At 40.0% G+C, this 57,671-nt stretch carries 54 protein-coding genes and 2 pseudogenes (2 of these 56 cut by a window edge); 34 read left to right on the top strand and 22 right to left on the bottom strand.

The annotated features are described in order from the left end of the window. The 12 genes from B7709_RS08425 to B7709_RS08370 all read left to right on the top strand — a co-directional run. Window positions 1-298: the 3' end of an ABC-F family ATP-binding cassette domain-containing protein gene (locus B7709_RS08425; RefSeq protein ID WP_084972435.1), read on the top strand. The gene continues 1,604 nt to the left of window position 1, outside the view; only the last 298 of its 1,902 coding nucleotides appear in the window; its start codon lies beyond the left edge, outside the window; it ends in the stop codon at window positions 296-298. Between the two features lie 3 nt (window positions 299-301). Next, on the top strand, window positions 302-1,165 hold the full coding sequence (locus tag B7709_RS08420; protein WP_084972434.1) for an Rgg family transcriptional regulator: 864 nt from the start codon (window positions 302-304) through the stop codon (window positions 1,163-1,165). Between the two features lie 80 nt (window positions 1,166-1,245). After that, complete coding sequence (locus tag B7709_RS08415; protein ID WP_084972433.1) at window positions 1,246-2,424, top strand: MFS transporter; 1,179 nt, start codon at window positions 1,246-1,248, stop codon at window positions 2,422-2,424. Window positions 2,425-2,515: 91 nt separating this feature from the next. Continuing rightward, entirely contained in the window at window positions 2,516-4,474 is a 1,959-nt protein-coding gene (gene ligA, locus B7709_RS08410; RefSeq protein WP_084972432.1) for an NAD-dependent DNA ligase LigA, read from the top strand. 65 nt (window positions 4,475-4,539) lie between these two features. Continuing rightward, on the top strand, window positions 4,540-6,822 hold the full coding sequence (gene pulA / locus B7709_RS08405) for a type I pullulanase (RefSeq protein WP_084972431.1): 2,283 nt from the start codon (window positions 4,540-4,542) through the stop codon (window positions 6,820-6,822). Between the two features lie 33 nt (window positions 6,823-6,855). Then, window positions 6,856-7,308, top strand: a complete 453-nt coding sequence (locus B7709_RS08400; RefSeq protein WP_084972430.1) for a hypothetical protein — start codon at window positions 6,856-6,858, stop codon at window positions 7,306-7,308. Between the two features lie 272 nt (window positions 7,309-7,580). Then, window positions 7,581-9,509 (top strand): 1,4-alpha-glucan branching protein GlgB, encoded by a 1,929-nt coding sequence (glgB, locus tag B7709_RS08395; RefSeq protein WP_084972429.1) that lies wholly within the window; start codon window positions 7,581-7,583, stop codon window positions 9,507-9,509. Continuing rightward, on the top strand, window positions 9,499-10,641 hold the full coding sequence (locus B7709_RS08390) for a glucose-1-phosphate adenylyltransferase (RefSeq protein ID WP_084972428.1): 1,143 nt from the start codon (window positions 9,499-9,501) through the stop codon (window positions 10,639-10,641). Before glgB ends, B7709_RS08390 begins: the two co-directional genes overlap by 11 nt. Beyond that, complete coding sequence (gene glgD / locus B7709_RS08385; protein WP_084972427.1) at window positions 10,631-11,770, top strand: glucose-1-phosphate adenylyltransferase subunit GlgD; 1,140 nt, start codon at window positions 10,631-10,633, stop codon at window positions 11,768-11,770. Before B7709_RS08390 ends, glgD begins: the two co-directional genes overlap by 11 nt. Further along, window positions 11,767-13,200, top strand: a complete 1,434-nt coding sequence (glgA, locus tag B7709_RS08380; protein ID WP_084972426.1) for a glycogen synthase GlgA — start codon at window positions 11,767-11,769, stop codon at window positions 13,198-13,200. The genes glgD and glgA overlap by 4 nt, the downstream gene beginning before the upstream one ends. Window positions 13,201-13,261: 61 nt before the next feature. Next, a complete protein-coding gene (serB, locus tag B7709_RS08375) occupies window positions 13,262-13,906 on the top strand; it encodes a phosphoserine phosphatase SerB (protein WP_084972425.1) in 645 nt (214 codons plus the stop codon). A gap of 9 nt (window positions 13,907-13,915) precedes the next feature. Next, complete coding sequence (locus tag B7709_RS08370) at window positions 13,916-15,031, top strand: glycerate kinase (RefSeq protein WP_084972424.1); 1,116 nt, start codon at window positions 13,916-13,918, stop codon at window positions 15,029-15,031. Here B7709_RS08370 and B7709_RS08365 read toward each other — a convergent pair. Then, the gene (locus B7709_RS08365) at window positions 15,028-15,474 is read right to left on the bottom strand and encodes a DUF1694 domain-containing protein (RefSeq protein ID WP_084972423.1); all 447 of its coding nucleotides are present in this window, start codon (window positions 15,472-15,474) and stop codon (window positions 15,028-15,030) included. The two genes, B7709_RS08370 and B7709_RS08365, sit on opposite strands and share 4 nt — an antisense overlap. Before the next feature lie 163 nt (window positions 15,475-15,637). On the opposite strand from B7709_RS08365, the gene eno reads away from it, so the two are divergent. The 17 genes and pseudogenes from eno (at window position 15,638) to B7709_RS08280 (ending at window position 32,859) form a co-directional block, all read left to right on the top strand. Continuing rightward, window positions 15,638-16,942: a surface-displayed alpha-enolase gene (gene eno, locus B7709_RS08360; protein WP_084946090.1), complete on the top strand. Its 1,305-nt coding sequence runs from the start codon at window positions 15,638-15,640 to the stop codon at window positions 16,940-16,942. 174 nt (window positions 16,943-17,116) lie between these two features. After that, entirely contained in the window at window positions 17,117-17,611 is a 495-nt protein-coding gene (locus tag B7709_RS08355; RefSeq protein ID WP_084972422.1) for a YkgJ family cysteine cluster protein, read from the top strand. Window positions 17,612-17,814: 203 nt separating this feature from the next. Further along, window positions 17,815-18,651, top strand: a complete 837-nt coding sequence (locus B7709_RS08350) for an AraC family transcriptional regulator (protein ID WP_084972421.1) — start codon at window positions 17,815-17,817, stop codon at window positions 18,649-18,651. Window positions 18,652-18,888: 237 nt separating this feature from the next. Continuing rightward, window positions 18,889-19,802: pseudogene (locus B7709_RS08345) on the top strand (cysteine peptidase family C39 domain-containing protein). A 127-nt stretch (window positions 19,803-19,929) separates the two neighbouring features. Continuing rightward, window positions 19,930-20,469: a ClbS/DfsB family four-helix bundle protein gene (locus B7709_RS08340; protein WP_084972420.1), complete on the top strand. Its 540-nt coding sequence runs from the start codon at window positions 19,930-19,932 to the stop codon at window positions 20,467-20,469. 286 nt (window positions 20,470-20,755) lie between these two features. Further along, entirely contained in the window at window positions 20,756-21,259 is a 504-nt protein-coding gene (locus B7709_RS10270; RefSeq protein ID WP_084972419.1) for a hypothetical protein, read from the top strand. A gap of 87 nt (window positions 21,260-21,346) precedes the next feature. Next, a complete protein-coding gene (locus B7709_RS08330) occupies window positions 21,347-21,958 on the top strand; it encodes a hypothetical protein (protein WP_084972418.1) in 612 nt (203 codons plus the stop codon). A 33-nt stretch (window positions 21,959-21,991) separates the two neighbouring features. Next, entirely contained in the window at window positions 21,992-22,684 is a 693-nt protein-coding gene (gene pynA, locus B7709_RS08325) for a pyrimidine 5'-nucleotidase PynA (RefSeq protein ID WP_084972417.1), read from the top strand. A gap of 61 nt (window positions 22,685-22,745) precedes the next feature. Beyond that, entirely contained in the window at window positions 22,746-23,399 is a 654-nt protein-coding gene (locus B7709_RS08320; protein WP_084972416.1) for a uracil-DNA glycosylase, read from the top strand. Window positions 23,400-23,408: 9 nt separating this feature from the next. Then, on the top strand, window positions 23,409-23,873 hold the full coding sequence (locus B7709_RS08315; RefSeq protein ID WP_001135768.1) for an NUDIX hydrolase: 465 nt from the start codon (window positions 23,409-23,411) through the stop codon (window positions 23,871-23,873). A 12-nt stretch (window positions 23,874-23,885) separates the two neighbouring features. Continuing rightward, window positions 23,886-25,154: a dihydroorotase gene (locus tag B7709_RS08310; protein ID WP_084972415.1), complete on the top strand. Its 1,269-nt coding sequence runs from the start codon at window positions 23,886-23,888 to the stop codon at window positions 25,152-25,154. 41 nt (window positions 25,155-25,195) lie between these two features. Beyond that, window positions 25,196-26,536, top strand: coding sequence for an MATE family efflux transporter (locus tag B7709_RS08305; RefSeq protein WP_084972414.1), 1,341 nt, complete (start codon window positions 25,196-25,198; stop codon window positions 26,534-26,536). A 179-nt stretch (window positions 26,537-26,715) separates the two neighbouring features. Continuing rightward, complete coding sequence (locus tag B7709_RS08300; protein ID WP_084972413.1) at window positions 26,716-27,684, top strand: thiamine pyrophosphate-dependent dehydrogenase E1 component subunit alpha; 969 nt, start codon at window positions 26,716-26,718, stop codon at window positions 27,682-27,684. A 16-nt stretch (window positions 27,685-27,700) separates the two neighbouring features. Next, entirely contained in the window at window positions 27,701-28,693 is a 993-nt protein-coding gene (locus B7709_RS08295) for an alpha-ketoacid dehydrogenase subunit beta (RefSeq protein WP_084972412.1), read from the top strand. Window positions 28,694-29,018: 325 nt separating this feature from the next. Further along, entirely contained in the window at window positions 29,019-30,062 is a 1,044-nt protein-coding gene (locus B7709_RS08290; protein ID WP_084972411.1) for a dihydrolipoamide acetyltransferase, read from the top strand. 44 nt (window positions 30,063-30,106) lie between these two features. Beyond that, entirely contained in the window at window positions 30,107-31,810 is a 1,704-nt protein-coding gene (gene lpdA, locus B7709_RS08285; protein ID WP_084972410.1) for a dihydrolipoyl dehydrogenase, read from the top strand. 59 nt (window positions 31,811-31,869) lie between these two features. Beyond that, entirely contained in the window at window positions 31,870-32,859 is a 990-nt protein-coding gene (locus B7709_RS08280; protein ID WP_084972409.1) for a lipoate--protein ligase, read from the top strand. Between the two features lie 77 nt (window positions 32,860-32,936). On the opposite strand, the gene xerS is transcribed toward B7709_RS08280, so the two are convergent. The 13 genes and pseudogenes from xerS to ylqF all read right to left on the bottom strand — a co-directional run bounded on the left by xerS (window position 32,937) and on the right by ylqF (window position 42,541). Beyond that, a complete protein-coding gene (gene xerS / locus B7709_RS08275; protein ID WP_084972408.1) occupies window positions 32,937-34,007 on the bottom strand; it encodes a tyrosine recombinase XerS in 1,071 nt (356 codons plus the stop codon). 139 nt (window positions 34,008-34,146) lie between these two features. After that, window positions 34,147-34,437, bottom strand: a complete 291-nt coding sequence (locus B7709_RS08270; protein ID WP_084972407.1) for a hypothetical protein — start codon at window positions 34,435-34,437, stop codon at window positions 34,147-34,149. Next, window positions 34,418-34,810: a hypothetical protein gene (locus B7709_RS08265; RefSeq protein ID WP_084972406.1), complete on the bottom strand. Its 393-nt coding sequence runs from the start codon at window positions 34,808-34,810 to the stop codon at window positions 34,418-34,420. The genes B7709_RS08270 and B7709_RS08265 overlap by 20 nt, the downstream gene beginning before the upstream one ends. After that, a complete protein-coding gene (locus B7709_RS08260) occupies window positions 34,792-36,054 on the bottom strand; it encodes a hypothetical protein (RefSeq protein WP_000231743.1) in 1,263 nt (420 codons plus the stop codon). The genes B7709_RS08265 and B7709_RS08260 overlap by 19 nt, the downstream gene beginning before the upstream one ends. Continuing rightward, entirely contained in the window at window positions 36,054-36,485 is a 432-nt protein-coding gene (locus tag B7709_RS08255) for a hypothetical protein (RefSeq protein ID WP_065371786.1), read from the bottom strand. The genes B7709_RS08260 and B7709_RS08255 overlap by 1 nt, the downstream gene beginning before the upstream one ends. Window positions 36,486-36,620: 135 nt before the next feature. Continuing rightward, complete coding sequence (locus B7709_RS08250) at window positions 36,621-36,896, bottom strand: hypothetical protein (RefSeq protein ID WP_225901730.1); 276 nt, start codon at window positions 36,894-36,896, stop codon at window positions 36,621-36,623. Next, a complete protein-coding gene (locus B7709_RS08245) occupies window positions 36,893-37,333 on the bottom strand; it encodes a hypothetical protein (protein WP_373270672.1) in 441 nt (146 codons plus the stop codon). The genes B7709_RS08250 and B7709_RS08245 overlap by 4 nt, the downstream gene beginning before the upstream one ends. Window positions 37,334-37,427: 94 nt before the next feature. After that, entirely contained in the window at window positions 37,428-37,871 is a 444-nt protein-coding gene (locus tag B7709_RS08240) for a hypothetical protein (RefSeq protein ID WP_164497056.1), read from the bottom strand. 99 nt (window positions 37,872-37,970) lie between these two features. Then, complete coding sequence (locus B7709_RS08235) at window positions 37,971-38,405, bottom strand: hypothetical protein (RefSeq protein WP_084972405.1); 435 nt, start codon at window positions 38,403-38,405, stop codon at window positions 37,971-37,973. A 153-nt stretch (window positions 38,406-38,558) separates the two neighbouring features. Further along, window positions 38,559-39,305, bottom strand: a pseudogene (locus B7709_RS08230) (CPBP family intramembrane glutamic endopeptidase). A 51-nt stretch (window positions 39,306-39,356) separates the two neighbouring features. Then, window positions 39,357-40,907 carry a ClC family H(+)/Cl(-) exchange transporter gene (locus B7709_RS08225; RefSeq protein WP_084972404.1) on the bottom strand — a complete coding sequence of 517 codons (1,551 nt, stop codon included), beginning with the start codon at window positions 40,905-40,907 and terminating at the stop codon, window positions 39,357-39,359. Window positions 40,908-40,923: 16 nt separating this feature from the next. Next, on the bottom strand, window positions 40,924-41,703 hold the full coding sequence (locus tag B7709_RS08220; RefSeq protein WP_084972403.1) for a ribonuclease HII: 780 nt from the start codon (window positions 41,701-41,703) through the stop codon (window positions 40,924-40,926). Further along, entirely contained in the window at window positions 41,690-42,541 is an 852-nt protein-coding gene (gene ylqF / locus B7709_RS08215; protein WP_084972402.1) for a ribosome biogenesis GTPase YlqF, read from the bottom strand. The genes B7709_RS08220 and ylqF overlap by 14 nt, the downstream gene beginning before the upstream one ends. Before the next feature lie 209 nt (window positions 42,542-42,750). Here ylqF and mazE point away from each other — a divergent pair, with 209 nt between their 5' ends. Further along, window positions 42,751-42,966, top strand: coding sequence for a type II toxin-antitoxin system PemI/MazE family antitoxin (mazE, locus tag B7709_RS08210; protein WP_084972401.1), 216 nt, complete (start codon window positions 42,751-42,753; stop codon window positions 42,964-42,966). After that, window positions 42,950-43,306 (top strand): type II toxin-antitoxin system PemK/MazF family toxin, encoded by a 357-nt coding sequence (locus tag B7709_RS08205; protein ID WP_084972400.1) that lies wholly within the window; start codon window positions 42,950-42,952, stop codon window positions 43,304-43,306. The genes mazE and B7709_RS08205 overlap by 17 nt, the downstream gene beginning before the upstream one ends. Window positions 43,307-43,338: 32 nt before the next feature. On the opposite strand, the gene B7709_RS08200 is transcribed toward B7709_RS08205, so the two are convergent. From B7709_RS08200 to B7709_RS08180, 5 genes are all read right to left on the bottom strand, one after another. Continuing rightward, a complete protein-coding gene (locus B7709_RS08200; RefSeq protein WP_084972399.1) occupies window positions 43,339-44,517 on the bottom strand; it encodes a hypothetical protein in 1,179 nt (392 codons plus the stop codon). Between the two features lie 17 nt (window positions 44,518-44,534). Beyond that, window positions 44,535-48,188: a helicase-exonuclease AddAB subunit AddA gene (addA, locus tag B7709_RS08195; RefSeq protein WP_084972398.1), complete on the bottom strand. Its 3,654-nt coding sequence runs from the start codon at window positions 48,186-48,188 to the stop codon at window positions 44,535-44,537. Further along, window positions 48,185-51,463, bottom strand: a complete 3,279-nt coding sequence (rexB, locus tag B7709_RS08190) for an ATP-dependent nuclease subunit B (RefSeq protein WP_084972397.1) — start codon at window positions 51,461-51,463, stop codon at window positions 48,185-48,187. The genes addA and rexB overlap by 4 nt, the downstream gene beginning before the upstream one ends. A gap of 106 nt (window positions 51,464-51,569) precedes the next feature. Next, window positions 51,570-51,989, bottom strand: a complete 420-nt coding sequence (locus B7709_RS08185; RefSeq protein ID WP_084972396.1) for an EVE domain-containing protein — start codon at window positions 51,987-51,989, stop codon at window positions 51,570-51,572. Beyond that, window positions 51,982-52,443, bottom strand: coding sequence for a MarR family winged helix-turn-helix transcriptional regulator (locus B7709_RS08180; protein ID WP_084972395.1), 462 nt, complete (start codon window positions 52,441-52,443; stop codon window positions 51,982-51,984). The genes B7709_RS08185 and B7709_RS08180 overlap by 8 nt, the downstream gene beginning before the upstream one ends. Before the next feature lie 146 nt (window positions 52,444-52,589). On the opposite strand from B7709_RS08180, the gene B7709_RS08175 reads away from it, so the two are divergent. From B7709_RS08175 to B7709_RS08165, 3 genes are all read left to right on the top strand, one after another. Beyond that, complete coding sequence (locus B7709_RS08175) at window positions 52,590-53,399, top strand: Cof-type HAD-IIB family hydrolase (protein WP_084972394.1); 810 nt, start codon at window positions 52,590-52,592, stop codon at window positions 53,397-53,399. A gap of 140 nt (window positions 53,400-53,539) precedes the next feature. Next, a complete protein-coding gene (locus B7709_RS08170; protein WP_084972393.1) occupies window positions 53,540-54,448 on the top strand; it encodes an ABC transporter ATP-binding protein in 909 nt (302 codons plus the stop codon). Window positions 54,449-54,458: 10 nt separating this feature from the next. After that, window positions 54,459-55,211, top strand: coding sequence for an ABC transporter permease (locus B7709_RS08165; protein WP_000581970.1), 753 nt, complete (start codon window positions 54,459-54,461; stop codon window positions 55,209-55,211). Between the two features lie 41 nt (window positions 55,212-55,252). Here B7709_RS08165 and B7709_RS08160 read toward each other — a convergent pair whose 3' ends face one another. The 3 genes from B7709_RS08160 to B7709_RS08150 all read right to left on the bottom strand — a co-directional run. After that, the gene (locus B7709_RS08160) at window positions 55,253-56,131 is read right to left on the bottom strand and encodes a sensor histidine kinase (RefSeq protein ID WP_084972392.1); all 879 of its coding nucleotides are present in this window, start codon (window positions 56,129-56,131) and stop codon (window positions 55,253-55,255) included. Beyond that, on the bottom strand, window positions 56,131-56,829 hold the full coding sequence (locus B7709_RS08155; protein ID WP_084972391.1) for a response regulator transcription factor: 699 nt from the start codon (window positions 56,827-56,829) through the stop codon (window positions 56,131-56,133). Before B7709_RS08155 ends, B7709_RS08160 begins: the two co-directional genes overlap by 1 nt. 106 nt (window positions 56,830-56,935) lie before the next feature. Continuing rightward, window positions 56,936-57,671 carry the 3' portion of a TraX family protein gene (locus tag B7709_RS08150; RefSeq protein ID WP_084883117.1) on the bottom strand. It continues 2 nt past the right edge of the window, so 736 of the gene's 738 nt are visible here — the last part of the coding sequence; its start codon straddles the right edge of the window (only 1 of its three bases is visible, at window position 57,671); the stop codon is at window positions 56,936-56,938.

Here is a 57,671-nt window from a genome sequence, read left to right as displayed (position 1 = left end):
AGAAATGACTCAGACAGAAGAAGTTTCAACTAGTAATCAAGCAAAAGAAGCAAGTCCAGCTAATGACTACCAAGCTCAGAAAGAAAGTCAGAAAGAAGCCCGTAAGCTCATGCGACAAATAGAGAGTTTAGAGGCTGAAATCGAAGAGTTAGAAAGTCAAAGCCAAGCCATTTCTGAACAAATGCTGGAAACCAACGATGCTGAAAAACTGATGGAATTGCAGACTGAACTGGACAAAATCAGCCATCGTCAGGAAGAAGCTATGCTTGAGTGGGAAGAATTATCGGAGCAGGTGTAAGAAATGGAACATCTTGGAAAGGTATTTCGTGAATTTCGAACAAGTGGGAAGTACTCCTTGAAAGGGGCGGCAGGTGAATCATGTTCAACCTCTCAGTTATCTCGCTTCGAGCTTGGGGAGTCTGATCTAGCAGTTTCTCGGTTCTTTGAGATTTTGGACAATATTCATGTGACTATTGAAAATTTCATGGACAAGGCTAGAGATTTTCAAAATCATGAACATGTTGCCTTAATGGCGCAGATTATTCCGCTTTACTACTCAAATGATATTGCTGGTTTTCAAAAGCTTCAAAAGGAACAGCTTGAGAAAGCAAAGAGTTCGACCAATCCCCTCTATTTTGAGCTGAATTGGATTCTGCTACAGGGTTTGATTTGTCAAAGAGATTCTCGTTACGCGATGAGGCAGAGTGATTTGGAAAAAGTAGCAGATTATCTTTTTCAAACAGAAGAAAGGACCATGTATGAGTTGATTCTTTTCGGGAATCTCTATACTTTCTACAATGTGGACTATGTAGCTCGGGTTGGTAGGGAAGTCATGGAGCGAGAAGAGTACTACAAGGAAATTGGTCGGCATCGTAAACTTGTTTTGATTTTAGCTCTTAACTGTTACCAGCATTTTTTGGAGAACCGTTCTTTTTCGAATGCGGACTATTTTGAGAGTTATGTGGAGAAGTTGATTGGAAATGGTATCAAGCTTTATGAGCGCAATATCTTCCATTATCTCAAAGGTTTCGCCCTCTACCAGAGAGACTTGAAAGAAGAGGGTTGTAGTCAGATGCAGGAAGCCATGCATATTTTTGATGTGCTTGGACTTCCAGAGCAAGTGGCTTACTATCAGGAACATTATGAAAAATTTGTAAATGCTTAAATTTCCCGAATAAGGGAAAAATAAAGAGACTCTTTTCAGTTTTGATACAATAGTTTCAAAATTTGAGAGGAGTTTTTTATATGAATCGACATGCAATCCAGTTGATTAGTCGTGGTGCGATTAATAAGATAGGAAATATGCTCTATGATTATGGAAATAGTGTCTGGTTAGCATCAATGGGGACGATGGGACAGACTGTTCTTGGGATTTATCAGATTTCTGAACTCGTCACATCGATTCTGGTCAATCCCTTTGGTGGAGTGATTTCAGACCGCTTTTCGCGTCGCAAAATTTTGATGACGACGGACTTGATTTGTGGTATTCTCTGTTTAGCTATTTCTTTCATCAGAAATGATAGCTTGATGATTGCTGCTCTGATCTTCGCAAATATTGTTCAGGCGGTTGCCTTTGCATTTTCTCGTACAGCCAACAAAGCCATTATAACTGAGGTTGTAGAGAAAGACGAGATTGTGACCTATAATGCTCGCTTAGAGCTCGTTTTGCAGGTTGTAGGTGTTAGCTCCCCTGTACTTTCTTTCCTGGTTTTACAATTTGCCAGTCTCCATATGACGCTTGTTTTAGATGCCATTAGTTTTTTCATCGCGTTTGGTCTAGTGGCTCTCCTTCCCCAAAAAGAAATCCAAGTACATGAGAAAAAGAGTTTTAGTTGGAAAGACATCTTTGTTGATATGAAGGCTGGACTACACTATATTTGGCATCAAAAAGAGATCTTTTTCCTTTTGTTAGTAGCTTCCAGTGTTAATTTCTTTTTTGCAGCTTTTGAATTTCTCCTCCCCTTTTCAAATCAGCTTTATGGAGTAGAAGGAGCTTATGCAAGTATTTTGACTATGGGCGCAGTTGGTTCCATTGTGGGAGCTCTTCTAGCTAGTAAAATAAAGGCAAATGTTTATAATCTTTTGATTCTATTGGCTTTGACTGGAGTAGGAGTTTTTATGATGGGGTTACCACTGCCAACTTTTCTTTCTTTTTCCGGAAATTTAGTTTGTGAACTGTTTATGACGATTTTTAATATTCACTTTTTTACTCAGGTTCAAACCAAGGTTGAAAGTGAATATTTAGGCAGGGTATTGAGTACTATTTTTACTTTAGCTATTCTCTTTATGCCAATTGCAAAAAGCCTTATGACAGTGCTGCCAAGTGTACATCTTTCTTCTTTCCTGATAATCGGAAGTGGAGTTGTCTTCTTGTCTTGTATATCTCTCATTTATGTTCGAAATCATTTTGAAAAAAAGGTATAAATCTCCTTGCCTTAAAAAAATATTTCACTATTAATTATTTTTCAGTCCTTCTCCATTGTGAGGAGGGCTTTGTTTGTGGTAAAATGGTTTTATGAATAAAAGAATGAATGAGTTAGTTGCCTTACTCAACCGCTATGCGAGCGAGTACTATACGAGTGACAATCCCTCGGTTTCAGATAGCGAGTACGATCGCCTCTACCGAGAGTTGGTCGAGTTGGAAGCTGCCTATCCAGATCAAGTTTTAGCAGACAGTCCAACCCATCGTGTTGGTGGAAAGGTTTTAGATGGTTTTGAAAAATACAGTCATCAGTATCCTCTTTATAGTTTGCAGGATGCTTTTTCACGTGAAGAGTTAGAAGCTTTTGATGCGCGTGTTCGTAAGGAGTTAGCCCATCCCACTTACATCTGTGAGCTAAAAATCGATGGTTTGTCTATCTCGCTAACCTATGAAAAGGGGATTTTGGTTGTTGGTGCCACACGTGGGGATGGTTCTGTTGGTGAAAATATCACAGAAAACCTCAAGCGTGTCAAGGACATTCCTTTAACCCTGCCAGAAGAACTAGATATTACCGTTCGTGGAGAGTGTTATATGCCACGCGCTTCGTTTGACCAAGTCAACCAAACTCGTCAAGAAAATGGGGAGCCTGAATTTGCCAATCCTCGTAATGCGGCGGCTGGAACTTTGCGTCAGCTGGATACAGCAGTAGTTGCTAAGCGCAATCTTGCAACTTTTCTCTATCAAGAAGCTAGTCCTTCTACTCGAGATAGTCAAGAAAAAGTCTTGAAGCATCTTGAACAGCTTGGCTTTGTAGTTAATCCTAAGCGAATCTTGGCTGAAAACATAGATGAAATCTGGGATTTTATCCAAGAAGTAGGACAGGAACGGGAGAATCTCCCTTATGATATCGATGGGGTGGTAATTAAGGTCAATGACTTAGCAGGTCAAGAAGAACTTGGTTTTACAGTTAAAGCGCCTAAGTGGGCAGTAGCCTATAAGTTCCCTGCTGAGGAAAAAGAAGCTCAACTCCTGTCAGTTGACTGGACAGTAGGCCGTACGGGTGTTGTGACTCCAACTGCAAATCTGACACCTGTTCAACTTGCTGGTACAACCGTGAGCCGTGCAACGCTGCACAACGTAGATTATATTGCTGAAAAAGATATCCGCAAAGACGATACAGTTATCGTCTATAAGGCTGGGGACATCATTCCTGCTGTCTTGCGTGTGGTAGAGTCCAAGCGTGTTTCTGAAGAAAAACTAGATATTCCATCAAATTGCCCAAGTTGTGACAGTCAGTTGCTTCATTTTGAAGATGAAGTGGCCCTCCGTTGTATCAATCCTCGCTGCCCTGCCCAAATCATGGAAGGCTTGATTCACTTTGCTTCTCGAGATGCCATGAATATTACAGGGCTTGGTCCATCTATCGTTGAAAAGCTTTTTGCTGCAAATCTAGTCAAGGATGTGGCAGATATTTACCGTTTGAAAGAAGAAGATTTCCTCCTTTTAGAGGGCGTCAAGGAAAAGTCAGCCTCAAAACTGTATCAGGCTATTCAAGCGTCTAAGGAAAACTCTGCTGAAAAGCTCTTGTTTGGCTTGGGAATTCGCCATGTCGGAAGTAAGGCTAGTCAGCTCTTGCTCCAACATTTCCACTCTATTGAAAACTTGGCTCAAGCTGATCCAGAAGAAGTGGCAAGTATCGAAAGCTTGGGAAGCGTAATCGCCAAAAGTCTTCAGACCTTTTTTGCTACCGAAGGATCTAAAATTCTCTTAGATGAGCTGAAAGAAGCTGGAGTCAATCTGGACTACAAAGGACAGACAGTAGTGGCAGATGCAGCTTTGTCAGGTTTGACAGTTGTTCTGACGGGGAAATTGGAACGTCTCAAACGCTCAGAAGCAAAAAGCAAACTCGAAAGTCTGGGAGCTAAGGTAATCGGCAGTGTATCCAAGAAAACGGATCTTGTCGTAGCAGGAGCCGATGCGGGTAGTAAACTCCAAAAAGCCCAAGAACTTGGTATAGAAGTTCGAGATGAAGCCTGGCTGGAAAGTATGTAATGATAGTAGAAAACTAGGTGTCAGATAGTTTGAATAAAAAATTAAATTAGAAATTAGGAAAAGAAATGTATAATTACCCTGTAGTCATCCATTTTCATCGAAAAAATGGAGATTATGCTGCTTGTTCATTTAGTAAAAAACAGGCAGACAGTAAAGAAAGTTTAGATTATGAGAATAACTATTTTGGAGCACAGTTCTCCTTTACAGTCGAAAGTGTTGAAAAACTGGAGTCTTTGACTTTTTCTGTTGAGATAGACGAAAAGCCCAAGGAGTATCTCGTCCGTTTCAACCATTATCCACTTTTGACGGAAGTTTGGATCTTAGAAGGAGATGATACGGTTTACTATTCTGAAAATCCAGCTATCGCAAGTCCTTACTACAAAGACCAAAATCCTTTTGCTTTTGATAAAGCTATCCACAGCGCTAGTTTTGACCATCATTGGGGATACCAGGGAGAGTTGGGTTATAGTATCTCAGACTACCAGACAAGCTTTAAACTCTGGGCTCCGACGGCTACAGCTGTACAGGTGGTTGTCTATGAAAATACCAGCAACGATGCTCCGATTTGGAAAACCTTTAATCTAGAGCGTGGGAATAGCTATTCATATAGCCATAAGTACAATACTATTGGGGTTTGGAGTCTAGATTTAGATGAGAATCTTGCTGGCAAGGCTTATCAGTATCAGATTGACTTTCCTCACCACCAGACTTTGACGAGAGATCCTTACACGATTGCCACAAGTCCTGACGGAAAACGTTCCGTAATTCTTTCTCATCAAGACAGACAAGTAGAAGGATTTGAGGTCAAACATGGAACAGAAGCTCCTTGGCGTTTGGAAAATCCTTGTAAAGCAGTTATCTGTGAGATGCATATTCGTGATTTTACAAAATCGCCGACATCAGGAGTTCCAGAAAACCTCCGAGGGACCTTCCTTGGGGCCGCCCAGACTGGAACGACTAACCAATTCGGCCAAGCAACCGCCTTTGACTATATTAAAGACCTTGGCTGCAACTATGTTCAACTTCAGCCTATCTTTGATCGCCATAAGGAATACGATGAGGATGGAAATGTAACCTATAACTGGGGTTATGACCCTCAAAACTACAATGCACCAGAACCAAGTTTTTCTAGTAATCCAGATGATCCAGGGCAGGTCATTCGTGATCTGAAAACTATGGTTCAGGCCTATCATGATGCAGGAATTGGTGTCATCATGGACGTGGTTTATAACCATACCTTCTCAACGCTTGATGCGCCATTCCAGACAACTGTTCCCGATTATTACTATCGAATGAACCCAGATGGAACCTTCCAAAATGGTACAGGTGTAGGAAATGAAACTGCAAGTGAACACGAGATGTTCCGTAAGTACATGATTGACTCCCTCCTATACTGGGTGAAAGAATACAATATTGATGGTTTCCGTTTCGACTTAATGGGTATTCATGATGTCAAAACCATGCAAGCGATTCGCTGGGCGCTAGATGAGATTGATCCCCGTATTATCACCTATGGAGAAGGCTGGGATATGGGAACAGGTCTTGCTCCTTATGACAAGGCCAAGAAGGACAATGCCTACCAGATGCCAAATATCGGATTCTTCAATGATGATCAGCGTGATGCGGTCAAAGGAGGAGAAGTTTATGGTGCAATCAAGTCAGGATTTGTAAGTGGCGCAGCCACCGAACCAATCATTGCCAAGGCCATTCTTGGTAGCCGAGAATTGGGTTCCTATCTTAGTCCAAATCAAGTCCTTAACTACGTGGAAGCCCATGATAATTACAACTTGCATGATTTGTTAGTAACCCTTCATCCTGATCAGAGTGCCGACCAGATTATGCGCAAGGTTGAGACAGCGACAGCTATGAACCTTCTTATGCAAGGGATGTCCTTTATGGAAATTGGTCAAGAGTTTGGTCGAACTAAGTTGGTTCCAACCGGTGAACATGGAGAACTAACTCCTGCAGATCGAGAACGTGCTATGAATAGTTACAACGCTCCTGACAGTGTTAACCAAGTCAACTGGGATCTGATTAATGAACGCCAAGAGAGCATTGACTTTGTCCGTCAGATTATTCGACTGAAAACACAGACTAGCGCCTTTTCTTATCCTACATACGAAGAAGTTTACCGTCATGTCTTTGTCCATACTGCTGCAGAAAATAGCGGATGGATCGTTTACGAGATTCACGGGGGACCAGAACATCTATTGGTCGTATTCAATGCCAAGGGAACTTCCTTCTACTTTGAAAATGCAGGAAATCTTGAAATGCTTGTGACAAATAGTCGTTCGAAACAAGAAAATGTCATTGATGATATTAGTGTTGCGATTTTAACTGTTTTATAAGAAAATATGAAATTGATAAAAAGGAGATTGCATATGAAAAAGATGAAGAATATAATCCTACCTTTATTTTTGGCATTTCTATCAGTTGTCCTAGTAGCATGTTCTGCTAATAAGGATAATGGTACTTATCTTTATGAACCAACGAAAGAAGAAATTAGCAAATTAGTTACAGGATCAGGTCTTTCTAAAGAAAATTTTGTATCCTTGCTTGGAGACGATTTTAAACTTTCTCTTTCATTGACAATTGATGGTGATAAGGGTGTTTTAACATTCGAAAGCAATGTTGCAGGTGTTAAAAATAATCAGAACTATGATTTAAAGGTAAACCAAGCTAAAAAGACACTCCAACCAGCTACAGGAGGCACAGAAGTTCCCTACAAAATTTCTGGAGATGAATTGATGATTGACCTATCAAGTGTGGATAGTCGGGAAGCTGCAAATCTGACCTTACTAAAAAATGTTGTATTTAAACGCCAAAATAAATAATCTACAAAATCAGGAAAAGTTTTTCCTGATTTTATTTTCACCAAAAAATCAGTTGGAAATTGAAAAATACCGAATGTTTTGTTATCATAATAAAAAAATATATGTAAATTGTTCTATTTTGTAAAATAAATGAAAGCTTCATACAAGGTTAAGATAATTTTTCCAAAATTTTCAGGATATTTTTTAAGAAATTCCGTAAACTGCTTGAAAGTTCTTTTAAAAGATAGTATAATAGACATATAGAAAACGCTTACATTGAGAAAGGGGATTGGATGAATAATCAAGAAGCATTGAGAACCTTTACTACTGGAGAAAATTTTCATCTTCAGCACTATCTAGGAGCACATAAAGAGGAAAAAGACGGAGAAATTGGTTTTACTTTCCGTGTTTGGGCGCCTAACGCTCAGGCTGTGCACTTAGTTGGTGATTTCACTAACTGGACAGAGCACCAAATTCCTATGGTACGGAATGAGTCGGGTGTTTGGGAAGTCTTTACGAGCCAAGCTCAGGAAGGTCAGATTTATAAATATCATATCACGCGTGCAAATGGTCATCAGATTATGAAGATTGACCCATTGGCAGTCCGTTTTGAGGCTCGTCCAGAGACGGGAGCTATCCTGACTGACATACCAGACAAGAAATGGAAAGACGGGCTTTGGCTAGCGCGTCGCAAGCGTCTGGGATTTTTTGAGAGACCAGTCAATATTTATGAAGCCCACGCTGGATCTTGGAAGAGAAATCCAGATGGCAGTCCATACAGTTTTGCACAACTTAAGGAGGAGTTGATTCCTTATCTTGTTGAGATGAACTACACTCACATCGAGTTTATGCCTTTAATGGCTCACCCGCTTGGATTGAGTTGGGGCTACCAACTTATGGGTTACTTTGCCATGGAGCATTCTTATGGGCGACCAGAGGAATTCCAAGATTTCGTTGAAGAATGCCATTTAAATAACATCGGTGTCATTGTAGACTGGGTTCCTGGTCACTTCACTATTAATGATGATGCCTTGGCGTATTATGACGGGACACCAACTTTTGAATACCAAGACCATAATAAGGCTCATAACTATGGTTGGGGGGCTCTGAATTTTGACCTCGGGAAAAATGAGGTCCAGTCTTTCTTGATTTCTAGCATTAAATTCTGGATTGATTTTTATCATTTAGATGGTATTCGAGTTGACGCAGTTAGCAATATGCTCTATTTAGACTACGATAATGCTCCATGGACTCCAAATAAAGATGGGGGGAATCTTAACTACGAGGGCTATTACTTCCTTCAACGGTTGAACACTGTGATCAAGTTAGCTCATCCAGATATCATGATGATTGCAGAAGAAAGTTCTTCAGCAACAAAGATAACTGGTATGAAAGAAATGGGTGGCCTTGGATTCGACTATAAATGGAATATGGGTTGGATGAACGATATTCTCCGTTTCTACGAGGAAGACCCAATTTATCGCAAGTATGACTTTAATCTTGTGACTTTCAGTTTTATGTATGTTTTCAATGAAAACTATCTCTTACCTTTCTCACATGATGAAGTGGTTCATGGCAAGAAGAGTATGATGCACAAGATGTGGGGAGATCGATACAATCAATTTGCAGGTTTGCGAAATCTCTACACTTATCAAATTTGTCATCCAGGTAAGAAACTCTTGTTCATGGGAAGCGAATATGGTCAGTTCTTAGAGTGGAAGTCTGAGGAACAGCTAGAATGGTCTAACTTGGAAGATCCAATGAATGCTAAGATGAAGTACTTCACTTCTCAACTCAATCAATTCTATAAAGAGCATCGTTGCCTTTGGGAAATTGACACCAGCTACGACGGCATCGAAATTATCGATGCGGATAATAGAGATCAGAGTGTCCTTTCCTTTATTCGTAAGAGTAAAAAGGGTGAAATGCTAGTCTGTGTCTTTAATATGGCACCAGTTGAACGTAAGGACTTTACGATTGGTTTACCTGTTGCAGGTATTTACGAAGAAGTTTGGAATACAGAATTGGAACAATGGGGTGGTGTCTGGAAAGAATACAACCAAACGGTTCAAACTCAAGAAGGATTATGGAAGGATTATGAGCAGACCTTGACTTTTACCTTGCCAGCTATGGGAGCAAGTATCTGGAAGATTAAACGTCGCTTGAAATCAACTAAAACTGTCACAAATAAAACCCAAAAAGGAGTAGAAAATGAAGAATGAAATGCTAGCTTTGATCCTTGCCGGTGGGCAAGGAACACGTCTCGGAAAACTCACTCAAAGCATTGCCAAACCAGCAGTGCAATTCGGTGGGCGCTACCGTATCATTGACTTTGCGCTTTCAAACTGTGCTAACTCTGGGATTCACAACGTCGGTGTTATTACGCAGTATCAACCTCTTGCCTTAAACAACCATATTGGAAATGGTTCTAGCTGGGGTCTGGATGGGATTAACACAGGTGTTTCTATCCTTCAACCCTACTCTGCAAGCGAGGGAAACCGTTGGTTTGAAGGAACGAGTCACGCCATTTATCAAAATATCGACTACATCGACAGTGTCAATCCGGAGTATGTTCTAATCCTTTCAGGTGACCATATCTACAAGATGGACTATGACGATATGCTTCAGTCTCATAAGGATAATAATGCCAGTTTGACAGTAGCTGTTCTAGATGTGCCTCTCAAAGAAGCTAGTCGTTTTGGTATCATGAATACAGATGCCAATAACCGTATCGTTGAATTTGAAGAAAAACCTGCACAACCTAAGTCTACCAAGGCTTCTATGGGAATTTATATCTTTGACTGGAAACGTCTCCGCAATATGCTTGTTGCTGCTGAAAAGAGCAATGTGGATATGTCTGACTTCGGTAAGAATGTTATTCCTAACTACCTTGAGTCTGGTGAGAGTGTCTATGCCTATGAATTTAATGGTTACTGGAAAGACGTTGGTACCATCGAATCACTCTGGGAAGCTAATATGGAGTACATTTCCCCAGAAAATGCCTTGGATAGCCGCAATCGTCAGTGGAAGATTTACTCACGCAACTTGATTTCGCCACCAAACTACATTGGTGCCAACGCTCATGTCGAGGATTCTCTAGTAGTAGATGGATGTTTTGTGGATGGAACTGTCAAACACTCTATTCTTTCAACTGGAGCTCAAGTTCGTGGAGGGGCAGAAGTCCTTGATTCTGTCATCATGAGTGGTGCTATTGTTGGTCACGGCGCAAAAATCACTCGTGCTATTATTGGTGAAGGTGCGATTATTGCAGATGGTGTAGAGATTGACGGAACTGACGAAGTACAAGTAGTAGGATACAATGAAGTAGTGGGGGTAGCAACAGATGAAGATTGATAAATATTCAGCCATTTTGGGAAACACAGTTGGTTTTCATGATATGTCAACGTTAACAGAACACCGTCCGGTAGCTAGCTTGCCTTTCGGTGGGAAATACCGTTTGATTGACTTCCCCCTTTCCAGTCTTGCAAATGCAGGTGTTCGTAGTATCTTTGGTATTTTCCAACAAGATAATATCAGCTCAGTTTTTGACCATATCCGTTCAGGTCGTGAGTGGGGCTTGTCTACCCTTCTAAGTCACTACTATCTAGGAATTTACAATACTCGTGTTGAAAGTAGCACAGTTGGAAAAGAATATTACCAACAACTTCTTACCTACTTGAGACGTTCAGGTTCAAACCAAACCGTTTCGATTAACTGCGATGTACTGGTGAATATTGACTTGAATCAAGTCTTCCACCTACACAATACAACGAATGGTCCGATTACAGTTGTATATAAGAAACTTCCGAAGAAAGATATTTCAGATGTGAATGCTATCTTGGAAATTGATGAAACAGACCATGTTCGTTCGCATAAACTCTTTGATAACAAATCTACGGATGAACTCTTCAACATGTCTACAGATATCTTTGTTGTGGACACTCCTTGGTTGATTGAACGACTTGAAGAAGAGGCTCAGAAAGAATATCCTGAAAAGTTGCGCTATGTCCTTCGCGATTTAGCTGCAAAAGAAGGAGCTTTTGCTTACGAATACACAGGCTACTTAGCAAACATTCATTCTGTTCAGTCCTATTATCAAGCAAATATCGACATGCTTGAGTCTAAAAAATTCTACTCTCTCTTCTCACCAAATCAAAAGATTTACACAAAAGTTAAGAATGAAGAACCAACCTACTATGCGAATACTTCAAAAGTAAGTACTTCTCAGTTTGCCTCTGGTAGTATCATTAAGGGTGAAGTCGTACAGTCAGTCCTATCACGTAATATTCATGTTCACAAAGATAGTGTGGTGAAGAACAGCATTTTATTCCCACGTGTTGTGATTGGCCAAGGTGCCCAAGTTGAGTATGCAATCTTGGACAAAGGGGTTGAAGTTGCTGACGGTGTCGTTATTCGCGGTACTGTAGAACACCCAGTTGTAGTCAAAAAAGGCGAAAAAGTAACAGAGGATATTCATTCATGAAAATTTTATTCGTAGCAGCAGAGGGTGCACCTTTTTCAAAAACAGGTGGTTTGGGAGACGTTATTGGCGCTCTTCCCAAATCACTGGTAAAGGCAGGGCACGAAGTTGCTGTTTTCCTACCCTACTATGATATGGTAGAGACTAAGTTTGGGGACCAGATAGAAGATGTTCTCCACTTTGAAGTTAGTGTGGGATGGCGTAGACAGTACTGTGGTATTAAGAAAGCGGTCTTAAACGGGGTAACATTCTACTTCATTGATAATCAGTATTATTTCTTCCGTGGTCATGTGTACGGAGATTTTGACGATGGTGAACGCTTTGCCTTTTTCCAACTGGCTGCTCTAGAAGCCATGGAACGGATCGACTTTATCCCTGACCTTCTCCATGTCCATGATTACCATACAGCAATGATTCCTTTCTTGTTGAAGGAGAAGTACCATTGGATCCAGGCCTATCAAGGGATTAGAACCGTTTTAACCATTCACAATTTGGAATTTCAAGGTCAATTTTTTGAAGGAATGTTGTGGGATTTGTTCGGTGTCGGCTTTGAACGCTACGCTGATGGCACACTTCGCTGGAATGATTGTCTCAACTGGATGAAAGCAGGTATTCTGTACGCGGATCGTGTCTCAACCGTGTCGCCTAGCTATGCGCATGAGATTATGACCAGTCAGTTTGGTTGCGGTTTGGATCAGATTCTTCGCATGGAGTCAGGAAAAGTTTCAGGTATTGTTAATGGTATTGACGCAGATCTTTATAATCCTCAAACAGACCCGCTTTTAGACTATCATTTTGATAAGGAAGATTTGTCTGGAAAAGCGCAGAATAAGGCAAGATTGCAAGAGAGAGTTGGTCTACCAGTACGAGCAGATGTTCCACTAGTTGGGATTGTCTCTCGATTGACCCGCCAAAAAGGTTTTGATGTCGTTGTAGAAAGCTTGCATCGTTTCTTACAAGAGGACGTTCAAATCGTTCTTTTGGGAACAGGTGACCCAGCTTTTGAACATTCTTTCTCATGGTTTGCTCAAATCTATCCTGACAAGCTATCAGCAAATATCACTTTTGACGTTAAACTTGCTCAAGAAATCTACGCAGCTTGTGACCTCTTCCTCATGCCAAGTCGTTTTGAACCATGTGGCTTATCTCAAATGATGGCGATGCGATACGGAACTCTACCATTGGTTCATGAAGTGGGTGGACTAAGAGATACAGTTCAATCCTTCAATCCGATCGAAGGAACTGGTACTGGTTTTAGCTTTGACAATTTAACACCTTATTGGCTTAACTGGAGTTTCCAAACAGCCTTGGATGTTTATAAGCATCAGCCAGATGTTTGGAGAAATCTACAAAAACAAGCTATGGAATGTGATTTTTCATGGGATACAGCTTGCCAGTCTTACCTTGACTTGTACCATAGTCTAGTCAATTAATAGATAAAATCGTATGATTCTTTCATACGATTTTTGGGCTGTTTAGAAAAGAGGAGAAGTGATGACTCAAGTAAAAGGCCTTTGTGTCATGGATGTTGATGGAACCTTAATAGCTGAAGAAGTGATTGATCTTTTGGGAAGAGAAGCAGGCTGCAAAGAGGAAATTTCAGAGATTACCAATCAAGCAATGCGGGGAGAACTGGACTTTGAAACGAGCTTACGAGAAAGAGTCGCTTTGTTAAAAGGTCTTCCAATTTCGGTCTTTGATACTGTCTTCAAATCCATCCATCTTTCCCAAAATGCTCAGGAATTTATCTCCATTCTCCAAAAGAAAGGCATTCTAGTTGGTCTAGTGTCTGGTGGATTTAGTCCGATCGTTGAGAGATTAGCAAAATCCCTAGATATTTTCTATTTCTCTGTCAACCAGTTAGAAGTAAAAGACGGCTTTTTAACAGGACGGTTAGTTGGTGAAATTGTGACAGGTCAAGTAAAAGAATCTACTCTTGAGAAATGGAGAACGGAGTTAGGACTTCCCAAAGAAAGAACAATTGCCATCGGAGATGGGGCTAATGATCTCTTGATGTTAAAGTCAGCAGGTCACAGTATAGCCTTTTGTGCCAAAGAGGTCGTAAAAGCTGAGATAGCTTGTCATGTGAATAAGAGGGATCTTTTAGAAGTTCTTCCTCTGATTGATTTCTTAGAATGAGAGGGAAATATGAAAATTGTTATTGCACCTGATTCTTTTAAAGAAAGTTTGCCTGCAGACCAGGTCGCTAAAGCTATAAAAAGAGGTTTCGAGAAAGCGATTCCTAGTGTAGTTTGTTCTCTATGCCCAGTTGGTGATGGAGGCGAAGGAACTGTGGAAGCGATTCTACATTCTCTTGATCTCGAAGAAAAATGGCAAGAAGTGACGGGACCTTTTGGTCTTAAAGAAGAAATGCGCTACTTTCAGAAAGATCAAAGGGCACTCTTTGAAGTTGCTGACTTGGTTGGTCTTGGAAAGATTCCGCGTGAGAAACGAAACCCTCTCCACATCCAAACCAGAGGAATTGGAGAGCTGATTCGCCATCTCATTGATCAAGAGATGAAAGATATCTATGTCGGCGTTGGTGGTACGGCTAGTAATGACGGTGGTATAGGCATTGCTGCTGGTTTAGGCTATCGTTTTTATGATAAGAATGGAAAAGAATTGCCAGCTTGCGGTCAGACTTTGCTTGAGTTTGAATCAGTTTCCAAAGATGACCTATATAGGATTCCCGAAGATGTTCAAATTCGCATTTTAGCAGATGTTGAGAGCCCTCTATGTGGTCATCGAGGGGCAACCTATACATTTGGAAAACAAAAGGGCTTGGATCCTGCTTTATTTGAGATGGTAGATCTGGCTATACAGGAGTTCTATGAAAAATCTTCACCTTCCACCCTATCTCTTAAAGGAGCAGGAGCTGGAGGTGGTATTGCTGCTGGGCTCTGCGCCTTTGCTGAGGCCTGTATCGTATCTGGAATTGATACTTGCTTGGATTTGATTGATTTTGATAAGAAAGTTGCAGATGCTGACTTGGTTATCGTTGGTGAAGGTAGACTGGACAGTCAAAGCTTTGCTGGGAAAGCGCCTATAGGCGTAGCAAAAAGAACCCCCGTCGGAGTTCCTGTTATTGCTATTTGCGGTAGTCTTTCCGAGGATTTACCTCCCCTACCATTCGAAAATATACAAGCAACCTTTTCAATTTTAGAGAAAAATGAACCTTTAGAGAATAGTTTGAAAAATGCAAGTTTCTATTTGGAACACACGGCTACTAATATCGGTCATTTATTAAATATGAGAAAGGATTAACCTAACCATTTTTTCCAGATTGATTTTTTAGGAGTTTCTGTCTTTTTCTCCTCCCAGAGATTTGAGAATGCAAGTCTAAGGTCCTTTTCTTCTACTTGAACAGGTTCATTCGTGTGAATGACAAGACCAAAAGGAGAAGTGATATGATCGTCTGAAACCATAGTCGCCTGGCAGTTGCTTTCCTTTGCTTGTTTTAAGTAAAAGACTTGTTTGTCAAACTCGATATTTGGTGAGATCTTCACAAAAAGTGCCTCTACCTTTTCTTGAAAATTCTCTAAAATAGAGAAAAATCCATGTTCTAATTCAAGACTATTGGCAGTACTGATATCCGCGTAGCCAAGAACTCTTTCCTCGAAAGTGCCGAGGTAGCGACGTTGTTCGTCAGGGTTTAATTTCGGCCCACCATGAGCTTTTTCTAGTAGTTGTTTTGATAAATCTGTCATAAAAATAGTATATCACAAAAATCACGAGAAAACAGACAAAAAGAAAGCGATTACTTTATAAAGTTAAGGAAAATTTGCACAAAGATAACGTTTTTTCTTGAAAAACGCTTATTTTTAAGGTATCATAGAGGTGTAAAAAATTTAACTCAAAGGAGAGTAAAAAATGTCAATTATTACTGATGTTTACGCTCGCGAAGTCTTAGACTCACGCGGTAACCCAACACTTGAAGTAGAAGTTTATACTGAATCAGGTGCTTTCGGACGTGGTATGGTTCCATCAGGAGCTTCTACTGGTGAACACGAAGCAGTTGAACTTCGCGACGGTGACAAATCTCGTTACGGTGGTCTTGGTACACAAAAAGCTGTTGACAACGTAAACAACATCATCGCTGAAGCTATCATCGGCTACGATGTACGTGACCAACAAGCTATCGACCGTGCTATGATCGCACTTGACGGTACTCCTAACAAAGGTAAATTGGGTGCAAACGCAATTCTTGGTGTGTCTATCGCTGTAGCTCGTGCTGCTGCTGACTACCTTGAAATCCCACTTTACAGCTACCTTGGTGGATTCAACACTAAAGTTCTTCCAACTCCAATGATGAACATCATCAACGGTGGTTCTCACTCTGACGCTCCAATCGCTTTCCAAGAATTTATGATCGTACCTGCTGGTGCACCAACATTCAAAGAAGCTCTTCGTTGGGGTGCTGAAATCTTCCACGCTCTTAAGAAAATCCTTAAATCACGTGGTTTGGAAACAGCCGTAGGTGACGAAGGTGGATTCGCTCCTCGTTTCGAAGGAACTGAAGACGGTGTTGAAACTATCCTTGCTGCTATCGAAGCTGCTGGATATGTTCCAGGTAAAGATGTCTTTATCGGATTTGACTGTGCATCATCAGAATTCTATGATGAAGAACGTAAAGTTTACGACTACACTAAATTTGAAGGTGAAGGCGCTGCTGTACGTACTGCTGCAGAACAAATCGACTACCTTGAAGAATTGGTAAACAAATACCCAATCATCATTATCGAAGATGGTATGGATGAAAACGACTGGGACGGTTGGAAAGCTCTTACTGAACGTCTTGGTGGTAAAGTACAATTGGTTGGTGACGACTTCTTCGTAACAAACACTTCTTACCTTGAAAAAGGTATTGCAGAAGGCGCTGCTAACTCAATCCTTATCAAAGTTAACCAAATCGGTACTCTTACTGAAACATTCGACGCTATCGAAATGGCGAAAGAAGCTGGTTATACTGCAGTTGTATCACACCGTTCAGGTGAAACTGAAGATTCAACAATCGCTGACATCGCAGTTGCAACTAACGCAGGACAAATCAAGACAGGTTCACTTTCACGTACAGACCGTATCGCTAAATACAACCAATTGCTTCGTATCGAAGACCAACTTGGTGAAGTAGCTGAATATCGTGGATTGAAATCATTCTACAACTTGAAAAAATAAAATAGTTCAGTGAACTATTTTATCCCGAACCTTGAAATTCAAAAGTTCGGCCGTTGATTTAACAACGTTTTAAGCCCCTCGGATTTTATCCGAAGGGCTTTTTGTATATAAAGGCAAAAAATAGAAAATAGTTTATGGTATAATAGACAAAAACACTTGTATTAGAAAGAAATTATGTCTAAAGAGATTGATATTGAGTATTACCACCAACTAGCACTGCAAAAGCAGAAGGAGCACCGCAAAGTGTTAGCTAATCTAAAGAAAAAACCTCCTAAAAACTTAGATAAGATTGCCCAGCAGATTCACCAAGAAGTTTTTGCTGAGATTGATTGTACCGCCTGCGCGAATTGTTGCAAGACATTGGGGCCTGACTTTAAGGAAGCCGATATTACCCGTATTGCTAAGTACTTTAAGATGAAATTACCAGCTTTTGAAGCGGAATTTCTGCAGGTGGATGAAGATGGGGACAAGGTTTTCAAATCCATGCCCTGCCCCTTTCTAGGGGGAGATAAGCTCTGCTCAATCTACGACGTTCGTCCCAAGGCCTGTCGTGAATTCCCCCATACAGATCGCAAGAAGATTTATCAAATTAATCATCTGACGATTAAGAATACCTTGACCTGTCCAGCAGCCTATCTCTTTGTTGAGAAATTAAAAGATAAGTTATAAGGATTTGAACCTTTAAATCTTGTACAAAGATTCTAGGGTGGAAGTATCTTGTATTTGTTAGAATATAGTTAGAATTGAACACGGCCTAAAAGCTGCGTGAAAAAGATGAAATTTTCTCGGAGCAGGAGCCCCTCCGTAAATTTTCCAATTTTCACTTTGCTTTTAACGTCCTTTGTATCTTATGGAGGTAAGAAAAAAAGAATATGATGCATCAATTCAATCGAACCATGGATTATTTGGAGCAGCAGCTGACTGGAGAAGTGGATATGAAAAGATTTCAGCAACTATCGGGCTATTCTTACCCTCTCTTTAGCAGGCTATTTTCTATCCTGGCAGATATGACATTAGCAGAATACTTGCGCAATCGCAGGCTGTCAGAGGCTGTGATGGATTTGCGGGAAAGCTCTGAGAAAGTCATTGACATAGCGATGAAATACGGTTATGAGTCTGCGGATGCCTTCAGCTCAGCCTTCAAGAAATTCCATGGGGCAACTCCCTCAGAAGTTCGAAATGGAAAACCTTATCGGGTTTTTCCTAAACTTCAATTATCCTTAAAAATCACAGGAGGAAAGAACATGGATATCAAGATTCAAAAGAAACCTGCATTTTCCGTGGCAGGCGTCCTATTGGAAGCTATTGACAATAGCCAGTGTCCGTCTGCATGGGAGCAGCTCTATGCCAATCACAGCTTTGAAAGGCTAGAGAGTCTAGGCAGTGGCCAATCCTTTGGCCTCTGCTCGGATGTCAAAGAAGGCGAAATCATCAACTACATGGCGGCTTATGATGTGACGGATAAAGCGAAAGCAGAAGCCCTAGGCCTTTCTATCAAGGAAATCCCAGCAGCTGAATATGCTATCGTCCCAGTCAAAGGCCCTATACCAGCTAGCATTCACAATGCTTGGAAATATGTCTTGGAGGTCTTTTTCCCAGAAACTGGCTATCGCCACTCAGGTGCACCAGACTTTGAAGTTTATTCCGAAGGTGATATGTCGTCACCAGACTATCAAATGGAACTCTGGATACCGGTGATTAAGAACTAGATCATTTTCTGACAATTTATAAAGATGCAAATCGAACTCTGTAGAAGATACCTTTTACAGAGTTTTTCTTTATTTGAAAATAACTTATGAAAAAAGGATTACAATTCAATTTAAATTTAAGTATAAAGAAATTCATGTCTATAAATCAAACATACCATATTTTTTGTTTGGATTTTATGGGGCATACGAATAGTTTTCTCGGTATAATAGTTCCATAGAAGATAAGGAGGCAGGAATATGCAGATGTATTTTGGTGATGTGTCGCTTTGCTATAGCTATTCATTGGCAATGGCACTGGATGCCTATGGTTATGATTTTAAAGCAGATTTTTTAGAGGCAATCATGGCGATGGGAAATGGCGCTAGTATCGTAAAGGAAGATGAGCAGACCCTCTAGTATTCTTTGATAATGGAATACCAGATCTTTCCATCTCTCATTCCTTAAAAATACTAGGGTTTGACTATGAAGACTTCTATTTAAAGGATGGATCGGAAGTAGATTTGGAAGAGGTTAAAGGAAAGTTGGAAACATTTCTGTCCAATGGACCTGTCGTACTGGGACCTCTTGATATGGGACTTCTGACTTACAACCCCAATCACACAATCCTTTATGGCGTGGATCACTTCGTAACCGTGTATGACATTGATGATCAGTATCTCTATTTGCATGATCCAGCTGGTTTTGCCTGTATGAAGGTTGCTTTTAATGACATCTTAGAAGCTTGGAAGGCAGAGGCTATTGACTATAAGCGTGGATCTTACTCCATGTGGGGAAATTTTAAGAAGGTCAAGAGTCCTAGTCAGACTGAAATCTATCAGGAAACATCAAGGATTATGAAGAACCGATATCTGAATGGCCAAAACGGTGTTTTGGAATGCTATGCAAAAGCAGTTGTTGAAAACGGCTTAAATACCGAGCAAAAACAATTGCATCAGTATTTCAGCTTTAAACTTGCAGCTGTTCGAAATCTCTATCTCAGTAAATTTTTAAAAGATCATGATCCAGAAGGGGCAAGATTAAAAGAGGAATTGGCTACATTATTTGGCCAAGCCCACCTTTCGTGTTTAAAAGAAGATTATCAAGAACTAGCCCACTTGCTCTATCAGATAGCAGAAGTAGATGGTCGCTTTAGAGATTTATATGTAAACTAGTGACTATAAGCATAAAAAAACTAGTTAGTAAAAGCAGCTTTTCGTAAAATGAAGAACTGCTTTTTGATTATGGTATAATGAAGTGAGGAAATATCTTATTCTACTTGAAAATGAAGGGAGAACGCCTATGCCTAGACCGAGAACGAAAGAGGAATTAGTGTTAGCCTCTAAGGAAAACTACGAAAAACTTAATCTCCTAATTTCTCAGTTAAGTGAAGAGGAGCTACAGACTTCTTTTGATTTTTCAAAAGACCAAAAGAAAAAAGAAGCTCACTGGAAAAGAGATAAAAATCTACGGGATGTTCTGATCCATCTCTATGAATGGCATCAGTTACTTTTGACCTGGGTACATTCCAATCAAAAGGGTCATGAAAGACCTTTTCTCCCTGAACCTTATAATTGGAAAACTTATGGGGAAATGAATGTCGCTTTTTGGAAGAAGCACCAGAGAACGTCCTTAGAAGAAGCAACCAAACTCCTCAATCAATCGCATGAAGAGGTTTTAGAGTTGATGGAAGGCTTCAGCAATGACGAATTGTTCACAAAAGGTGTCTATAAGTGGACGGGAGGAACAAGTCTAGGTTCCTACTTTGTGAGTGCCACTTCCAGTCACTATGACTGGGCTATTAAAAAGCTCAAAGCTCATCAGAAAAATTGTAAGTCCTAGTAGTTAAGGTCGTATGAAGTTTACAAAAGGTTCTTCTAAGCTTCGAATAGCTTGGTTCTTGTTATTTTAGAGCTATTCTAACTTTAGAATCCTTCAAAAATTAAAATTTAAGGTTATCATAGACTTAGAATAGACCTAAAACATTTATTTTAATGTAATTCTAAGTTTAGAATTACAATGATATTAAAGTAATAGAGCTGTTCGATGCTTAGAATGTCTTGATTCTGAGAAATCTTGACTAGAAAATGCCTCGAATGGCTTTTTTCTGATATAGGTTGATAGATAGATGGGTGAGATGATGAACATACAAAAAGAGAAAGTTAGAAAAGAGTTGGTGTCCCTCTGTTTGGGAGAGTTCACAGCCGTCCTATCCTTTTGGTTTTGTTTTTTCCTTTTGAAAAATCGGCTTGGTGATGAGAATAGTCTAGTAACCATTCTCTATCCTTTGTCTTTACTGACATTTATTTTGCTTCAAGGTTCAATCTATTGGGCAATTTTGATTAGAAGACTGTCGAATCCCCAGTTCGGAAGCAGTAGTGTCCACAAACTATATGGTGGTTTCAGAATACTAGATCTTATTTTACTTATTTCAGGCTTTCCTTTTATAGTCTGGAACACACAGAGTGTCCAAGTGGCTATCTTAGCCACACTGATACAGCTTTTTGCCCTTATCGAATGGGTAAATTATTTCCTCCTACGCCTATCTTATAGTTTGAACCCACTTGTTTTATGGAAACGAATTACTAAGGGAAAACTTGAAAAGAGCAGAATAGCCAAGGAGTTGGAGTAGGGGAATGAAGAGTTTAGTAATTCATTTTACAATATGCTATAATTAAGCTATCAAATTTTTAAAACAACTACTTAAAGTGAGATGAGTATGCAAATAAACTCTAGAAAACAGAAATCAGATATTGTTATTTCTAAACCGTCAGCCAGTGAAGTAGAAAAATACTTGAAAACGTGGAAAAATCTTAAAAATTATAAGTTGCAAGAAGATGCTTTAGATAAATTATTTTTTGAGCTGTTACCAAGTAACGAAGAAATTTCTGACATCTTATTAAAGGTTGCTACGTTGAATGATTTTTATAGTACAAATATTTTCTCAGTTTATCCAGTTGCAGAACATATACTGAGTCTTAAAATTGACGAGAGGTTGAGACAAGGTGATGTAACTTTAGTCAATGAAATTCAAAATGTTACTATCAATGGAGTAACTAGAAAGTTCTATTCTTTTTCTTCTAAATACTGTTCGCATCACAATCCTAAAGAATACCCTATTTATGATAGCTATGTAGAAAAGGTATTGAAATATTTTAGAAAAACAGATAAATTTTCTAAATTTAAGAATTCAGACCTAAAAGATTATCAAAAATTTAAAAATATAATTATTGCTTTTAGAGAATACTACGGATTAGAAGAATTTAATCTTAAAGAGATTGATCAGTATTTATGGCAGTTGGGAAAAGAATATTTCCCTAATAAATACTAGTAACTTGTTCTCACTTAGAAAGGAAAAATCAAATTGCCCTACAAATTTCTACTCTTCGACCTTGACCACACCTTGCTTGATTTTGATGCTGCTGAGGATGTGGCTCTGACGCAACTTCTAAAAGAAGAAGGGGTGGCAGATATTCAAGCCTATAAAGACTACTACATTCCTATGAACAAGGCTCTCTGGAAAGACTTGGAGCAAAAGAAAATCAGTAAACAAGAACTGGTTAACACGCGCTTTTCTCGTTTATTTGCTCATTTTGGACTGGAGAAGGACGGTGTTATACTTGCCCAGCGTTACCAGTTTTATCTCGCTCAGCAGGGACAAACTCTTTCGGGCGCTCATGAACTATTGGACAGCCTCATCGAGCGTGATTATGACTTGTATGCTGCGACAAATGGCATTACTGCCATTCAAACGGGACGTTTGGCTCAATCTGGTCTGTCTCCCTATTTCAACCAAGTTTTTATCTCCGAGCAGTTGCAAACACAAAAACCTGATGCACTATTCTATGAAAAAATCGGTCAGCAAATTACTGGATTTAGCAAAGAAAAGGCGTTGATAATCGGAGATTCCTTAACGGCTGATATTCAAGGTGGTAATAATGCTGGAATTGACACTATCTGGTACAACCCTCATCGCCTTGATAATCACACACAAGCCCAGCCAACTTATGAAGTCCATTCTTACCAAGACTTGCTGGATTGTTTAGATAAACTGTAAAAAGTGGTTTAGATAGCCACTTTTTGCTATAATAGAGGCAGTAAAAACGAAGGAGTCAGCTATGGAACACTCGTCTTGGCATGCTTTGATTAAGGAGCAATTACTTGAAGGTTATTTCGGGAAAATCAATCAATTTATAGAGCAGGCATATGCACAGGGAACTGTTTATCCACCCAAGGAAAAGGTTTTTCAGGCTTTATTGACAACACCGCTTGAAGAGGTTAAGGTGGTGATTCTAGGGCAAGACCCCTATCACGGACCAGGTCAAGCGCAGGGCTTGAGTTTTTCTGTACCCGATGCTATTCCAGCGCCACCGTCCTTGCAAAATATCTTGAAAGAATTGTCAGATGATATCGGGGTTAAGAAATCCCATGATTTAACGTCTTGGGCTGAGCAAGGAGTCTTACTTCTTAATGCTTGCTTGACCGTTCCTGCTGGCCAGGCCAATGGTCATGCTGGACAGATATGGGAGCCTTTTACAGATGCTGTGATTCGGGTTGTCAATAATCTAGACAGACCTGTAGTCTTTGTACTCTGGGGCGCTTATGCACGCAAGAAGAAGGCCTTGGTTACCAATCCACACCACTTGATTATCGAATCAGCCCATCCTAGTCCTTTATCTGTTTTCAGAGGATTTTGGGGTTCCAAGCCTTTTTCCAAGGCCAATGCATTCTTAAAAGAGACAGGACAAGTGCCAATCGATTGGCTTAGATAAGGAGAGAATATGCCTCAGTTAGCGACGATTTGCTACATTGATAACGGAAAAGAACTGCTCATGCTGCATCGCAATAAGAAGCCCAATGATGTCCACGAAGGCAAATGGATTGGTGTGGGTGGTAAGCTGGAGCGAGGGGAGACTCCTCAGGAATGCGCTGCGCGTGAAATCCTAGAAGAAACAGGCCTCAAAGCCAAGCCGGTTCTAAAAGGCGTTATCACTTTTCCAGAATTCACGCCAGATTTAGACTGGTACACCTATGTTTTTAAGGTGACAGAGTTCGAGGGTGACTTGATTGACTGCAATGAGGGGACGCTGGAATGGGTTCCCTATGACGAGGTTTTGAGCAAGCCAACTTGGGAAGGTGACCACACCTTTGTTGAGTGGCTTTTAGAGGACAAACCCTTCTTTTCAGCCAAATTTGTTTATGATGGGGATAAATTATTGGATACCCAAGTTGATTTCTATGAATAAAGGAGAAAGCAGATGCTACTAATCAAAAATGGTCGTGTAATGGATCCCAAGTCTGCTTTGGATCAAGTGTGTGATGTTTTAGTGCAAGATGGGAAAATTGTCAAAATAGCTGCCGAAATCAAGGAAGAAGGAGCAGAGCTAATTGATGCTACGGGCCTTGTTGTTGCGCCTGGACTAGTCGATATCCATGTTCATTTCCGTGAACCTGGTCAAACTCATAAAGAAGACATTCATACTGGGGCACTAGCGGCTGCTGCAGGTGGTTTTACAACGGTTGTCATGATGGCTAATACTAGTCCAACCATTTCGGATGTAGAGACTCTTCAAGAAGTTCTCCAGTCAGCTGCCAAGGAAAAAATCAATGTCAAGACAGTTGCGACTATTACCAAGAACTTTAATGGCCAAGACTTGACAGACTTTAAGGCGCTTTTAGAAGCAGGTGCGGTTGGTTTTTCTGATGACGGTATTCCGCTTGAGAGCAGTAAAGTGGTCAAGGAAGCCATGGAAGAAGCTAAAAAACTTAATACTTTTATTAGTCTTCATGAGGAAGATCCAGGTTTGAACGGGATTCTTGGATTTAACGAAAACATTGCTAAAGAACATTTCCATATCTGTGGAGCGACAGGAGTGGCAGAATACGCTATGATTGCGCGTGATGTTATGATTGCCTATGCAACCAAGGCCCACGTTCACATCCAGCATTTGTCTAAGGAAGAAAGTGTCAAGGTAGTGGAATTCGCTCAAGGTTTGGGAGCGCAAGTCACAGCAGAAGTAGCGCCACAGCATTTCTCTAAGACAGAAGCTCTTCTTTTAACTCAAGGAAGCAATGCCAAAATGAATCCTCCACTTCGTTTGGAGTCAGACCGTCGTGCCGTTATCGAAGGTCTCAAGTCGGGAGTTATCACAGTTATCGCAACGGACCACGCGCCTCACCATGCAGATGAGAAAAATGTAGAAGATATCACCAAAGCGCCATCTGGTATGACTGGCTTAGAAACCTCTCTTTCTCTTGGTTTGACTTATTTGGTGGAAGCTGGTGAGCTAAGCTTGATGGAATTGCTAGAAAAAATGACTGTTAATCCTGCTAAATTGTATAACTTTGAAGCAGGTTACTTGGCTGAGAATGGTCCAGCTGATATCACTATCTTTGATGATAAGGTTGATCGTACTGTTGGTCCAGACTTCGCTTCAAAATCATCAAATTCTCCATTTATCGGTGAAACCTTAAAAGGGCAGGTCAAATATACTATCTGTAAGGGACAAATCGTCTACCAAAACTAGATGGGACTCTGCTCTTAAATTGAAAAGAATAGAGAGCGTTCATGTATCCAACCCATCAATTTAAAGATAAGTTTATCTTATTTCTTAAGATATTTTTTCCTATCCTAATTTATCAGTTTGCCAATTATTCTGCCTCTTTTGTTGATACAACCATGACGGGACAGTACAATACCATGGACTTGGCTGGTGTTTCAACTGCAACGAGTTTATGGAATCCTTTCTTCACCTTTTTAACAGGGATTGTTTCGGCCATGGTGCCCATCATCGGTCATCACCTAGGACGGGGGAAAAAGAACGAAGTGGCATCTGACTTTTACCAATTCATCTACTTAGCTTTCGGACTGTCTTTGGTCTTGCTTAGCATGGTAGTGTTCTTAGCTCCGCCTGTCTTAAACCATATCGGACTAGAAGCCCGAGTGGCGGTAGTCTCAGTTCGTTATCTTTGGTATTTGTCTATCGGAATTATTCCCTTGTTGCTCTTTAGCGTTATCCGATCGCTACTTGATTCTCTAGGCTTGACTAAGCTATCTATGTACCTCATGCTTTTGTTACTTCCGCTCAATAGTGGTTTTAACTATCTTTTGATTTATGGAGCTTTCGGTTTTCCTGAGCTTGGTGGTGCAGGAGCGGAGCTAGGAACTTCGTTAGCTTATTGGGTTTTGTTGGGAATTTCCCTTCTTGTTTTGTTCAAACAGGAAAGATTAAAAGCGTTACATCTTGAAAAACCTATTCCACTCAATATAGATAAAATCAAGGAAGGTGTTCAGTTAGGTCTACCAATCGGGGGAACCGTATTTGCTGAAGTGGCTATTTTCTCCGTGGTGGGGCTAATCATGGCTAAGTTTTCATCGCTCATTATCGCAAGCCACCAGTCAGCTATGAATTTTTCGAGTCTCATGTATGCTTTTCCTATGAGTATTTCCTCTGCTATGGCGATTGTTGTGTCTTACGAGGTGGGGGCTAAACGTTTTGAGGATGCAAAAATCTATGCTCGTTTGGGGAGAGTAACAGCCCTCGTTTTTGCAGGTCTTACCCTATCTTTTCTCTACATTTTTAGAGATCGTGTAGCTAGTCTATATGGAAATGACTCTCAGTTTATCGAAACAACTGCTATATTTCTAACCTATAGTCTCTTTTTCCAGTTAGCTGATACCTTTGCAGCTCCACTCCAGGGGATTCTAAGAGGCTATAAGGATACTATCGTTCCTTTCTATCTTGGCTTAATCGGGTATTGGGGAGTAGCTATACCTTTAGGATATCTACTAGATCAAGCAACTGACTTAGGGGCATTTGCTTACTGGATTGGATTGATTGCTAGCTTGGTTGTTTCTGGTTGTTTGTATCAATGGCGTTTGCAAACAATTATGAAAAAAATCAACTAATTTTTGGAAAATTAATTGAAAAAATACTTTGTGAAAAAATATTCTAATTAAAGGAAATCCCTGTTTCCTCGGGGATTTCTTTTTTCTATTTTGTGAATTTTTATAGGCCATAAACTTTGACAGTATTTTTAAAAAGAGGTAAAATGGTAAGGAAAGAACAATGTTAGAAAGGCAAGATTATGTCAACTTTAGATAAAAATCTTTTGCTAGAGATGTTCCGTAAGATGGAAGAAATCCGTCGCATGGACTTAAAAATTGCTCAGTTAGTGAAAAAGGGAAAAGTTCCCGGCATGACTCACTTTTCTGTTGGTGAGGAAGCTGCTAACGTCGGAGCTATGCTGGCTCTCAACCCAGATGATTTGATTACCTCCAACCACCGTGGTCATGGACAGGCTATTGCCAAAGGAATTGACCTTAACGGAATGATGGCTGAAATCCTTGGTAAGTACACTGGTACTTGTAAAGGAAAAGGTGGTTCTATGCATATTGCTGACCTTGATGCTGGTAACCTCGGTGCCAATGGTATCGTAGGTGGTGGTATGGGGATTGCTGTAGGTGCAGCCCTTAGTCAGCAAATGCAGAACACTGGAAAAATCGTTGTTTGCTTCTTTGGAGATGGCGCGACCAACGAAGGTGTCTTCCACGAAGCAGTGAACATGGCTTCTATCTGGAAACTTCCGGTCATTTTCTATTGCATTAACAACGGTTACGGTATCTCTGCGGATATCAAGAAAATGACTAACGTGGAACATATCCATCAACGTAGCGCAGCTTATGGAATCCCTGGAATGTTTATCGAAGATGGAAACAATGTTATCGACGTTTATGAAGGATTTAAGAAAGCTGTAGACCATGTTCGTGGTGGAAAAGGTCCAGTCTTGATTGAAAGTGTAACTTATCGCTGGCTTGGTCACTCATCATCTGACCCAGGTAAATATCGTACTCGCGAAGAAGTGGAATTGTGGAAACAAAAAGACCCAATTGAAAATCTTCGCAAGTACCTCATTGAAAATAATATTGCAAGTGCTGAAGAATTGGAAGAAATCCAAGCACAAGTTAAGGAAGAAGTAGAAGCTTCTGTTAAGTTTGCAGAGGAAAGTCCATTTCCGCCACTTGAATCAGCATTTGAAGATATTTACGCAGACTAAGGAGAAAGAGATAAAAATGGAAACAAAAACAATGTCCTTCCGTGACACCATTATCCTTGCTATGTCTGAGGAAATGCGTCGCGATGAAAATGTGTTCTTAATGGGAGAAGACGTCGGTGTCTTCGGAGGAGACTTCGGAACTTCTGTTGGAATGCTTGAAGAATTTGGTCCAGAACGTGTCCGTGACTGTCCGATTTCTGAAGCTGCCATCTCTGGAGCAGCAGCAGGAGCAGCCATGACAGGACTTCGTCCAATCGTCGATATGACCTTCATGGACTTCTCGGTTATTGCCATGGACAATATCGTGAACCAAGCCGCTAAAACACGTTATATGTTTGGTGGTAAAGGTCAAGTTCCAATGACTGTCCGTTGTGCAGCTGGTAATGGAGTTGGATCTGCCGCCCAGCACTCTCAGTCTCTAGAGTCTTGGTTTACTCACATTCCTGGACTTAAGGTTGTAGCTCCAGGAACACCTGCGGATATGAAAGGACTTCTCAAGTCTTCTATCCGTGATAACAACCCAGTCATCATTCTCGAGTACAAGTCAGAATTTAACCAAAAAGGGGAAGTGCCAGTTGATCCAGACTATACAATCCCACTTGGGGTTGGGGAAATCAAACGTGAAGGTACAGATGTAACAGTTGTTACTTATGGAAAAATGCTTCGCCGTGTAGTTCAAGCTGCTGATGAATTGGCGGAAGAAGGAATTTCGGTTGAAATTGTTGACCCACGTACCCTTGTACCGCTGGATAAGGATATCATCATTAACTCAGTTAAGAAGACAGGTAAGGTTGTTCTGGTCAACGATGCCCACAAAACAAGTGGCTATATCGGTGAAATTTCAGCTATCATTTCAGAATCAGAAGCATTTGACTATCTAGATGCACCAATCCGCCGTTGTGCCGGAGAAGATGTACCGATGCCTTACGCACAAAACCTAGAAAATGCAATGATTCCAACAGTTGAAAGCATCAAAGATGCCATCCGTAAAACTTATAACAAAGAATAGAACTACATAAGATAAATTATGTAAATAATGTAGTTTTAACTTTAGTAACTTGAGACACGTTCCATGTCCAAGTTACTTGTAGAGTTGTAATTGAATTCGGACGGAGGTCTGCGAAAAAAAGATAGATTTCCTTGTGTTCATCGAACACATCGTCAATCTCCTATTTTTTCATTGCCCTCTTCGTCCTTAATATCTTGAATTAGAGCACGGGCTAAAAGCTCGGAAAAAAGATAAATCTCCCTGACTTCATCGAAGTCTGCGTAGATTTCCTATTTTTCGGTCGCTTTTAAACGCCCTTTGCATCATAAATAGAATTGGAGAGGTCATGGCTGATGATAAGCTAAGAGCGACTCCTGCGGCTAGAAAGTTAGCGGATGATCTAGGTATCAACCTCTACGACGTTTCTGGCTCAGGTGCAAACGGTCGTGTCCACAAAGAAGACGTGGAAACTTATAAAGACACAAACGTGGTTCGCATTTCGCCACTTGCAAAACGAATTGCCCTTGAACATAATATTGCTTGGCAGGAAATCCAAGGAACTGGTCATCGTGGTAAGATCATGAAGAAGGACGTTTTGGCCTTCCTTCCTGAAAATATCGAAAACGACACCATCAAGTCTCCTGCTCAAATCGAAAAAGTGGAAGAAGTTCCAGACAATATCACTTCTTATGGCGAGATTGAGCGTATTCCAATGACACCAATGCGTAAGGTTATCGCCCAACGTATGGTCGAATCCTACCTAACTGCGCCAACCTTCACGCTCAACTACGATGTCGATATGTCAGAAATGTTGGCTCTTCGTAAGAAAGTTCTTGATCCAATCATGGAAGCAACTGGTAAGAAAGTCACGGTTACAGACTTGCTTTCTCTAGCTGTTGTGAGAACATTGATGAAACACCCTTACATTAACGCTTCATTGACTGAAGACGGCAAGACTATTATTACTCATAATTATGTCAACCTTGCAATGGCAGTTGGAATGGATAATGGATTGATGACACCTGTTGTTTACAATGCTGAAAAACTAAGTCTGTCAGAGTTGGTAGTTGCATTTAAAGACGTTATTGGTCGTACCTTGGATGGTAAATTGGCTCCTAGTGAACTTCAAAATTCAACATTTACTATCAGTAACTTGGGAATGTTTGGTGTTCAGTCCTTTGGTCCGATTATCAACCAACCCAACTCAGCTATTCTGGGTGTCAGTTCGACAATCGAGAAACCAGTTGTTGTCAATGGTGAGATTGTTATCCGACCAATCATGAGTCTAGGATTAACCATTGACCACCGTGTCGTAGATGGTATGGCTGGTGCTAAGTTTATGAAAGACTTGAAAGCCTTGATTGAGAATCCGATCTCAATGTTGGTTTAAGTCAACTATTGTTATTTTAGAGATATAGATAAAGGAAGTAAGACATGGCCTTAGAAGTAATTATGCCAAAAGCCGGCGTGGATATGACAGAAGGACAAATCGTCCAATGGAATAAAAAAGTCGGTGAATTTGTAAAAGAAGGAGAAATCCTTTTGGAAATCATGACTGACAAAGTCAGCATGGAATTGGAAGCCGAAGAAGATGGATACTTGATTGCCATCCTTAAAGGAGATGGTGAAACTGTTCCAGTAACTGAAGTTATTGGTTACCTTGGAGAAGAAGGGGAAAACATCCCAACAGCTGGAGCAGCTGCGCCAGAATCAAAACCTGCACCTGCAGCTAGTGCCTCAAACGACGATGGTAAGAGCGATGATGCCTTTGATATCGTTGTGATTGGTGGAGGTCCTGCTGGTTATGTGGCGGCGATTAAAGCTGCTCAACTTGGTGGTAAGGTTGCCCTTGTTGAAAAATCTGAACTCGGTGGAACCTGCTTGAACCGTGGATGTATCCCAACCAAGACCTACCTTCACAACGCTGAAATCATCGAAAACATCGGTCATGCAGCAAACCGTGGTATTGTCATTGAAAATCCAAACTTCACTGTAGATATGGACAAACTCCTTGAAACCAAGTATAAGGTTGTCAATACTTTGGTAGGTGGAGTTGCAGGTCTTCTTCGTAGCTATGGAGTTACTGTTCATAAGGGTGTTGGTACTATTACTAAAGATAAGAATGTCTTGGTTAATGGTTCAGAATTGCTTGAAACCAAGAAAATCATCCTTGCTGGTGGTTCAAAAGTCAGCAAGATCAACGTTCCTGGTATGGAATCTTCACTCGTGATGACCAGTGATGACATTCTTGAAATGAACGAAGTTCCAGAAAGCCTTGTTATCATCGGTGGTGGAGTTGTCGGTATCGAACTCGGTCAGGCCTTCATGACCTTTGGTTCAAAAGTAACTGTTATCGAAATGATGGACCGTATCGTTCCAGCTATGGATGCTGAAGTTTCTAAGAACCTTCGCTTGATCCTTGAGCGTAAAGGAATGACCATCTTAACAGGTACAAAATTGCAAGAAATCATCGAAGAAAATGGTCAACTTCGTATCAAGGTTGAAGGAAAAGACGATATCATTGCAAATAAAGCTCTTCTTTCAATCGGTCGTGTACCAGATCTTGAAGGAATTGGCGATGTTGAGTTTGAATTGGATCGTGGTCGCATCAAGGTCAACGAATACATGGAAACTTCTGTTCCGGGTATATATGCTCCAGGTGACATCAATGGTACCAAGATGTTGGCTCACGCAGCCTTCCGTATGGGTGAAGTTGCCGCTGAGAATGCGCTTAAAGGAAACCATGTCGTAGCGAAACTCAACTTGACTCCTGCGGCCATTTACACTCTTCCTGAAGTAGCAGCAGTAGGTTTAACAGAAGAGCAAGCTCGTGAGAAATACGATGTTGCTATCGGTAAATTCAACTTCGCGGCTAACGGTCGTGCCATCGCCTCAGATGCAGCTCAAGGTTTTGTTAAAGTTATCGCTGATAAGAAGTACGGAGAAATCCTTGGTGTTCACATCATTGGTCCTGCAGCTGCAGAATTGATCAACGAAGCGTCAAGCATTATCGAAATGGAAATCACTGTTGAAGAAATGCTGAAGACTATCCACGGACACCCAACCTACTCTGAAGTGATGTACGAAGCATTTGCAGATGTTCTAGGAATGGCCATCCATTCACCTAAGAAAAAATAAATCGAAGATAGAATAGACTGGAAAGGTATTTTCCAGTCTCTATCGTATAAAGGGATATCATGAAATATATTATCAATCATTCGAACGACACCGCCTTTAATATAGCATTGGAAGAATATGCCTTTAAACACCTTTTGGATGAGGATCAAATTTTCCTACTTTGGATTAACAAACCATCTATCATTGTTGGGCGTCACCAAAACACTATCGAAGAAATCAACCGTGATTATGTTCGAGAACATGGCATTGAGGTAGTCCGCCGTATCAGCGGTGGTGGAGCTGTTTACCACGATCTAAACAACCTCAACTACACAATCATCTCAAAAGAAGATGAAAACAAGGCTTTTGACTTTAAGAGCTTCTCAACTCCAGTTATCAATACCTTGGCTCAACTTGGTGTTAAAGCTGAATTTACAGGACGTAATGACTTAGAAATTGACGGTAAGAAATTCTGTGGAAATGCCCAAGCCTATATCAATGGACGTATCATGCACCATGGTTGCTTGCTCTTCGATGTTGATTTGTCAGTCCTTGCCAATGCTCTGAAAGTTTCAAAAGATAAATTTGAGTCAAAAGGTGTGAAATCCGTCCGTGCCCGTGTAACCAATATTATCAATGAATTACCAGAAAAAATCACAGTTGAAGAATTCCGTGATTTGCTATTGGAATATATGAAAAAAGAGTACCCAGAGATGACAGAATACGTTTTTTCTGAGGAAGAATTGGCTGAAATCAATCGCATCAAGGATACCAAGTTTGGAACTTGGGACTGGAACTACGGCAAATCACCTGAATTTAATATTCGTCGTGGAACAAAATTTACTAGTGGTAAAGTGGAAGTCTTTGCCAATGTTCTCGAATCAAAAATCCAAGATATCAAGATTTATGGTGACTTCTTTGGTATCGAAGACGTTGCAGCTGTAGAAGATGTCCTTCGTGGAGTGAAATACGAACGAAAAGATGTCCTTAAGGCACTAGAAACTATTGATATTACACGCTACTTCGCGGGTATCAGCCGAGAAGAAATCGCTGAAGCAGTAGTAGGATAAAAAGAAAAAAGAAGTTGCTAAAATATACAACTTCTTTTTTTGTGGCGTAGTACACGTAATTATAATTATGTATTATTTCATAAACTATCCAAAGCATTCTTTTGTTCATCATTGACGATATGGGTATAGAGGTCAGTGACTTGTGTGCTGGCATGTCCTAGCTGATGGCTAACCAAAACTTGCGATTTAGTAGCATCATAGAGCCTGGTTGCTAGCGTATGGCGCAGTTTGTGGGGAGTCACACGCACTTTGAATTCCTCAGAATACTTAGCAACCATTTTCTCAACACTGGAAGCATCGATACGATTAGGAACTCCTCGGTAGAGTGTCAGAAAGAGTGCTGTATCTGACTTTTCTGTCTTATAGCGCTGATTTCGAATGGCGAGATAATTTTCTAGATAAGGCTTAGCAAAGGCAGCAACATTGACCGAGTCACGTTTTCCCCCTTTTCGAGTGACATCAATGACCATCATCTTCAGATTCAAGTCTCTTAGATCCAGATTAACTGCTTCAGATAAGCGAACACCAGACGCCAAGAGAAGGGCGATAATAGCCAAATCGCGTTCTTTATTTTTATTGAATGATGAGAGAGAACGGTTAGAGAGCTGTTGAGGGTACTCCTGATTGATATAAGTTAGAAAACCTTCTGTTTCATCACCTAAAAAAAGTTTTTGCTTGATGTTTTCAGCTCTGGCAGCAAGGGTTTCTTTCTTTTTCTTGGTTGAAACTTTCTTCATTACATTGCGATAGAAATAAGGCTCTCCTTGGTCATTTTCAACTTCCTCGGTCAGATACTTATAAAGACTGGACAATGCTGACAAGGTCCGATTGATGGTTGTCTGAGAGACACCTTGTTTGGTTGTATTGGCGTTTAGCAAAGGACGTTCTCGTAGATAAAGGATAAAGGATTCCATGTCTTTCTTTGACATGTTTTCCAAGACCGATAAAGGAATATCAGCTATTTTATCAGCGTTTGAAATCCCAGACTCTAAAACCCAGTTAAAAAATCGATCGTATTCCTTGAGGTATTCGTACAAGGTTGTAAAACTATAAGGGATAGCAAGCTTAGATTGGTAGTATTCCAGAACATACCAGGGCATGATTTGTTTTAGTTTGTCGATTCGTTCCAGTAAAATCTCACGTTTCATGATTTTCTCCATAAATAAGTCTACTAGTAGTATAGCATAGACTTATTTATTTTTCAAGAAAATTATAGTTTTTCGGAAAGATTATGTAAGAAACTTAAAACAGAAGTCCAACTTACCCCCAGTTATCCTGAACCCTTTATTAAATTTCATCATACTTGAGCAGCATATTCGGAATTTTTTCTTCAAGACTCTTGCGAACTTTACCTTGAATTGCAGTGTCCATTTGGCTGTTTATGCTTGTAATGGTTGATTTGGTTTCTGTAGCAATTTTCTTAGCTGCCTTATTAAAGTTATCTTTTAATTTATTCTTTGCTGATATTGCTAACCTTGCTTCCGTAATGATTCGGTTTCTTTCCATCATTCGATACATTTGTTTCAGTGCATACTGGTATTCTTCATCTGTGTAGTATTCATTCATTGGTGCTTGCATAATCTCTCCTTAGTTTGTGAAATTCTTCGTCTAAATCATTTCTTTGTGTACGAAACTTGTTATCGTATTTTTCTCTCTCGTCTTCGAGTTTAATCCTACGATCTCTGTATACTTGATTCGAAAAGTGTCTCAAATTTTCTATTTCTATAAAGTAGTCTCTAACATCATCAGACGTTGACGAAAATTTTCTCAAAGTATGATACATTTTATCAACTTCTTCGGAAATTAGTTTTTCTAAGTTTGCATTTCGTTCGTCTAGATCAAGGGCTTTGTTATCGAGTTTCTTCTTTTCTTGATAATATCGTTCTTCTAGAGTATACAGTTCTCTCTCTTTCTCTCTAATTTCCTCCCATTTTACATCTTTTCTTTCCATTGTCGAAACTCCTTGGCTAATTGCTTATCTGTTGCTACTGTTTTTTCGATAACTTCCTGTAATTGTTTATCCATATTTTCAAATGCTTGGGCGGAAGCATTCATCTTAGTGGCTGTTGGATTTGTCTCTGCCTGAAACGTATCGATAAACTGTGCTTGAGTGATGCCTTGACTAGCAAAAATGGCATCAACCTCATAGGGAGCTAATGCTGTGTAGCTCGTAAAGTCGATTTTTGACCAAATTTCTTGTAATTCTTGATTGGCTTTTTTGGCTAAGGCGCTCACTTCATCAGCTCCAGTTCTTGCTGCTGTAGCCATAGATGACGATAAGATAGAACCCTGAGCTGCATCTAAGTATATTTCCTCAGAGCTACTAATGCCACCTGATGACCATTTTGACTTCAAGTCCTTGTAATGAGCCATTCCTCGGAGACTGTTGGCATACGCTCGATAAACGCCACTGATTAAGGGTTTCCCTCCTTTGCCATCTACAAGTTGACCAGTTACAGGATCAAACTCCCAGTCACCAATTTTGTGACTAGTTCCGTCAAGCCAATATATGGTATCAGGCATTTCTAAGAAAGACTTATTATACCATTCTGGGTGATTGAAATCATTCCAACGTACTACATCATCATGTTTTCTACGGTAATCTATAAACATTGAAGGATTGCTTTCAATAAATGCTTTTTCTTCCAGTGTGAGTGCACCGTATTTAAACCAAGCATTAAAGGTGGTTGTAGGGATATGGTATTTAGCTCCTACCTTCAGCATGTAGGAACCCTGTGAATAACCGGATAGTTGACTGACTTCGTATCGGGGGTCGTCCATAATCTCTTTTACGAATTTGTCAGCAACCTTATATTGTGGAGATAAATAAGTTTGCCTTGCAATTATGGCACTATTGACGTCGCGTGAGCTGAACATAGTTTTATTCACCGGACTATCAGGGTCAGTTCCTGCCGCAATCACAGCTACATTTTTATAATCTGGTTCGCCGTTCACAATAGGTGCAACCGCCAGTCCATCAAATCCCGTTACTGGGTCAGACTTAGTGGCAACAACACGGAATTCTTGACCATCGGAGGTGGTTATGGTGTTGGTTTCATCCGAAGATAACTTATCATTTGTTTTGGCTACAACTTTCTTTTCAACTTCCCTTTCAGCATATTCAGCATTGACACTATATACATTCTTCCCATGGTTTAATTCATTGAGTTGTTTATCTGTATAATTAAATACCATTAATATTCTCCTTCTGAGCCATCTGAATAAATAATTTTTGTGAGTTTACTAGTCTTACCCCAGTGACTATTTAAAAATTCTCGGTCCTCTTTTCTATTCTCTCTCTCTAAAGATACATCAGAAATACGTTTATCTTTTTTTGAATAATTAATTTTATATTTTATGCTTCTCTCATTAAAATATAGTTCAACTACGCAAGTCCAACTTCCTGGAGGATTTGTGTAGTTTGCATTAGAAAATCTAATTTCTTCAATACCCTCATAACTATCTTTTAAAGTTTCAACCAAACTAACTTCATACTCTCTATTTCGACGCTCTTCTTGAGACTTCCTTAACATACTAAACATAAAAACACCTCCTGCTGTAATGAATGCAACTAACAAAACGATTAGTAGCTTTTTATGACTTTTTTTAATTCCAGAATTGTTCATTTAAGCTTTTCTCCTTTTTCTTATTATACTATAAGATTTGTCTATATTACACTATAATAAGAAAAAATTATTTTAAATCTATCAATCATAGTAGGATTTCCTAGATCCGTTCCCGCAGCAATCACAGCTATACTTTTATAACCCGGTTTGCCGTTTACTATAGGAGCCTACCGCCAAACCATCAAAACCTGTTCCTCGGTGAGACTTAGTCGCAACGACACGGAATTCTTGACCATCGGAGGTGGTTATGGTGTTGATTTCGCCTTTTTTTAACTCGTTATCTGATTTAGCAGTAACAATATTTGTTCGGTTTTCTTTACGCTGTGCGAACTCAGTATTAACACTGTAAACATTCGGACCTTGATTCAATTCATTAAGTTGTTTGTCTGTATACACGTATTTATTCATCATAGCTCCCCTTCTGAACCATTCGAATATTTAACTTTAACTTTTGACTTAGTAGAACCTCGCCTAGAATTTAAAAAATGTTGAAATTCTTCATCATCCTTATTATATACTCCAATCCTAATTTTATTCGAGTTTATATCAAAAGCTAAAACATGTTCTTTAGATGTTCCATCAAAAAATTTTAGTTTCACATCCGCCCCCCAAGCGTCTGAAGGAATTGAGCTGTACGATGGATTCGTAATCGTTACCTCCTCAATCCCTTCATAGGAATTCTTTAAGGCATTAACCAGACTTACTTCATATTCTCTATTTCGACGCTCTTCTTGAGATTTTCCTAACAAATTAAACATAAAAATACCTCCTGCTGTGATAGTTGCGAGTAGAAAAACTATGAATAATGGTTTATAGCTTTTTCTTAATCTATCTTTACTCATTATCATTTCCTCTTTTTCTCAGCATATTCAGCATTGACACTGTATACATTCTTCCCATGCTTTAATTCATTGAGTTGTTGATCTGTATAAGTGAAAACCACTACTGTACTCCTTTTTCTTTATCCGAATAATATATAGTAACTAAAGATGTTGTTTTCCCTTTATGAGAATTCAATATTTCCCACTGGTCGTTTATTTCTTTATTTGTTTTTCCATTAACAAAACCATTATAATTTTCAACGTCATTTAAAGAGTGGCCTACACGGTATTCTATTTTTACTTTATCTGAAAATAGAATATTTACATCACAAGACCAGTCGCCCGGAGGGGTTGTATATTCTGGATTAGAAATTTTGATCTCTTCTATCCCTTCATAGGAATTCTTTAAGGCGTTTACCAAACTAACTTCATACTCTCTATTTCGACGCTCTTCTTGGGATTTCCCTAACATACTAAACATAAAAACACCTCCTAATGTGATGAATATGAATAGTAAAACTATGAATAATGGTTTATAGCTTTTTCTTAATCTGTTTTTACTCATTGTTATTTCCATTCCTCTCAGCATAATCAGCATTGACACTATATACATTCTTCCCATGCTTTAATTCATTGAGTTGTTTATCAGTATAACTAAATGCCATTATTGCTCTCCTTCGTCATTATTAGAATAAGTTACCCTAATTTTCGAAGCAGTTTTACCCTTGTTTTCATTTAAAAATTGTCGATCTTTTACTCTATTTTCCCATTCCAATGAAGTATCTGTTATTTCTTCAGTGTCTAGAGAATATCCAACACCATACTTAATTTTTTCTTCATGTTTAAATTTGATTTCTAGATCACAAGACCACGAACCAGGAGGGCTTGTGTACTCTGGATTGGAAATTTTAATCTCCTCAATCCCTTTGTAGGAATTCTTTAACGAATTAACCAGACTCACTTCGTACTCTCTATTTCGACGTTCTTCTTGAGATTTTCCTAGCATACTAAACATAAAAATAGCTCCTGCTGTGATGGTTGCGAGTAACAAAATGATTAGTATTCTTGTATAACTTTTTTTAATTCCAGAATTATTCATTTATGCTTTTCTCCTTTTTCTTATTATACAATATTCTAATCATTCTTTACAAAGTAGGGGGGGAAAAATCATACTATATACTGAAAATCAGATTTCTAATTCTTAAAAAACCAAATCTTTTTTGATTTGGTTTTTTAAGAATTATATTTAATTTTATTTATACCGATTATACTCATCTTTTTTATGTACTACCATGTAGCAGGATACCAAGATGACGAAAATTTTGATTAGGTAGGTTTCGTATCGATCAATATCTATGGTTAGCTGAGACAAGACGTTAATGATCGAATGTGTCATAACGCAAATCCAGAGATTCTTTGTTTTGATATAAAGAGCTGAGAGTATGAAAGAATTCGTCATCAATCCAAATAAAAACGGTAGAGTTTGCAGTGTTGCTAGGGAGCCGTCAATTTAAAAGAACAACAGATGCCAAATTGCCCGGCTGAAAAATGTTAGGATTGTTGAGTGAAAATACGGCAGCTTCTCTTGTAAAATTGGTTGAAAGACATATCGCCATCCAATCTCTTCTATACCACCAAAGAAAAGAAATTTGAAGAACATCAAAAATGGGAGATACCAGCTAAATTCTACTATTTTCCCACCAAACATTAGAAAAGAAAAATCAAGGATAATTAGGGAAAAAGATAATAAATAGTGTTTATAACTGGTATGAATGTTAAAAAAATCGTTAACGATCTTCTTAAAAGGAATATGAAAATAGTGATTTGCAACAATGATTCCCCAAAGTGCTGAAGAAATGCCACCTAGAAAGATTCCTAAAATAGATAATAGATTGGAATGAATAGAAAAATGATTCAAGAGAAAGAAAAGGAGGCAAACTGATGCTATTTGGCTAAATGTGCCTAGCAAATATACTGCAATTGCCTTATTTCTTTTCATAGAGAATCCTTTCAATAATATTTTACGTAAAATAAATTATGTAAAAAGAACTTATAACAACAAATCTTTGACTTTTCCAATTTCACTTTTTGGAATCACTAGGTGAATCATATCACCCAGATACATTCTAGTTGAGCCGTTAACGGTTTGGCTTTTGCCATTATGGACTTGGGTGGTGATGAGTACGTTATGTGGCAAGTTGAGCTCGTGAACCTGTTTTCCTGCTATTTTATCTGATACAGGGATTTCAATGAGGGTGACTTCTCCTTCATCTGTCGCTTCTTCTGGCAGCATTTTTTCGAGCATGGCCTCATAGACTGGAGCACCCTTGAGCAGATCCATAACAATGTAGGCGACTAAGGTCACTAAGCCAAGTGGCATGAGGTTTCGAATGTCCCCTACCATCTCAGTAACAAGTATCATAGCGGTTAAGGGAGCCTTGGAAATTGCCCCAAAGTAGCCACTCATTCCCAGAATGACAAATATAGGGAATTGTTCCTGACTGACAAGCCCAAGATTGACACAAATGACACCAACTAGGGCACCAAGTAAGGAACCGAGCGCCAAAATGGGTAGGAAAATTCCTCCTGGGAGGCCACTTCCATAGCTAATCATGCTCCAAACAAAGCGAATCAAAAAGTAAGCTAATAGAACTTGGAAACTAAAATTTTGCTCAGTTAGGGAAAGAACCAGCTGATTTCCACCACCAAGGATTTGTGGCAAGAAAATCCCGACTGGTATGATAAGGATAAAGGCTAGGATTGGATAATAAGCTTTATCCAAATGAATTTTTTGACCAATCCAGTCATAAACTTTGCTGACATTTAGTACAGCCTTCTCATAAAGAAAACCTGATAATCCGAGAAAAATACCCATGAAAAGATATATCCAATACTGATCTAGAGTCATGAGAGGGATATTGTCAGGCATATCCAGTACGGGCGTTAGGCCAAATATGAGTAGAGAGACAAAGTTTGCTACAATGCTGGCTGCTAGAGTGGAGACCCAGAAAAATCTTGAAAAGTGATGATAGACTTCTTCTATAACAAAGAGGAGACCTGCAATTGGTGCATTAAAGGCAGCTGCTAATCCTGCTGCAGCGCCACTAGCAATCAAGGATCGTTCCTCTACTGGACTGGATTTGAGCCACTTGGCTATACCTTTACCACCAACTGCTCCAAGTTGAATACTTGGCCCTTCCCGACCTAGCATAAGGCCACTGGCAATAGCAAGAATACCTAGAATATATTTCTTCCAGAGAACACTCCACCAATTAAGCGACATAAGTCCTTTTAATTCAGCCTCAACTTGTGGGATTCCTGATCCTTTGATATCTTTCTCTGAGCGAGTTAATTTAGCACTGAGCCAGCAGATGAGTATGTAAAATAGAACAAGGACAAAAAGATTGCGCACTAGGTGCGCTTGATCTTGATAGAGGCCTTGTATCAGGTGGAAGCCTTTTTCGATTAAGAAACGAAAGGATCCGACGATTAGCCCGACAACTAGCCCGACGATGATTCCTCGCCCAACTTGGGATAATATGGTGCTTGAGGCAAAGGCAAATTCTTTCTTGGACCGGAGTATTTCTGACTGTTCCTCCATAATCATTTCCTCCAACTTAACTTTCTTTATTTGCTGAAACTAGTGATTTTATCGGTTCAAAACTGGTTCGATGAATTGGGGTAACTCCTAGTTTTTCGAGTCCTTCTAAGTGTTTTGCCGTTCCATATCCAGCATTGGCAGCGAAATCATATCCAGGATACTGGTTGTCGTAATCCTTCATTAAATTATCCCGTGTCACTTTGGCAACTATAGACGCGGCTGCGATAGAGAGCGACTTAGCATCTCCCTTGATAATTGCTGTTTGGGAAATTGGTAAATCAAGTTGCATGGCATCAATCAAGAGGTGCTCAGGTTGGGGACTGAGCTGAGAGATTGCCTCTTTCATAGCAAGCTTGGTTGCTTCATAGATATTGGCTTGGTCAATGACTTGATTATCCATGATTCCAATGCCGATTGATAAAGCTTGGTCTTGAACGGCTTGAAAAATTTCCCAATGTTTCTTTTTAGGGATTTTTTTGCTATCGTTAAGGCCTCTAATTTTACAATTTTTAGGTAAGATTACCGCTGCTGCGACTACAGGTCCAGCAAGAGGACCTCGGCCGACCTCGTCAACGCCTGCTATTAAGGTTAATCCTTGTTTATAAAGCTCTTTTTCATAGGAAAGCATAGATTCCAATCGAAGGTCTTCAGCCAGTTCTGCCTGAATGCTTTTTCTACGCTTGCTGATTTCCTTTTGAACTCCAGTTCGGCTATCTTTTTCCAGCTCAAGAAAAAGGGGATTGTCTAGGTCTTTGACAGTAGCAAGAAGTTCTCTGATTTCTTTAATCGTCGTCATCGATGTCGTCCAATGTATCTAAGGTATAGTTACCGAGCTTTCCATCGCGGACTTCTTTCACGAAGAGACTGTAAAAACGGTCGTAGTCGTCTCGGAAACCAAGAGCACGCGTCATATCCATGATGATTACAGGAGCTTCTTCTTCAATTTTCATTTGTTTGAAGCGTTCAGCGAGTTTTTCTGGATAATGTTTTTTGAAATAATTGAGACCAAAAATGGTCACTTCATCCATTGGAAGCAACTGGTCCTTAATAGCTCCAGTTAGGGCTAGTTTAAGTGCGACAGTATCATCTTCAAACTTAGGCCAGAGAATCCCTGGTGTGTCTAAGATTTCAAGGTCTTTATTGGTTTTAAGCCATTGTTGTCCCTTGGTAACACCTGGTTTATTACCGACTACCGCAATTTTTTTTCCAGCCAAACGATTCATCAGGGTTGATTTACCAGCGTTTGGAATTCCAATAATCATGGTCCGCAAGGTTGCAATCTTGATACCGCGTTCTTTCTGGCGTGCAATCTTATCAGCCATGAGCTTTTTGGCTGCATCAGTCACAACTTTCACAGTAACTTGCTCTTTGGAATTGATGACCAGTGTTTGAATTCCCTGTGATTCAAAATACTGACGCCATTCTTTTGTCATTGCTGGATCAGCTAGGTCTGCCTTGTTTAAAATCAATAGTTTGGGTTTATCACCCACAATCTTATTCAACATGGGGTTTTGACTAGATAAAGGTAGACGTGCATCTACCAAAATCGTCACAAAATCAACAAATTTTAAATTCTCCTGAACTTGTCGCCGAGCCTTAGACATGTGGCCCGGAAACCATTGAATAGTCGCCATAATATTTTCCCCTTCCGACTAAAAAAACGTAATAAAACGTTTTCTTTCTTACCACCTATTCTATCATAAATTAGGTGCTTTTGCACAGGCTTTGACTGAAATAAAATCATACTATAATACATAATTTAATTTATGTATTATAGTGTTTACTTGACTCAATCCGCTGTTTGGTATATACTTTGTATATACAGTTTCGTGGAGGTAGAGTGATGAATACGGTAAAGACTCGGAAGGTGGGAAATTCTCTCACAGTGACCATTCCTAAAAATTTGGGTATGGCAGAAGGTCAAGAAATGGTTGTCTACAAAGGGATTGACGGTGTCATTGTCCTGGCTCCGAAACTAAATGATCCTTTTGATGGGATTACTGATTTAAGAATGACAAATGATTTTGAAGGAGTAAGGTCACTTGATAGCGAAATGTGATTATATTCCTGAAAAACAAGATATCATTTGGCTAGACTTTGATCCATCAGTTGGTCGGGAAATTCAAAAACGGCGGCCTGCCTTGGTTGTGTCTAGGAGAGAATATGCTTTGCAAACTGGTTTTGTGGCTGTCTGTCCTATCACCCATGGTCAGCAGCATTTAGCAGAAAAAGGCCTGCTCGTTCCTGTCTCGTCGGATAAGGTAGATGGTGCTGTCAACCCATTTCAACTGTATACCTTTGATTTTCGGATGCGCAATGCTCAAAAAATAACAAGAATGGACACACAGTGTTTTCAGAAAGTCGTCCAACTTTACCAGTACATCTTTGGAGATACATAAATCCTACCATGCATAAACAAGGTAGGATTTTTCTATATGAGCAATCTATCTAAAAAAGGGTGAAGGCAGTTGGTCAAAATCCCTCTAATCCAAGTTGATTGAGCTGAAGATAGGTGGTCCGTTTCTAGACATTCTTTTAGAAAATTCCTCACCTGATCTGGAGCAATTTCAAACTCAAAGGCCTTCATCTTGTAGAAAAAGTCGATTAAATGCTCAGACATGTAATCCTCTGAAAAGTGCACTTCTCCAGTTTTTCGATATTCTAGTAAGAGTCGGGAGAATCTGGTTTTTTCATCAGGCAAATCACGAAAATAAGAATTAAGAATCCAAGTCTGCTTCTGCTTTCTCCCGAGAGGATCTTGATTCGCAATTCTCTGGTCTTTTTCCAGCTCTTTCTGATCTTGCTTTGCCTTGAGAGTACGTTCTTCTCTATTCTTTCCAAAAAGAATTTTTTCCCACTTTCGTTCTTCTTGTGTGAGAGTTTCTGTAAAGCCGAAGTAATCTTGATAAGCTCGTTCAGCGGGCCCCATGGCAAGGATGAGATTGTCAGCGTATTGTTTGGCAATTTTATCTCTTTTCTTACGTTCTTTCTCTGCCTGAATCCGTAAATGCTGCTCGTAGTCGATTTTCTCCTTGCCTAGCTTTACAAGGTATAGTTGGTCGTCGGTCTTACCAAGTAAAAAAGGTTTGATACACTTTTCCAGCACTTCTTCCATACGAGCCTTCTTCTTTGGCTCTGCCTTGGTCCAACTTCCGCCTTGAAAGACTTCTAAGAAAAGCTGGTAGTCTCTCTCAGGTGTGAATTGATTGCCACGATTGGCTTTGAAAACACCTTTTTCCCAAAACCATTTTAGAAGTCGTTCGTCAAAGTCACTTTTATTGACCTTGATTTTTTCCTTTTTCTTGCCTTTTTTAGTCAGATTTTCCAGCTTTCTGAGAAGTTTTTCTTCCTCTTCTAGTTGCTGGTCAAGACTTAATCGATGAAAATGGCGAACACAGTCACTGCCGATAGGAAAGAGACGTTGTCCTGTAACATTGTTAAAGAGTTCGTAAGCGTACTTAATGGCATTTCCGCAGATACAATTGCTACGGCCAATGCCATTAAAAATCAAGGAAACTTCATTCCATTCCTTGGTAGCTTGATCCCAAGTATTTGCTTGCGAAGCTTGTAAAACTGCGTCATGCAGGGATTTTCTAACTGGAAGTGGCATGAGGTCTCCTTTCTAGATTATACTTTTACAACTTGAACCTCGTCTTTACCGAGTAAAATCAAGTATTTTTCAATATTGTCAATCGAATAGGCTCGTGATAAAGCTTCTCCGTAGAGGGCTAACTGCCCACGATAGCGGGCTATGAGTTGACTTGGTTCATCATAGCGGTCTGTCTTATAGTCAAAAAGAACGATACGATTCTCGAAAAGCAGATATCCATCAAGGATACCACGGACAACAAAATCTTCCTGACTCTTTTGGTCTCGTTTGAGCATGGAGAAAGGTTGCTCTCGATAGAGATGATTTGTGTTAGCGAGAATCTCCTGACCAAGTGGTGTGTCAAAGAAAGCTAGGATTTTCGCAAGATTGATCTTGTCTCTGACAGCTGGACTCGTTTGAACTTGTTTGAGAGTATCTTTCAGGCTAGCAAGTGTTGGTTGCTGACTGAGGTCAATTCGCTGCATGAGTTCGTGGGTTGCACTACCAATCTCCGCTCCAGTTACCTTTTCTTTAGTTGAAAAATCTGGTAAATCGAAGCTGATATGTTTCTCTGGTGATTTGATTTGGTTAGCAATTTGAACACCTTCCATATCCATAACCGGTTCATAGAATTTCTTGATTTGGCTAGGAGTTTGGACACTAGGGAGTTCAATAGCCGCATGGTGCAGAGTATTATAGACTTCTACTTCTTTTAGCATTTCAAGGGCTTCTTTGATGATTTCTGACTGACGATTGTCTGCTTGAGAGCTATCTTGTAGAGGACTCTTATTTTCCAATTGACCAATAGCTTCTCTGGTCAGCTGGTCTTCACCAACAAAACGATAGCTAAAGTTGAGATTTTCCTTGGCAAATACTTTAGTGATAGCCCAGATCCAATCTTGGAAATTCCTTGCTTGAAGTCTGGTATTTTTATCTAGTTTTCCGTTTTCAGATGCTGGATATTCCTTGGCTTCCAGCTTTTCACGAGAGCCCTTACCGACAAGATAAAACTTTTTCTCAGCCCGTGTCATGGCAACATACAGCAGACGCATCTGCTCTGAATAGCTAGCCAGTTTCAGTTCTTCTTCATTCTGCGTATAAGTAAGGCTAGGAATGGAGAGTTTAATGGTTTTAGGATAGTGTGCTTCTACTGCTCCTGTTTCCACCTTGGCAATGTATTTGACACCAAGCCCATTCTGCCGACTGAGAATAACATCAGACATTGAGTCTTGCTTATTAAAATCTTGATCCATGTTGAGGATAAAGACATAAGGAAACTCCAGTCCTTTACTCTTGTGAATGGTCATGAGTTCTACTGCGTCTTTAGGCGGTGCGACGGCCACGCTTGCAAGATCATGCTGTGCTTCCAAAACCTGATCAATCATACGAATGAAACGAGACAAGCCCTTGAAATTACTCTTTTCAAACTGGTCTGCTCTCAAAGCTAAGGCATAGAGGTTGGCTTGTCTGGCAGGACCGTTAGGCAAGGCTCCGACATAATCATAGTAAAAACGATCGTTGTATATCTTCCAAATCAAGTCATAGAGGGAGTGGGTTTTGGCATATAAGCGCCAAGAATCCAAGATATCCATGAATTGGATTAGTTTTTCCGCTAAAGCTGAGTGAATTAATTCTTTACTCTCGGTTTCCTGTTTTTGAGCATTAATCAGTTTCTCATAAAGATTCTCTTGGACTTTATCAGCTGCTTTCTGAAGGGAGAAACGTGCTAACTCGTCCTCATCAAAGCTAAACATTGGAGACTTCATAAGCGCAACCAAGGCATAGTCTTGCAGGGGATTGTGAATAACACGAAGAGTGTCTAGCATGACTTGCACTTCTAGAGATTGGAGGTAATTGTTTTGTTCTCCATCTGTTTTTACAGGAATCCCGTACTCAGACAGAGCTAGGAGTATCTGGTCATTACGACTGCGACTGGAAGTCAAAAGGGCAATTTCCTTAAAGGCCACACCTTTCTCTTGATGGAGCTTTAGGATTTCCTTGATGACTAAGCGCATTTCACCTGTGAGTTTCGTATCTGTCTGACCCTCTTCTTCCTCTTGCCCACTGTCGTCCTTATCGTAGAGGAGAAATTCTGCTTTGTTCTCAGGGTTGGGAGTTAGTTTGGTATTGGCAAAAACAAGCTGGTGCATGCTATCATAGTTGATTTCTCCGACTTCTTGGTCCATGAGCCGTTCAAAGACATGGTTGGTTGCCGATAGCACTTCTGAACTACTGCGGAAATTTTCTTTAAGAAGAATCAACTTGCCTTCTTGGGGATTTTTCGCATAGCGTTGGAACTTCTCATTAAAAATCTGTGGATCTGCCTGACGGAAACGGTAGATGGACTGCTTGATATCTCCTACCATAAAGCGATTATGACCATTTGACAGCAATTCCAGCATCCGTTCTTGAATGTGGTTGGTATCCTGATACTCATCGACCATGACTTCGTGAAATCGCTCCTGATAAGCCTCACGGACATGTAGGAAATTCTCTAAAATTTCAATGGTGTAATGGCTGATATCAGCAAATTCAAAGGCATTTTCCTGGCGTTTACGCTCACGATAAGCCTCCACAAAATCACTAATAAAGTTTTGGAAAGTTTTAGCTAGCTCCCAAATGTCTCCATGATAACGCTCTTGATAGTCAAGAATCGTTACCTGATCAGCTAGCTGTCCAAGTTTTGCAAACTGGGATTTTCTCTCCTCGTTATAAGCATCTGCAAGTGGCTTCAAATCAGCCTTTCGACTAGAGTTAGCTAGAGCCCGACCATTTTTCTCCTTTGAGATGGCGACAACACGAACAAGCACTTCTTGATAAGCCTGACTATCAGACTCGTGATTTAAGGAGCTAATTTCATCCAAAACATCTTGAATAGCTTCTAAATAGGCAGCTTTGGGGAACTCTTTGGCATCATTATCTAGATGATAACGGAAAAAGCTTTCCAAATCCCAAAGCGCCTGCTTGATTTGCTCAGTCAGTTTTTCTTTTTCACTGGTAAAATCAGCCTCTTCAAAGCCTTTGAGGAAAGATTCACTTAGCCATTTCTGAGGGCTGCTAGTAGATTGTAAAAAGTCATAAATTTTGTAGACTTGCTGACGCAGACCACGTTCATCCTTGCCTCTCCCAGCAAAGTTCTTCACCAAACGACTAAATTTCTCTTTATTTTCATCTTGATAATGCTCTTCAAACACCTGATGAAAAACTTCGTTTTTTAAGATTAACTGTTCACTTTCATTTTGTAGAATACTAAAATTGGGTGCAATATCAATCAGATAGCCATGTTTGCCGAGGAATTTTTGTGTGAAGGAATCCATGGTTCCGATGGCCGCGTTTGGCAGATCTGCCAACTGACGTCCCAAGTGTTGTTTAAGATCAACATCATCGGTTTCTTGGATTTGCTGGCTGATTTTTTTCTCCAAGCGTTCCTTGAGTTCAGTCGCAGCCTTAACGGTAAAGGTTGAGATAAAGAGTTGACTGATTTCCACACCACGTTCCAATTGGTCCAGAATGCGCTCTGCCATGACAAAGGTTTTCCCAGAACCAGCAGATGCTGAGACTAGGATGTTCTGACCCGCAGTATAAATCGCTTCGATTTGCTCGGCTGTTTTCTTCTGTTCCTTGCTCGAACTCGCTTCTGCTACTTGCAGTTTTTGAATCTCTTCCTCAGTTAAGAAGGAAATAGGCTTCATCGATTCAACTCCTCTCTCATTTTTTCAAACCATGCTTGCTTGAGTTTTTCTCCGACCAGACGCTTGCCATCAGCAGCTAGGTCTAACTTTTCTAGGAAACGAGCTTGACCCAAATGGTAATTGGCTTCAAATCCTGTAATGGCTTGATGTTGCTGGACGTATGGGGCAATACTTCTTCCGTTCTCTGTGTATGGATTGATAGCGAACTGGCCTTCTAAAATCTTCTCAGCTGCTTTCTTGTAAAGATGGGCATTATAGTCTAGTAAGAGCTGGAACTCCTCATCAGTCAGCTGGTTGGCCTTATTTTTATTGTAAAACTCACCCAAATGACTGCTTTCTTTTTCTAAAAAGATCCCTTGGTATTTCATTGACTTGCTGGCTTCTACTACTGCACCTGCTAAACTCTTAACGGTCAGCAGAGATTGAACAGGATCAGCCATTTCCAAGTACATGGCGCCGAAAAAGTTCTGCTCCCCTTCTCCTTTAAGAGCAGCAAGATAGGTTGGCAGTTGGGAATTAAGCCCATTAAAGAAATGAGGAAACTGGAACTGAGTCAAACTAGACTTGTAGTCTACCACCCCTAGTGCTCCATCGGCTTTCAGGCGATCAATGCGGTCAACCTTACCTCGCACAAAAACACTACGGCCATTATCCAAATGGATAAATGCTTGGTCTTTGCTACCAAATGTTGCTTCTTCTTGGATGGTTTCGATGGCTGGATTATGACGTAGGATGTGGCCAGTGGTCCGCGCGACATCTAGAAGAACTTCCTTGGTAAACTGGGCTTCCAAACTTTCTTGATAAATGGCTTCAAATTCCCGTTCCTGACTGGTTTCTTGAATAGCTTGCTCCAGACGTTGGTCAAACGGATTCTCAGAAGGCAATTTCAAGGTACGTTCAAAAATACGGTGCAAGAAATTTCCGTGACTGCGAGCATCTGGGCGCAGGCGCAATTCTTCCTGCAAACCAAGGACATAACGGAGGAAATAACTATATTCATTGCGGTAAAACTCCGTCAAACCAGAGGTAGACAGGTAAAACTCCTTGTCAGCTGGATAGAGAGCTTGCAAGGTATCCTTTGCTAATGGCTTGCTGCTTGGGCTGGTTGGTAGGGCAGGATTGGCAAGGCCTTTTTGGTCAAGTTTTTTCCCCATGACACGCGCTAAGACCGTGACGAAAGTTAAATTTTGTTCATTTTCACTAGAAGCAGCTTGCTGATGATAGGCAACGAGACTAGACAAGAGACTGTGATAAGAACCCATATCTTCTTTGCTAAGATTTTTATGGTTCATTCTCTTTTCTCTTCGGCTAAATCCAAAACTTACCAATTCATGAAGATAGGCAGATTCCTTGCTCTCGTTTTCATTGAGAAGAGTTGGTGCTGACAAAATCAACTGCTTACGGGCAGCATTGACTAAAGAAATCATGGTATAGCGATTTTTCTTGAGGTTTTCACTGCTTGCAATCAGCAATCGTGCTCCTTCTTCTGTCGCTTGGTTTAGGCTTTGCCTTTCTTCATCTGTTAAAAGGCTTGTATTTTGAGCGATTTTTGGCAAATGATCCTGAGTGAGTCCAATGGCATAGACAAAGTCAGCGGTCAGAGGGGCAATCAAATCATAACTCTGCACCAGAACTGTGTCCACTGTCGCTGGAATAGTGCGATACTGAGATAAAGTCATCCCTGAGTGGAGCAAGGCTAGGAAGTCCTCCAAACTAACTTGTGAACCATCAAAAACGGTCGCAAATTGTTCTAAAACATGGCAGAAAGTTTTCCAAACTTCTTCCTGTCTTTCCTGCTCTAGAGTTTCCATAGTAGCTGTCAATTCTTGCATCTGCTTGCTTAAAGCAGCATTTTTTAGAAAAGTATTCCACTTTTGCAAGAGATTTTCAGTCTTTTGCTTCCGACTGGCAAATAAGGTTTCAAGTGGTACCAAAACTCGCAGACGAAGAGAATTTAAACGCTCTAAATCAAATTTTCCATGGTGGGACTTTGTGAAGGTCTGCTGAAAAGCTGGCAAGCCATTGATGCCAAGATAGCGGAGATATTGCTCAAAAGCATCAATATCCGCTTGGCTAAGGTCAGTATACAGACCAGTTCTGAGGAGATTAATCAAATCTTCCTGACGGAAACGGTAGCGTTTCAAACGTAAAATAGACTCGACATACTGAGTCAAAGGGTGGTGAGCCATGGATTCACTTCTACCTAGATAGAAAGGAATCTGGTACTGGTCAAAAATGGTTTTCAGTGATAACTGGTAAGAAGCCACATCCCCTAAGAGAATGCGAAAATTTTTGTAACTCAGATCTGGATGGTCATGTAATTTCTGACGAATGCTACGGGCTACTAATTCCAACTCCTCTTTTTGCGTCAAACAAGACCAGATTTGCAGATTTTCACGGTCCTTCTCATCAACATCTAAAGCGAGTTCTGAAAAGTCATAAGAAGACTCCAGCAAACGAGAGGCCTTGTCAAAACTATCCATTTTCTCATGTGTCTGAGAACGATCCTGAGCAGGTGTTTGGTATTTTGCCCCCAAATGATGAAGAAATTCCACACTGGCTTGGTAGAGATTCCCTTCAGTGAACGGACTGATATAGGCTTTCTTGCTTGCATAAGCCCCAATAACAATCTCGACACCTTTTCGATGGAGCAGATCCACCACATGTTCTTCCTCAGCAGAAAAACGGGTAAATCCGTCAATGACCAAGGCAGTCTGACTGAAATCACTACTTACCTTGTCATTCTCAATAGCCTCAATCAAATGGGACAACTGACTTCCCTGAGCCAACTGACCTTGATTAAGATAGGCAGTCACTTTCTCAAAAATCAAGAGTAAGTCTGCCCGCTTGTCCTCATCTGTCAAACTTTCCAAGTCCAAAAAGCTCATCTGAGCAGTCGTCATCTCATGATAAAGTTCAACCAACTGCTGGATAAATTGAGGATCCTGCTTTATAGCACCATAAACACGCAAGTCCTTGGGATCTAGTTCCGCAAGACATTTATAAAAAGCCATCCCAAGACCGATGTCATCTAGACTCGTCTTAGCTGGCAAATCATTTAAAACCAGGTAACGAGCCATTTGAGCAAAGCGCGTGACGGTAATCGCAAAAGAAGCCTGCTGGGACAAGCATTCCAGCACGGCGCGTTCCTTTTCAAATGAAAGAGAGTTGGGGGCGATGTAGAAAACTCGCTTGCCTGCAGCAACTAGTTCTTCTGCCTCTCTCGTTAAAATTTCAGTCAAAGAAGTCCGAATATCAGTATAAAGTAATTTCATCTCAGCCTCGTTTGGTTTATCAAAGTTTCTTACTCTATTATAGCAAAGTTCGCTTCACAGTCCAAATCCAAAATTCTAGTTGACAATCATTTAATTAGCAAATCAATCATCCTTCATCATCCACTTTCATATGCTGAAAGATATAGAGGAAAAAGTCTTTGGAAACTTCAAAATGTCCATAACGAAGTCGAGAAGTATAGTCTTTCCATTCAGAATGTTGTCTAGCTATTTCTATGGAGCAATCTTTGACTGGTTGATAATACTCAACATTTCGTCTAAAGGGAAAGAATCCTTCAAATTGCTCTACTTGATAGGCCTTGTCGTCTATAATTTTACCTACGGCCACAAAAGCCTGTAACTTGTCTTGAGCGTTCATATCGTATTTTGGGCTATAGTATAAAAGATAGTCACCTTTTTTCATACGATTTAAGGGGCCGCCCTTTCCATGACAGACCTGACAAAAATTTCCCTCAACTCCTCTTAAAACATGGTTCTTCGAAACAACTCCTACCCAATATCTAGGCATTTTTATCCTCCAACTCTACTAAAAAGCGATTAAAAACTTCTCTATCGTTAGATAGTTTTTCAAAAAATTCTTCATCAACACCTTCTACTAAAGGTAAAGCTTGATTGACCTTATCCGCGCCAGAATTCGTCACTGAGACCAGTTTTGCCCGACTATCCTTTGGGTGTTGATCGCGTCTGATGTAGTCTTTCTTCTCCAGTAGTCTAACAATCTGGGAAACCGTCATGACATCCATTCCAGTGAACCGAGCAATATCAACTTGCGTTACATATTCCTCTCTATTAGACTGAAACAAAAGCGAAGTTAAAACGATAAACTGGGGCAAAGTGAGTCCAACTGATTTCAAGACTCTTTTTAAGTTGCTTTCCCATTTGTTGTAGACTTTGATGAACAGAAGACCTGTAGACTCTGTTTCATCGTTTTTATAAATTGAATTAAACTGATATTGTGGCATTTTTTCTCCTTAAATATTAAGTATACATATTATATAAGATTTTATTTTCTTTTTCAAGAAAAGGAAAGCCAAATGTTACAATTCTGTCAGACATTTCATAGTCTATATGCTATAATAAAAGCAAAACACCTAGAAAAGGAAGTCTTATGATTAAACTACTAGCCTTGGATATGGACGGAACCCTCCTCAATGAAGCCAAGGAAATTCCGCAAGCCCACATCACTGCCATTCACCAAGCCATTGAAAAAGGTGTCAAACTGGTTCTCTGTACAGGTCGCCCGCTTTTCGGTGTCCTTCCCTACTATAAAAAACTAGGACTGGACCTCCAGAATGAGTATGTCATTGTCAATAATGGTTGTTCAACTCACCAGACCAGTGACTGGAGTCTAGTTGACTGGCAAGAACTCAGTCCAGCCGACATTGAATACCTTTATGACCTAGCAGAAAAAAGCGACGTCCAGTTAACTCTTTTTGATGAGAAACATTATTTTGTCCTCGGTGGCAATCCTAATCAAATTGTTCAAAATGATGCCAAGCTCGTCTTCTCAGACCTAACTGAAATTTCCCTTGAGGATGCGACTAGTGGCAAGTATCGGATGTTCCAAGGCATGTTTTTAGGAACAAAAGAGCAAACAGACGATTTTGAGCAGCGGTTCGCTAAGGAACTCTGCCAACGATTTAGCGGCGTTCGTTCACAGCCTGTCATTTACGAAGCCATGCCACTTGGAACAACAAAGGCTACTGCTCTTTCTCGACTAGCAGCGATTTTGAAGATCGAGCCCTCAGAAATTATGGCCATGGGCGATGCCAATAACGATTTCGAAATGCTTCAGTTTGCAGGACTTGGCATTGCTATGGGAAATGCCAGCGACCATGTAAAATCCCTTGCTAATGACGTTACAGCAAGCAATGAAGAAGAAGGCGTTGCGCGTGCGATTGAGAAGTATATTTTATAATTTAGAAGCCCAGTTCATATCAACTGGGTTTTGTTTTTTAAGAATCACAAAACTTTAGAAACTCTTTAGAATTACTTGAGCTTTCTTTGATTTCTATACCTTATACTAAAGTTAGAAAAATAAATCAAAAGGAGAAAATCATGAAAACAGTACTCGAAATTCATGGACTGACCAAACAATTTGGTAACCAAGCTATTCTTCAAGATCTTAGTCTAACCATAAAAGAGGGAGATATTTATGGTCTAATCGGAAAAAATGGAGCAGGTAAAACTACTCTTATTAAAATCATTACACAATTATTGTTTGCTGACAAAGGTACAGTTTCCCTCTTTTCTAGCAAAGAACAAAATGAGTGGACCAAGGCATTATCTCGAGTTGGTTCTGTTATCGAATCACCTGTAGCTCATAATCACTTAACAGCCTATCAAAATCTGAAATATTATTGTATGATACGTCATATTCCAAATGCTGATAAGGTGATTCAGGAGACCTTGGACTATGTTGGCTTGTCAGATACAGGGAAAAAAGTCTTTCGTGATTTCTCACTAGGAATGAAACAAAGGCTTGGCATTGCTATTGCCCTCCTATCCAAACCTGATTTCCTGATTCTTGATGAACCTATTAACGGTCTCGACCCAATTGGAATCAAAGAATTTCGTCTCATGATCCAGCGGCTCAATCAAGAAAAAGGCATAACCATCCTCGTCTCTAGCCATATCTTGTCAGAACTCTATCTCTTAGCTAATCGCTTTGGTATTCTGGATCAAGGTAAGATTATCCGTGAAATTAGTAAAGCTGAGTTTGAAACACTGAGTGAGGATTATATTGTGCTTAAAACAAGCGATAAAGAAAGAGCTTGTCAGGTATTGAAAGAACAAATCCAGCTCCAGTTTAAGGTTGTCAATCCTGAAAATGAAATCCATATCTTTGGTAATGAACAAGATGTCAAACAGATTCTTAAGCAACTAACTTTGTCCGATGTTACTATTGATGAGATTTACTTTGCCCGTCAAAACCTAGAAGAATACTTCACCCAATTGGTAGAATAGGAGAAAAATCATGATACATACCATTCAAGCAGATTTTTACCGTCTTTTCCGCTCTAAAGGATTCTGGATTACAGAATTCATTCTCTTTGTACTTATGTTACTGGGTGCTACTATTGGCGCTACAGGGCATCTAATGTCAGTTCAGGCAGCACCACCTGAGCTTCCTACCCATGGTTGGAATGGGATTGAAGCTCTAATCAACGCGTCAAATAACGGCTCAAACCTCGTTTTCCTCTGTATTATTCTAGTATGTTTAGTTCTTGGGGTCGATCTAATCGGCAAGCTTTATAAAAATAGTTTGACAGTCGGTGTTTCTCGTACAGAATTTTTCCTTGCTAAATTCTTTGTTCTAGCAAGTATCGCTCTCTTACAACTCATCACCAGTCTTGTGATTGCCTTTATTCCCGCGACTCTACTAAATGGACTTGGTACGATACCTGATGGTTTTGTTACTAATCTCCTCTTGACGATTTCCCTTCAATTTCTATGCCTACTCGCTTGGCTTTCGATTGTCTCCTTTATTCTCTACCTAACTCATTCTTATCTTGCCGTATTTATTGGTTATCTGATTAGCTCTATCGTCCTTTCTATTCCAATTCTTGTTTTCCCAGACATTGAAATTCTACGATATTTAATTCTAGATTTTGCCTATGCTATGACTACTAATAGTCAAGCTATTCTCTATACCATCACGGTTTGCGTAACAGTCATACTTTTCTTCTCTTTCAGTGGACTGATTATTTTCAAGAAGAAAAGTCTATAAAAAAATGACCTCCTCTAGTCTACAGAGGAGGTTTCTTTTCGTTAAAAATAAATAAAGACTGAAAACCATTCTTCATTAGTGGATAGCTTCATATCCACTCCAAGAAGATGAACCAATTCCTCGGTAATATAGAGACCTAAACCAGAGGATTCTTCTGTGTCTGATAGATTTTCAGAATAAAAACGATTGCTGAGATTATTTATATTCTTGATAGGTTTTTTGACAAGGTTATCAATTTCCAAAACAAGCCTATTGTCTTCCTTTTTCAAAGAAAGTCGAGCCTTCTCCTTGCCGTGCTTGAGAACATTTCCAAGGAGGTTTTGTATAATTCGATCAAGCAAGTCCTCATCAGTCATCGTTTTCAATCCTGGTTCAACATTAAAATCCAGAACAATATGTGAAGATTGAAAAACGTCGTAATAAGCTAAAGTCTTTTTCGTTATAAAAGTTGATAAATCAAGTTCTTCCAGTTTCGGTTTGACTGCTCCTTCCATCAAATGACGGTATTCAAGGAGGGCCTCCAACCGTTTGGAAACCAAATCCTGATGATGGGCTATTTTACTTAAAGTTTCCTGACTATTATCGGGGTGTTTTATTAGTTGCTGAGTATATCCTGAAGCGATTGTCAAAGGTGTCCGAATATCATGAGCGATATTACTGATCGCCATATCTAGAGTGTGTTTTTCACGCTTCATGATTAGCTGGTTTTGCTCCACTTCTTGAAATAGATTCTCAATTTGGTTATGTAGACGCAAAATGGTCTTTGAAAAGAAATTTACACCGATCCTCTTCATGCTACCAGAGCGAATCTTTTCTTCGATTTGTCTGCTTAAATCTTTAATTGCTATATGATAGCGGATCAAAGAAATCGCCAAAATAATGTTAGTAAGGAGTAATATTGATATCAAAATGTAAATCATTATTTGTCTCCTTTTAATCGAACACCAACTCCCCAAATGGTTTCAATATACTCATGATTTGGATCCAGTTGATGCAGTTTTTTACGGAGATTGCTTAGATGGGTGTTGAGCGTATTGTCTCCAGGCAGGTAACTTTCTTCCCAAATCAATTCATAGAGCTCTTCTTTGGTGAAGATCTTTTTAGGATGCTGGAGCAACATTTGGAGAATCTGGCACTCTTTCTTTGCAAGGCGAATGATTTCAGTAGAATTGCTTATTTCAAAACTATCCGCATCGAACTGGATATTTTTAAAGTTTTGTACGAGGTTATCAATTTCTCTTCGATCTCCTGACTGATGTTCACCACTTTGGCGTAATTGAACAGTGACTCTGGCAAAGACTTCGTCCAAATCAAAAGGTTTTACTACATAATCATTGGCACCATCTAAGAGATATTGGCTGATGAGCTTTTTATCACCTAAAGCAGTAAGCATGATGACCGGAGTCTGACTCGTTTGTCGAATAGCTTGCAAGACTTGGTCGCCATTTTTCCCAGGGAGCATGATATCTAGCAGAACGAGATCAATGCCACCTTTGTCAAATTGCATGATACCTTCTGTCCCAGAAAATGCTTGAATCACCTCGTGTTCCTCTGCAAGAAGGGTTCTTAAGATTTCCTGGATTTCATTATTATCTTCAACTACAAGTATGCTCGCCATAAACCTCGTCCTTTCTAAAACTATTATAACATGTTTTGTTGGGAATTCCAGATACAGAAAAGCTCCTCTCACATTTTAAGCAAGAAGGAGCTAATGAATATTGAATCTACTTAACCAAATAAGCAATCAGGGTAATAATCCATAGATGAGCTGGGTAGAAAATATAAAAGAAATATTTACTCCAACTAGTTTCTTTTCCTCGCTGTCCATTATACAAGGCCATAAAAGGAAAGACGGTGATAAAGAGCCAGTCAGAATTGAAAAGCATCATTTCCAGCGTTTGGTGCCAAGTGTCGTAAATTTGGATGGAAGTCACTAACAGAAAGGCCCACAGAAAGGCATAAAGGAGATTTCGCAAGCCCTTGCGATTTCGACAAGAGTAACTAATCAACAGAAATGGTAGCATGGTGATACCACCCTCAGTAAAAAGACAACCGAAAATCAAGAGACCAGCAAGCCCAATCCGACGCCACAACTTCTCTTTTTTATCCAGCTCTTTTCTGGGAAAACCAATCCAAAGCATGGTGACACCGATGGCCAAAGTAAAGAAAATATTATTAGTGACCATTACTCCTTTGGATGCAAATAGGGCATTGAGAAGGCTATTTCCAGCAAACATGATAAGCGCCCAACTCCAAAGGCGGATGAGATAGTCTCTCAGGTTTCGAGTATGGATGAATCCTTCCATAGCCATATATGCAAACCAAACTCCCACACAACGGGTCAAGGCGTGAAAGATACCTTCCCACAAAGGAGAAACGATTCCGGTGATATGAGGGATATGGTCCAGAACCATTACTGCCGCCATCAGATACTTCAACTGCGTTGCATTCCATTTTTTC

The organism is Streptococcus oralis subsp. dentisani, assembly GCF_002096335.1.
In the GTDB taxonomy this organism is placed as follows: domain Bacteria; phylum Bacillota; class Bacilli; order Lactobacillales; family Streptococcaceae; genus Streptococcus; species Streptococcus oralis_Z.
Note: the sequence above shows the minus strand (reverse complement) of the source record. Positions and strands in the feature narration are given on the sequence as shown.

Coding starts and splice junctions, on each gene's coding strand:
- B7709_RS08420 (WP_084972434.1), top strand. CDS start 302: ATGGAACATCTTGGAAAGGTATTTCGTGAATTTCGAACAAGTGGGAAG.
- B7709_RS08415 (WP_084972433.1), top strand. CDS start 1,246: ATGAATCGACATGCAATCCAGTTGATTAGTCGTGGTGCGATTAATAAG.
- ligA (WP_084972432.1), top strand. CDS start 2,516: ATGAATAAAAGAATGAATGAGTTAGTTGCCTTACTCAACCGCTATGCG.
- pulA (WP_084972431.1), top strand. CDS start 4,540: ATGTATAATTACCCTGTAGTCATCCATTTTCATCGAAAAAATGGAGAT.
- B7709_RS08400 (WP_084972430.1), top strand. CDS start 6,856: ATGAAAAAGATGAAGAATATAATCCTACCTTTATTTTTGGCATTTCTA.
- glgB (WP_084972429.1), top strand. CDS start 7,581: ATGAATAATCAAGAAGCATTGAGAACCTTTACTACTGGAGAAAATTTT.
- B7709_RS08390 (WP_084972428.1), top strand. CDS start 9,499: ATGAAGAATGAAATGCTAGCTTTGATCCTTGCCGGTGGGCAAGGAACA.
- glgD (WP_084972427.1), top strand. CDS start 10,631: ATGAAGATTGATAAATATTCAGCCATTTTGGGAAACACAGTTGGTTTT.
- glgA (WP_084972426.1), top strand. CDS start 11,767: ATGAAAATTTTATTCGTAGCAGCAGAGGGTGCACCTTTTTCAAAAACA.
- serB (WP_084972425.1), top strand. CDS start 13,262: ATGACTCAAGTAAAAGGCCTTTGTGTCATGGATGTTGATGGAACCTTA.
- B7709_RS08370 (WP_084972424.1), top strand. CDS start 13,916: ATGAAAATTGTTATTGCACCTGATTCTTTTAAAGAAAGTTTGCCTGCA.
- B7709_RS08365 (WP_084972423.1), bottom strand. CDS start 15,474: ATGACAGATTTATCAAAACAACTACTAGAAAAAGCTCATGGTGGGCCG.
- eno (WP_084946090.1), top strand. CDS start 15,638: ATGTCAATTATTACTGATGTTTACGCTCGCGAAGTCTTAGACTCACGC.
- B7709_RS08355 (WP_084972422.1), top strand. CDS start 17,117: ATGTCTAAAGAGATTGATATTGAGTATTACCACCAACTAGCACTGCAA.
- B7709_RS08350 (WP_084972421.1), top strand. CDS start 17,815: ATGATGCATCAATTCAATCGAACCATGGATTATTTGGAGCAGCAGCTG.
- B7709_RS08340 (WP_084972420.1), top strand. CDS start 19,930: ATGCCTAGACCGAGAACGAAAGAGGAATTAGTGTTAGCCTCTAAGGAA.
- B7709_RS10270 (WP_084972419.1), top strand. CDS start 20,756: ATGGGTGAGATGATGAACATACAAAAAGAGAAAGTTAGAAAAGAGTTG.
- B7709_RS08330 (WP_084972418.1), top strand. CDS start 21,347: ATGCAAATAAACTCTAGAAAACAGAAATCAGATATTGTTATTTCTAAA.
- B7709_RS08320 (WP_084972416.1), top strand. CDS start 22,746: ATGGAACACTCGTCTTGGCATGCTTTGATTAAGGAGCAATTACTTGAA.
- B7709_RS08315 (WP_001135768.1), top strand. CDS start 23,409: ATGCCTCAGTTAGCGACGATTTGCTACATTGATAACGGAAAAGAACTG.
- B7709_RS08310 (WP_084972415.1), top strand. CDS start 23,886: ATGCTACTAATCAAAAATGGTCGTGTAATGGATCCCAAGTCTGCTTTG.
- B7709_RS08305 (WP_084972414.1), top strand. CDS start 25,196: ATGTATCCAACCCATCAATTTAAAGATAAGTTTATCTTATTTCTTAAG.
- B7709_RS08300 (WP_084972413.1), top strand. CDS start 26,716: ATGTCAACTTTAGATAAAAATCTTTTGCTAGAGATGTTCCGTAAGATG.
- B7709_RS08295 (WP_084972412.1), top strand. CDS start 27,701: ATGGAAACAAAAACAATGTCCTTCCGTGACACCATTATCCTTGCTATG.
- B7709_RS08290 (WP_084972411.1), top strand. CDS start 29,019: ATGGCTGATGATAAGCTAAGAGCGACTCCTGCGGCTAGAAAGTTAGCG.
- lpdA (WP_084972410.1), top strand. CDS start 30,107: ATGGCCTTAGAAGTAATTATGCCAAAAGCCGGCGTGGATATGACAGAA.
- B7709_RS08280 (WP_084972409.1), top strand. CDS start 31,870: ATGAAATATATTATCAATCATTCGAACGACACCGCCTTTAATATAGCA.
- xerS (WP_084972408.1), bottom strand. CDS start 34,007: ATGAAACGTGAGATTTTACTGGAACGAATCGACAAACTAAAACAAATC.
- B7709_RS08270 (WP_084972407.1), bottom strand. CDS start 34,437: ATGCAAGCACCAATGAATGAATACTACACAGATGAAGAATACCAGTAT.
- B7709_RS08265 (WP_084972406.1), bottom strand. CDS start 34,810: ATGGAAAGAAAAGATGTAAAATGGGAGGAAATTAGAGAGAAAGAGAGA.
- B7709_RS08260 (WP_000231743.1), bottom strand. CDS start 36,054: ATGGTATTTAATTATACAGATAAACAACTCAATGAATTAAACCATGGG.
- B7709_RS08255 (WP_065371786.1), bottom strand. CDS start 36,485: ATGAACAATTCTGGAATTAAAAAAAGTCATAAAAAGCTACTAATCGTT.
- B7709_RS08250 (WP_225901730.1), bottom strand. CDS start 36,896: ATGATGAATAAATACGTGTATACAGACAAACAACTTAATGAATTGAAT.
- B7709_RS08245 (WP_373270672.1), bottom strand. CDS start 37,333: ATGATAATGAGTAAAGATAGATTAAGAAAAAGCTATAAACCATTATTC.
- B7709_RS08240 (WP_164497056.1), bottom strand. CDS start 37,871: ATGAGTAAAAACAGATTAAGAAAAAGCTATAAACCATTATTCATAGTT.
- B7709_RS08235 (WP_084972405.1), bottom strand. CDS start 38,405: ATGAATAATTCTGGAATTAAAAAAAGTTATACAAGAATACTAATCATT.
- B7709_RS08225 (WP_084972404.1), bottom strand. CDS start 40,907: ATGGAGGAACAGTCAGAAATACTCCGGTCCAAGAAAGAATTTGCCTTT.
- B7709_RS08220 (WP_084972403.1), bottom strand. CDS start 41,703: ATGACGACGATTAAAGAAATCAGAGAACTTCTTGCTACTGTCAAAGAC.
- ylqF (WP_084972402.1), bottom strand. CDS start 42,541: ATGGCGACTATTCAATGGTTTCCGGGCCACATGTCTAAGGCTCGGCGA.
- mazE (WP_084972401.1), top strand. CDS start 42,751: ATGAATACGGTAAAGACTCGGAAGGTGGGAAATTCTCTCACAGTGACC.
- B7709_RS08200 (WP_084972399.1), bottom strand. CDS start 44,517: ATGCCACTTCCAGTTAGAAAATCCCTGCATGACGCAGTTTTACAAGCT.
- addA (WP_084972398.1), bottom strand. CDS start 48,188: ATGAAGCCTATTTCCTTCTTAACTGAGGAAGAGATTCAAAAACTGCAA.
- rexB (WP_084972397.1), bottom strand. CDS start 51,463: ATGAAATTACTTTATACTGATATTCGGACTTCTTTGACTGAAATTTTA.
- B7709_RS08185 (WP_084972396.1), bottom strand. CDS start 51,989: ATGCCTAGATATTGGGTAGGAGTTGTTTCGAAGAACCATGTTTTAAGA.
- B7709_RS08180 (WP_084972395.1), bottom strand. CDS start 52,443: ATGCCACAATATCAGTTTAATTCAATTTATAAAAACGATGAAACAGAG.
- B7709_RS08175 (WP_084972394.1), top strand. CDS start 52,590: ATGATTAAACTACTAGCCTTGGATATGGACGGAACCCTCCTCAATGAA.
- B7709_RS08170 (WP_084972393.1), top strand. CDS start 53,540: ATGAAAACAGTACTCGAAATTCATGGACTGACCAAACAATTTGGTAAC.
- B7709_RS08165 (WP_000581970.1), top strand. CDS start 54,459: ATGATACATACCATTCAAGCAGATTTTTACCGTCTTTTCCGCTCTAAA.
- B7709_RS08160 (WP_084972392.1), bottom strand. CDS start 56,131: ATGATTTACATTTTGATATCAATATTACTCCTTACTAACATTATTTTG.
- B7709_RS08155 (WP_084972391.1), bottom strand. CDS start 56,829: ATGGCGAGCATACTTGTAGTTGAAGATAATAATGAAATCCAGGAAATC.